31 protein-coding genes are annotated in these 43,103 nt (G+C 71.8%); 14 read left to right on the forward strand and 17 right to left on the reverse strand.

The features are described from left to right. Nucleotides 1-149: 149 nt before the first annotated feature. The 6 genes from ACFVZW_RS24870 to ACFVZW_RS24895 all read right to left on the reverse strand — a co-directional run bounded on the left by ACFVZW_RS24870 (nucleotide 150) and on the right by ACFVZW_RS24895 (nucleotide 6,134). Nucleotides 150-1,460, reverse strand: coding sequence for a DUF58 domain-containing protein (locus ACFVZW_RS24870; RefSeq protein WP_384525155.1), 1,311 nt, complete (start codon nucleotides 1,458-1,460; stop codon nucleotides 150-152). A gap of 12 nt (nucleotides 1,461-1,472) precedes the next feature. Continuing rightward, on the reverse strand, nucleotides 1,473-2,456 hold the full coding sequence (locus ACFVZW_RS24875; RefSeq protein WP_384525158.1) for an AAA family ATPase: 984 nt from the start codon (nucleotides 2,454-2,456) through the stop codon (nucleotides 1,473-1,475). Continuing rightward, nucleotides 2,453-3,649, reverse strand: a complete 1,197-nt coding sequence (locus ACFVZW_RS24880) for a DUF4350 domain-containing protein (protein WP_384525160.1) — start codon at nucleotides 3,647-3,649, stop codon at nucleotides 2,453-2,455. Before ACFVZW_RS24880 ends, ACFVZW_RS24875 begins: the two co-directional genes overlap by 4 nt. Further along, nucleotides 3,646-4,317 carry a DUF4129 domain-containing protein gene (locus ACFVZW_RS24885; protein WP_384525229.1) on the reverse strand — a complete coding sequence of 224 codons (672 nt, stop codon included), beginning with the start codon at nucleotides 4,315-4,317 and terminating at the stop codon, nucleotides 3,646-3,648. Before ACFVZW_RS24885 ends, ACFVZW_RS24880 begins: the two co-directional genes overlap by 4 nt. A 22-nt stretch (nucleotides 4,318-4,339) precedes the next feature. Continuing rightward, entirely contained in the window at nucleotides 4,340-5,566 is a 1,227-nt protein-coding gene (locus tag ACFVZW_RS24890) for a hypothetical protein (RefSeq protein WP_384525163.1), read from the reverse strand. 295 nt (nucleotides 5,567-5,861) lie between these two features. Then, nucleotides 5,862-6,134: a hypothetical protein gene (locus ACFVZW_RS24895; RefSeq protein ID WP_384525166.1), complete on the reverse strand. Its 273-nt coding sequence runs from the start codon at nucleotides 6,132-6,134 to the stop codon at nucleotides 5,862-5,864. Nucleotides 6,135-6,478: 344 nt separating this feature from the next. Between ACFVZW_RS24895 and mtrA the strand changes: the two genes are divergently transcribed. The 6 genes from mtrA (at nucleotide 6,479) to ACFVZW_RS24925 (ending at nucleotide 13,910) form a co-directional block, all read left to right on the forward strand. Beyond that, the gene (gene mtrA, locus ACFVZW_RS24900; protein WP_009333493.1) at nucleotides 6,479-7,156 is read left to right on the forward strand and encodes a two-component system response regulator MtrA; all 678 of its coding nucleotides are present in this window, start codon (nucleotides 6,479-6,481) and stop codon (nucleotides 7,154-7,156) included. Between the two features lies 1 nt (nucleotide 7,157). Further along, entirely contained in the window at nucleotides 7,158-9,170 is a 2,013-nt protein-coding gene (gene mtrB, locus ACFVZW_RS24905; RefSeq protein WP_384525169.1) for an MtrAB system histidine kinase MtrB, read from the forward strand. Continuing rightward, the gene (locus tag ACFVZW_RS24910; RefSeq protein ID WP_384525172.1) at nucleotides 9,160-11,028 is read left to right on the forward strand and encodes an LpqB family beta-propeller domain-containing protein; all 1,869 of its coding nucleotides are present in this window, start codon (nucleotides 9,160-9,162) and stop codon (nucleotides 11,026-11,028) included. The genes mtrB and ACFVZW_RS24910 overlap by 11 nt, the downstream gene beginning before the upstream one ends. A 126-nt stretch (nucleotides 11,029-11,154) precedes the next feature. Further along, nucleotides 11,155-11,925, forward strand: a complete 771-nt coding sequence (locus ACFVZW_RS24915; protein WP_384525174.1) for a ComF family protein — start codon at nucleotides 11,155-11,157, stop codon at nucleotides 11,923-11,925. A 330-nt stretch (nucleotides 11,926-12,255) separates the two neighbouring features. Continuing rightward, a complete protein-coding gene (gene hpf / locus ACFVZW_RS24920; RefSeq protein WP_384525177.1) occupies nucleotides 12,256-12,936 on the forward strand; it encodes a ribosome hibernation-promoting factor, HPF/YfiA family in 681 nt (226 codons plus the stop codon). 218 nt (nucleotides 12,937-13,154) lie between these two features. Beyond that, entirely contained in the window at nucleotides 13,155-13,910 is a 756-nt protein-coding gene (locus ACFVZW_RS24925) for a response regulator (protein WP_384525180.1), read from the forward strand. A gap of 21 nt (nucleotides 13,911-13,931) precedes the next feature. Here the strand turns inward: ACFVZW_RS24925 and ACFVZW_RS24930 are convergent, their stop codons facing one another. Both ACFVZW_RS24930 and ACFVZW_RS24935 read right to left on the reverse strand, forming a co-directional pair. Beyond that, nucleotides 13,932-15,095: a winged helix-turn-helix domain-containing protein gene (locus ACFVZW_RS24930; RefSeq protein WP_384525183.1), complete on the reverse strand. Its 1,164-nt coding sequence runs from the start codon at nucleotides 15,093-15,095 to the stop codon at nucleotides 13,932-13,934. Between the two features lie 30 nt (nucleotides 15,096-15,125). After that, complete coding sequence (locus ACFVZW_RS24935; RefSeq protein ID WP_384525185.1) at nucleotides 15,126-15,710, reverse strand: GNAT family N-acetyltransferase; 585 nt, start codon at nucleotides 15,708-15,710, stop codon at nucleotides 15,126-15,128. A 239-nt stretch (nucleotides 15,711-15,949) separates the two neighbouring features. On the opposite strand from ACFVZW_RS24935, the gene secA reads away from it, so the two are divergent. Next, nucleotides 15,950-18,760, forward strand: coding sequence for a preprotein translocase subunit SecA (secA, locus tag ACFVZW_RS24940; protein ID WP_384525187.1), 2,811 nt, complete (start codon nucleotides 15,950-15,952; stop codon nucleotides 18,758-18,760). Nucleotides 18,761-18,837: 77 nt separating this feature from the next. On the opposite strand, the gene ACFVZW_RS24945 is transcribed toward secA, so the two are convergent. Next, a complete protein-coding gene (locus tag ACFVZW_RS24945; protein WP_384525191.1) occupies nucleotides 18,838-19,419 on the reverse strand; it encodes an Rv3235 family protein in 582 nt (193 codons plus the stop codon). 278 nt (nucleotides 19,420-19,697) lie between these two features. On the opposite strand from ACFVZW_RS24945, the gene ACFVZW_RS24950 reads away from it, so the two are divergent. From ACFVZW_RS24950 to ACFVZW_RS24960, 3 genes are all read left to right on the forward strand, one after another. Then, on the forward strand, nucleotides 19,698-20,204 hold the full coding sequence (locus tag ACFVZW_RS24950) for a DUF6912 family protein (protein WP_384525193.1): 507 nt from the start codon (nucleotides 19,698-19,700) through the stop codon (nucleotides 20,202-20,204). A 40-nt stretch (nucleotides 20,205-20,244) separates the two neighbouring features. After that, on the forward strand, nucleotides 20,245-20,904 hold the full coding sequence (locus ACFVZW_RS24955) for an HAD family hydrolase (protein WP_384525196.1): 660 nt from the start codon (nucleotides 20,245-20,247) through the stop codon (nucleotides 20,902-20,904). 444 nt (nucleotides 20,905-21,348) lie between these two features. Then, entirely contained in the window at nucleotides 21,349-21,558 is a 210-nt protein-coding gene (locus ACFVZW_RS24960; protein ID WP_384525198.1) for a hypothetical protein, read from the forward strand. Between the two features lie 290 nt (nucleotides 21,559-21,848). Here the strand turns inward: ACFVZW_RS24960 and ACFVZW_RS24965 are convergent, their stop codons facing one another. Further along, the gene (locus ACFVZW_RS24965; protein WP_384525232.1) at nucleotides 21,849-22,406 is read right to left on the reverse strand and encodes a DJ-1/PfpI family protein; all 558 of its coding nucleotides are present in this window, start codon (nucleotides 22,404-22,406) and stop codon (nucleotides 21,849-21,851) included. Nucleotides 22,407-22,812: 406 nt separating this feature from the next. Between ACFVZW_RS24965 and ACFVZW_RS24970 the strand changes: the two genes are divergently transcribed. After that, nucleotides 22,813-27,768 carry an NAD-glutamate dehydrogenase gene (locus ACFVZW_RS24970; RefSeq protein ID WP_384525200.1) on the forward strand — a complete coding sequence of 1,652 codons (4,956 nt, stop codon included), beginning with the start codon at nucleotides 22,813-22,815 and terminating at the stop codon, nucleotides 27,766-27,768. A gap of 49 nt (nucleotides 27,769-27,817) precedes the next feature. On the opposite strand, the gene ACFVZW_RS24975 is transcribed toward ACFVZW_RS24970, so the two are convergent. From ACFVZW_RS24975 to ACFVZW_RS24985, 3 genes are all read right to left on the reverse strand, one after another. Beyond that, nucleotides 27,818-29,140, reverse strand: a complete 1,323-nt coding sequence (locus ACFVZW_RS24975) for a glycosyltransferase family 87 protein (protein ID WP_384525203.1) — start codon at nucleotides 29,138-29,140, stop codon at nucleotides 27,818-27,820. Between the two features lie 44 nt (nucleotides 29,141-29,184). Next, the gene (locus tag ACFVZW_RS24980) at nucleotides 29,185-29,940 is read right to left on the reverse strand and encodes an ABC transporter ATP-binding protein (protein WP_384525234.1); all 756 of its coding nucleotides are present in this window, start codon (nucleotides 29,938-29,940) and stop codon (nucleotides 29,185-29,187) included. A 112-nt stretch (nucleotides 29,941-30,052) separates the two neighbouring features. Further along, nucleotides 30,053-30,991: an ABC transporter permease gene (locus ACFVZW_RS24985; protein ID WP_384525205.1), complete on the reverse strand. Its 939-nt coding sequence runs from the start codon at nucleotides 30,989-30,991 to the stop codon at nucleotides 30,053-30,055. 115 nt (nucleotides 30,992-31,106) lie between these two features. Between ACFVZW_RS24985 and ACFVZW_RS24990 the strand changes: the two genes are divergently transcribed. Then, on the forward strand, nucleotides 31,107-31,712 hold the full coding sequence (locus ACFVZW_RS24990; RefSeq protein WP_384525208.1) for a TetR/AcrR family transcriptional regulator: 606 nt from the start codon (nucleotides 31,107-31,109) through the stop codon (nucleotides 31,710-31,712). 263 nt (nucleotides 31,713-31,975) lie between these two features. Here ACFVZW_RS24990 and ACFVZW_RS24995 read toward each other — a convergent pair whose 3' ends face one another. The 4 genes from ACFVZW_RS24995 to ACFVZW_RS25010 all read right to left on the reverse strand — a co-directional run bounded on the left by ACFVZW_RS24995 (nucleotide 31,976) and on the right by ACFVZW_RS25010 (nucleotide 39,451). After that, the gene (locus ACFVZW_RS24995) at nucleotides 31,976-32,935 is read right to left on the reverse strand and encodes a carbohydrate ABC transporter permease (protein WP_384525211.1); all 960 of its coding nucleotides are present in this window, start codon (nucleotides 32,933-32,935) and stop codon (nucleotides 31,976-31,978) included. After that, nucleotides 32,932-34,233, reverse strand: a complete 1,302-nt coding sequence (locus ACFVZW_RS25000) for a carbohydrate ABC transporter permease (RefSeq protein WP_384525214.1) — start codon at nucleotides 34,231-34,233, stop codon at nucleotides 32,932-32,934. The genes ACFVZW_RS24995 and ACFVZW_RS25000 overlap by 4 nt, the downstream gene beginning before the upstream one ends. Nucleotides 34,234-34,237: 4 nt before the next feature. Beyond that, the gene (locus ACFVZW_RS25005; protein ID WP_384525217.1) at nucleotides 34,238-35,608 is read right to left on the reverse strand and encodes an ABC transporter substrate-binding protein; all 1,371 of its coding nucleotides are present in this window, start codon (nucleotides 35,606-35,608) and stop codon (nucleotides 34,238-34,240) included. Nucleotides 35,609-35,731: 123 nt separating this feature from the next. Then, on the reverse strand, nucleotides 35,732-39,451 hold the full coding sequence (locus ACFVZW_RS25010) for an FHA domain-containing protein (protein ID WP_384525220.1): 3,720 nt from the start codon (nucleotides 39,449-39,451) through the stop codon (nucleotides 35,732-35,734). Between the two features lie 441 nt (nucleotides 39,452-39,892). On the opposite strand from ACFVZW_RS25010, the gene ACFVZW_RS25015 reads away from it, so the two are divergent. Then, nucleotides 39,893-41,587 carry a serine/threonine-protein kinase gene (locus ACFVZW_RS25015; RefSeq protein ID WP_384525223.1) on the forward strand — a complete coding sequence of 565 codons (1,695 nt, stop codon included), beginning with the start codon at nucleotides 39,893-39,895 and terminating at the stop codon, nucleotides 41,585-41,587. A gap of 107 nt (nucleotides 41,588-41,694) precedes the next feature. Then, nucleotides 41,695-42,972: a serine/threonine-protein kinase gene (locus ACFVZW_RS25020; RefSeq protein WP_384525226.1), complete on the forward strand. Its 1,278-nt coding sequence runs from the start codon at nucleotides 41,695-41,697 to the stop codon at nucleotides 42,970-42,972. Nucleotides 42,973-43,103 lie beyond the last annotated feature (131 nt).

The raw sequence follows: 43,103 nt of genomic DNA on the forward strand, positions 1-43,103 counted from the left end.
GGTACTGCAGGGGGGACCCTGTGGGAGAGTAGGACGCCGCCGAACAATCATTGTGGGAAAGCCCCGCACCTTATGGTGCGGGGCTTTTCTGCGTTCTGGACCAGTCGGCATCATTCTGTGGACACCCCGAGGGGAGCCCACAGTCGTATTCAGAGGCGGCCGGCCGCCTTCAGCGCGAGGTAGGCGTCTGCCAGCGCGGGGGCGAGATCGTCAGGCGTCGCGTCGACGACCGTGACGCCGTGGCGGCGGAGTTGGTCCGCCGTGCGCTGGCGTTGGGCCTGGGCCTGGGTGGCGGCAGCGGCCTCGTATACGCCGTCGATCGTGCCGCGGTTCGCCGCCATGGCGGCCGTGTGCGGATCGGCCACCGAGGCGACCAGGACCGTGTGGCGCTGGGTGAGCTGAGGGAGGACCGGGAGGAGACCCTCCTCGATCGGGGCCGCATCGAGGCTCGTGAGCAGGACGAGGAGCGAGCGGCGCGGGGCCCGGGCCAGCGCGGTGGCCGCCAGGGAGCGGGCGTCGGTCTCCACGAGCTCGGGCTCGAGCGGGGCCAGGGCGTTGACCACTGCGGGCAGGACGTCGGCGGCCGAGCGGCCCTGGACCTGGGCGCGCAGGCGGCGGTCGTAGGCCAGGAGGTCGACGCGGTCGCCGGCGCGGGAGGCGAGGGCGGTGAGGAGCAGAGCGGCGTCCATCGCGGCGTCGAGGCGCGGGACGTCGCCGACTCGGCCCGCGGAGGTGCGGCCGGTGTCGAGCACGATCAGGATGTGGCGGTCGCGCTCGGGGCGCCATGTGCGGACGGCGACGGTGGTCTGGCGGGCGGTGGCTCGCCAGTCGATGGAGCGGGTGTCGTCACCGGGGACGTACTCGCGAAGGCTGTCGAACTCGGTGCCTTCGCCGCGGGTGAGGACGCTGGTGCGGCCGTCGAGTTCGCGGAGGCGGGCCAGTCGTGAGGGCAGGTGCTTGCGGCTGTTGAACGGCGGCAGGACCCGGACCGTCCAGGGGACGTCGTGGTTGCCCTGCCGGGCGGCCAGGCCGAGGGGGCCGTAGGAACGGACCGTGACGCGCTCCGCGTGGCGGTCGCCGCGGCGGGTGGGGCGCAGGGCCGTGGTGATCCGGCGGCGTTCGCCGGCGGGCACGGTGAGCTGCTGGCGGGACGCGGCCTGGTCGGTGCCCGGCAGCCAGCTGCTGGGCGGCCAGGCGTCGCGGAGTTGGGCGCGCAGGCGGCGTCGCGAGGTGTTGGTGACCGTGAGTTGTACCTCCGCCCCGTCACCCAGTCGAACTGTTGTGTCACCGCTTCGGGTGAACTGCAGCGTTCGCACTGGCGCGGCCATCGCGTAGTCGCACAGAATTGCGAGTGAGAGGGGCGCGTTCACCGCGAGCATCCCCGTCCAACTGGGGGCGAGGATGCCCACGGGGAGCGATCCGAGGGCGGCGAGCAGTGCGGTTCGTCCGGTGAGGGCCATGGGGCGCCGTTCTCAGCGGGGTACGGGGACGTGGGCGAGGATCGAGTTGATGACGGAGTCGGCGGTGACGCCCTCCATCTCGGCCTCGGGCCGCAGTTGGATGCGGTGGCGGAGAGTGGGCAGCGCCAGGGCCTTCACATCGTCCGGGGTGACGTAGTCCCGGCCGGTGAGCCAGGCCCAGGCGCGGGCGGTGGAGAGCAGGGCGGTGGCGCCTCGGGGGGAGACACCGAGGGTGAGCGAGGGGGATTCACGCGTGGCACGACAGATATCGACGACATAGCCGGCGATCTCGGGGGAGACCGAGGTCTTGGCGACGGCGTCGCGAGCGGCCTCGAGTGCGGCGGGGCCGGCGACCGGACGGACACCGGCGGCCTGGAGGTCGCGGGGGTTGAAGCCGTTCGCGTGCCGGGTCAGGACGTTGACCTCGTCCTCGCGAGAGGGCAGCGGGACGGTGAGCTTCAGGAGGAAGCGGTCGAGCTGGGCCTCGGGGAGGGGGTAGGTGCCCTCGTACTCGACCGGGTTCTGGGTCGCGGCGACCATGAAGGGGTCGGGCAGCGGGCGGGGCGTGCCGTCGACGGTGACCTGGCGCTCCTCCATCGCCTCCAGGAGCGAGGACTGCGTCTTCGGGGGCGTGCGGTTGATCTCGTCGGCGAGCAGCAGGTTGGTGAAGACGGGACCGGGCTGGAAGGAGAACTCCGCGGTACGGGCGTCGTAGACCAGTGAACCGGTGACGTCGCTCGGCATCAGGTCGGGGGTGAACTGGACGCGCTTGGTGTCCAGTTCGAGCGTGGCCGCGAGCGCACGGACGAGCAGCGTCTTGGCGACGCCGGGGACTCCTTCGAGGAGGACGTGGCCCCGGCAGAGCAGGGCGACGACGAGTCCGGTGACGGCGGGGTCCTGGCCGACCACCGCCTTCGCGATCTCGGTGCGCAGGGCCTCCAGGGAGGCGCGGGCGCTGTCCGAGTTCGTAGCGGTCTCGGGGGTCGGGGCGCTCATGAGGTGCGTACCTCTCTTTCGAGGGCGTCGAGTTGGTCTGCCAGGCGGATGAGAGCGGCGTCGTCGGCGGGAGCCGGGCCGAAGAGAAGGTCCCGGGGGTCTGCGGCGGTCTCGGCGAGTCGTGCGGAGATCGCGGGGAGCAGGGTCTCGGGGGAGTGGGCGTCCTGGGTGGCGACGCCGAGGAGCGGGGCGATCCGGGCGCGGGCCGCGGTGCGCAGGAGGGCGGCCGCGCGGTCGCGTGCGTTGCCCTTGCGGTAGAGGCGGGCGCGGCCCTCGGTGGCCTCGGAGGCCCGGATGGCGACGGGGAGACGTTCGGTCACGAGGGGGCCGAGGCGTCGGGCTCGCCAGATGGCGGCGAGGGCGGCGGCGACGGCGAGTTGGAGGGTGCCCCAGAGCCAGCCCGAGGGGATGAGCGAGAGGAAGCTGTCGGTGGCGCTGTCGGGGGACTCGCCCTCGGTGGCGGAAGTGTCGGAGAGGGAGGGGAGGTACCAGACGAGATGGCTGCGGGAGCCGAGGAGTTGCAGGGCGAGAGAGGCGTTGCCCTGCTTGTCGAGTCGCTCGTTGGTGAGGAAGTCGGCGGAGCCGAGGAGCACGGTGTCGCCGCCGGAGGTCGGGACCCTGAGCAGGGTGGCCATCCCGTCGCCGAGGTAGCAGGAGTCGGCCGAGTCGATCCCGGTGGTGTACCGCTCGCCGCCGATGTCGACGCTGCCGGCGCGGACGGCGGCGGGCAGGGAGCACTGGGGCTCACGGGTGGTCACGGAGGTGCTGGTGGCGACGGTGACGCCGGGGGCCAGGGTGCCGAGGGAGGGACGGCCCGCGCCGACGAGGACGGTGCGGCCGTGAGAATCCGTCATGGCTTTGTGCAGCACGGACTGCTGATGGTCGGTCAGCAGGTCCGGGGTGGTGACGAGGAGTGTGCTGTCGGCTTCGGTGGCGGCGGTGACCTCGTCGAGGGTGGTGACCACCCGGATGCTCACGCCCTGGGCCTTGAGGATCTCGGCGACGGCTCGGCTGCCGTTGGGGTCGGCGGAGCGGGGGTCGAGGTGGCCGTGGTGGTCGGACGACTGCACGGTCGCCAGGACTATGCCGCCGATCAGGATCAGGGCGAGCACGAGGAGTGCTCCGCGGGTCCGGGTCCAGATCTGGCGGGCGGAGAGGGAGGCCGAGGTGGCGCTGGTGCGCGGCCGGCTCATTCGGGCGCCCCCGTGGCTGCGGTGTCGAGGGTGGGCTTGGTCCGCTCCAGGGACACGTCCAGTTCCTCGATGCGGCGGTATGCGGGCTCGTCGGCCGTGCGGCCGCCGTATGTGACGTCGTCGAAGGAGCGTGCGGCGGAACGGAGTTCGTCCGTGTGGGAGGGCAGGGAGCGGCCCGCCTCCGCGGCGGCCTCGTCGGCGGTGCGGCCGGGGCGCGGGTCGAGGAGGGTGCGTTCCTCCAGGGAGCGGACGATGGCCCGCATCCGCTCCTGGACCGCCTGGTTCCAGCGGCCGGCGGAGGCATGCCGGGCGGCGGCGGTCCGGTGCTGGTCGGCGGTGCGGGGGCCGTCCTCGAAGAGGGAGTCCCCTGTGGTGGGGGTCCGCTGCGGGGTGCCGAGCCGCCACCAGAGGGCGGCGACCAGGGCGAGCACGACCACGACGATCGCGAGAAGTCCCAGCAGGCCACCGGGGGTTGCCCCGGAAGCCGAACTGAAGAGGTCGTCGACCCACTCCCAGAAGCGGTCGAGGCCGCGTTCGAGAAGGCTGGGGTCGTTCTCGTGGTACATCGGTTTGGACAGTTCCCGCTCCGCCGCCTCTCGGGCGGGGACGCGGGGGATGTCCAGCGGTACGTCGTCGCCGGCCCGGATCGGCAGCCGCGCCGTGGTCATGCCCCCCGTGTTGTGCACCCCGTCAGCTCCCGGTGGCGTGTTCGCCGGGTGCGGGGCCGTAGCCGGGGAGGCCGGCGGCCCGGGCGAGTTCGAGGTCCAGGGCCTCGCGGCGGATGCGCTGGTCCACGTAGAGGAGGACGGTGACACCGGCGGAGATCGGGTAGGTGACCGCGCTGGTGATGACGCCGCCGATGCCGGTGATGATCAGGAACGACCAGCCGAACTCGGGGGTGGAGCCCGAGGCCAGGCCGCTGAAGCCCTCGCCGTCGACGACGATCGCGAGGATGGCGAAGGGGACGGTGATGATCATCCCCACGATGAGGAGCAGCAGCTGCGTCAGCAGCGTGATGCCGAAGATGCGCCACCAGGAGCCCTGCACGAGCTTGGCGGAGCGCTTCATCGACTGGAGGACGCCCTGTCGCTCCAGCATCAGGGCCGGCGAGGCCAGGCTGAAGCGGATCATCAGCCAGACGACGACGACCACGCCGGCAATGGCGCCGAGGACGACGAGCGCGCCGCCGGTCACGTCGCCGAGGAGGATTCCGGGCAGCATGGCGCCGAAGACGATCGCCGCGCTCATCACCGGGAGCAGCAGGGTCAGCCCGAGCAGCCGGAGCAGTCGCGGGCGGGCCTCCTGCCAGGCGGCACCGATCGAGACCGGGCGGCCGAGGACCGCGCGGCTGATCACCACGGTGAGGAGTGCGGCGCTCACCAGCGTCGCCATCAGGAGGATGAGGATCGCGGGGATCGAACCGACCAGCGACGTCTGCAGGGAGTCGCCGAGCTGCGCCATGGCCTCGTCGGGGGAGGCGTTCGGGTCGATCGCGGGCGGTGTCGGGACCAGGAACCGCTGGACGAGGATGTCGGCGACCTGCGAGATCACGGCGACGGCGACCGTGATGGTCAGGACCGTTCGCCAGTAGGTGCGCATCGTCGACACGGCGCCGTCGAGGATCTCGCCCATGCCCAGAGGGCGCAGCGGGATCACACCGGGCTTGGCGGCCGGCGGCTTGCCCCAGTTCCCGTGCTGCGGCGGACCGCCCCAGCCCTGGCCGGGCTGAGGTGCGGGGGCCTGGCCGGGGACGGGGGCGGTCGGCGGGGACCACTGTCCGGCGGGCGGCTGGTCCTTGGACCACTGGGGGGCGGAGCCGTTCGCGTCACCGGGCGTCGCGGGCCGGGGAACCCCGGTACCGTCCTGGCCGTCGGAGGGAGCAGATCCGGGCGAGGTCCAGCCCGGAGTGTCGTTCACGGTCGTCCACCTCGAGGAATGGTCGCGGGGCCGGCGAGCCGGCACGGTCTCTGCGGCCGATCGCCTGTCCGGGCGGCGGGCCGTGAGCCATCGTGCCACGAGGGGCCCGCCGGTGGGCGGGGGCCGTATCCCCATTCTCGTCTTCATTGCGGGCGCTACAGAGGGCAGACTGGGCGGATGCCTGATCAGTGCGCACAAACCGCAGCGGCGGCGGGCAGGGCGGGGACGAGCGCTCCGGATCGGACCGGGGTCTTGAGCGGCGCCCAGTGTCTCTCCCCAGGACAGTGGTCGGGTGTCACGGTGACGACGGATTCGTGGGCACGGTCAGGGCCGAGGGAGCCAGTACCCACAGCAAGGCCCGGCCGGTCAGTGGCGTCGTGGCGATCAGGGGGCCCAGGGCCAGGCTCTGACTGGCGGGCAGTGCGTCGCTGCCCAGCAGTGCCAGTACGAAGCCGACGGTCAGAACGATGACGAACGCGATCGTGTGGTAGCCGATCCACTGCCAGTACAGGCGAGCGTCCCAGCCGCTCGGTGAGGCCGGCTTGAGGCCCGAGGCGGAAGCTGTCATCACTCACCCCTTCCCGTGCCCTCGGCGCGGGAGAACCACACTGGCGGGCCGCTCGGGGACCCGAAGCCGCGAGTGGGGCGCCCGGGGAGCCGCCGATCGGGTGGAGTGCTCGGCGATGCTTTCGGTTTCGTGGTTCTGCTGTCCGATCCGGCGGCTCTCGACCGTAGGCCCCGGCCAGCGGCGCGGGGTACGGTTCTGGGCGGCCACGGGGGTGACATCCATGACTGACATCAACACCCACGGACACGGACGGTCATCGGAAGCCGATCCGGGACGATGCCGCAGGTCAGTGAGGTATCTCACCAGCCGCCTTGAGACTGATACGGAAATGGGATGATGTCGATATGAAGGGACGCGTTCTTGTCGTCGACGACGACACCGCACTGGCCGAGATGCTCGGCATCGTGCTGCGGGGTGAAGGGTTCGAGCCGTCGTTCGTAGCGGACGGCGACAAGGCGCTTGCCGCATTCCGTGAGGCCAAGCCGGACCTGGTGTTGCTGGACCTCATGCTGCCCGGCAGGGACGGCATCGAGGTGTGCCGGCTCATCAGGGCCGAGTCCGGGGTGCCCATCGTCATGCTCACGGCCAAGAGCGACACCGTCGACGTGGTGGTGGGGCTCGAGTCCGGGGCGGACGACTACATCGTCAAGCCGTTCAAGCCGAAGGAGCTCGTCGCCCGTATCCGGGCGCGGCTGCGGAGGTCGGAGGAGCCCGCGCCGGAGCAGCTCGCCATCGGCGATCTGGTCATCGACGTGGCCGGTCACTCGGTGAAGCGGGACGGGCAGTCCATCGCCCTGACGCCGCTCGAGTTCGATCTGCTCGTCGCGCTGGCCCGTAAGCCGTGGCAGGTGTTCACCCGCGAGGTCCTGCTGGAGCAGGTCTGGGGCTACCGGCACGCGGCCGACACCCGGCTGGTGAACGTGCATGTCCAGCGGCTGCGCTCGAAGGTCGAGAAGGACCCGGAGCGCCCGGAGATCGTGGTCACCGTCCGGGGTGTCGGTTACAAGGCGGGGCCGAGCTGACATGAGCATAGGCAGTACTGCTCCGAAGCCCGGGGAACCGGGAGTCCGGTCGGGGCGGACTGCCGGACCGAGGCGGGGGGGCTCGCGATTCGGCCGTCTGTTCCATGGCGGACGCCTGCTCCAGGACGGGGCACCGGGTGGACCGGTGCTCCGGCTCTTCGCACGCTGGGTGCGCCGTCCGTTGCTGCCCGCCGTGCGGCTGTGGCGGCGCAACATCCAGCTGCGCGTCGTCGCGGGCACCCTGCTGATGTCACTCGGTGTGGTGCTGCTGCTCGGCCTGGTCGTCATAGGCCAGGTCCGCAACGGTCTGCGTGAGGCCAAGGAACAGGCCGCCCAGAGTCAGGCCGCAGGCGGTTTCTCGGCCGCCCAGGACAAGGCGGCGACGACCCCGTACGTGCCCGGTGGGCAGGACGGCGGCCGCGCCGGTGCCTCGCTGACCTGGCGCTCCACGCTGGTCGAGCAGCTCGCCAGTGGTGGCCAGAGCGCCTTCAACGTGGTCGCGCTGTCCCTGGAGGACTCGGACGGACCCGCGAGCCGCGGAGCCCGTGCCTCCGGCGAGGTCGATCCGGCCACGAGCATCCCCGACGACCTGCGGCACTACGTGGGCCAGGGCGCGGGCACCTTCCAGACGTACACCCGGATCCACTACACCAACGGCAAGGACTCCGAGGCCGGGCTGGTCATCGGCAAGCGGCTCAACGACGCCGAGGGCACCCAGTACGAGCTGTACTACCTCTTCCCGCTGACGCACGAGGAGGACTCCCTCGGCCTGGTGAAGGGCACGCTGGCGACCGCCGGGCTGTTCGTGGTCGTGCTGCTCGGCGCCATCGCATGGCTGGTCGTGCGCCAGGTCGTCACACCCGTGCGGATGGCGGCGGGGATCGCCGAGCGGCTCTCCGCCGGCCGTCTCCAGGAGCGGATGAAGGTCACCGGCGAGGACGACATCGCCCGGCTCGGTGAGGCCTTCAACAAGATGGCGCAGAACCTCCAGCTGAAGATCCAGCAGCTGGAGGAGCTGTCGCGGATGCAGCGGCGGTTCGTCTCGGACGTGTCGCACGAGCTGCGTACACCGCTGACGACGGTACGGATGGCGGCGGACGTCATCCACGAGGCCCGGATGGACTTCGACCCGGTCACCGCGCGCTCCGCCGAGCTGCTCGGCGACCAGCTCGACCGTTTCGAGTCGCTGCTCGCCGATCTGCTGGAGATCAGCCGTTTCGACGCGGGAGCCGCGGCGCTGGAGGCCGAGCCGATAGACCTGCGTCAGGTGGTCCGGCGGGTCATCGGCGGCGCGGAGCCGCTCGCCGAGCGCAAGGGCGGCCGGATCGTGGTCGTCGGCGACGAGCAGCCGGTCGTGGCCGAGGCGGACGCCCGCCGGGTCGAGCGGGTGCTGCGCAATCTCGTCGTCAACGCCGTCGAGCACGGCGAGGGCCGGGACGTGATCGTCCGGCTGGCCGCCGCGGGCGGTGCCGTCGCCGTGGCCGTACGGGACTACGGCGTGGGGCTCAAGCCGGGCGAGGCGACCCGGGTCTTCAACCGGTTCTGGCGGGCGGACCCGGCACGCGCGCGTACCACCGGCGGTACGGGCCTGGGCCTGTCGATCGCGGTGGAGGACGCGCGGCTGCACGGTGGCTGGCTCCAGGCGTGGGGCGAGCCCGGCGGTGGCTCGCAGTTCCGGCTCACCCTGCCGAGGACGGCGGACGAGCCCCTGCGCGGATCCCCGATCCCGCTGGAGCCGGAGGACTCGCGGCGCAATCGTGAGCAGGCGGCGGCCGCCGAGCGGGGGCGGGAGAGCGGGGCACGCCGGGCGACCGTGCCGGTGCAGCACCCGGGGGACCGTCCGGCGCTGTCCGTGCCGCCGCGGCTTCCGACGGTGCCGCGGGCCACGGTGGATCCGACGGCCCTGCCGGGCAGTGGTGCGCGGGTGGTCGCGCGGACGGCGGCCGAGGCCGACAGCGGTGAGGCGATGGCGTCGGCGAACGCCGAGGGGGAGGACCGAACAGGTGAGCGCTGACTCTCGAGGGCAGCGGTCGTCCGGTGCCGTGCGGGCAGGTGTGCTGTTCGCCTGCGGCGGCGTGCTGGCGACCGGTTGCGCGACGATGCCCGACAGCGGGGACGTACGGAGCGTGAAGGCGTCCAACCCGGGCGACTCGCAGGTCCGGGTGTATGCCGTGCAGCCGCGGGAGAACGCGGAGCCCGACGAGATCGTCGACGGCTTCCTCGAGGCCATGACCAGTGACGACCCCGGTTTCGCCACGGCCCGGAAGTATCTGACGAAGGATGCCGCGCGGACCTGGAAGCCCGGGCAGAGCATCACCGTGCTCACCACGGCGCCGGACCGTGAGCAGGCCGACCGGATCGCGGACCCGGAAAGCCAGGGGCGGTCGTATCCGATCCGCGGCCGACAGATCGCCACGGTGGACGCCCGGCATGCGTACCAGCCGATGAGCCCTGCCGAGTACAAGGACTTCATCCACGTGGTGCAGCAGCCCTCCGCGGACGGCAAGGGCAAGGAGTGGCGCATCGACCACCTGCCGCCCGGGCTCGTGCTCAGTGAGGCCGACTTCCAGCGCAACTACCGCTCCGTCAACAAGTACTACTTCGCCTCGGGGCAGGAGTGGGTCGTCGCCGACCCGGTGTACATCCGGCAGCGGCAGGACCCGGTGACCCGGATGGATCCGGTGACCCAGACCGTCAAGGCCCTGCTCGAGGGGCCGACGAACTGGCTGAAGCCGGCGGTGGATTCGCGCTTTCCCTCCGGTACGGAGCTGAAGGAGGGCGTCACCTCGCTCACGACGGACGACCAGTCCACGCTGAAGGTGCCGCTCAACGCCAAGGCCGACCGGGTGGGCGGGGAGGTGTGCCGGCGGATGGCGGCTCAGTTGCTGTTCACGCTCGGCGATCTGACGTCCGTACGGGTCGAGCAGGTGGAGCTCCAGCGGGGCTCGGACGGCGGGCGGCTGTGTGTGCTGTCGAAGGCGCAGGCGGAGGAGTTCGCCCCGGTGCACGACTCGGGCAGGGCGGAGAACCCGTTCTTCGTCGACGAGCACGGCATGGTGAAGACGCTGCCGGTCGGCGGCAAGGAGGACGCGGAGGCGGACGCGACGCTCGGGCCCTTCGGCAAGGGCGCGATGCCGCTGCGGTCGGTCGCGGTGGACCGTGAGGAGAGCCGGGCGGCCGGGGTCGGCAAGGACGGACGGGAGCTGCGCGTGGCGTCGATCCTCTCCGACGACGAGCTGCCTCCCGCGCTGGTGTCGAGCGGTGCGGCCCGGCCCGAGGACCGGTTGTCCGCGCCGAGCTGGGACGGCCGGGGCGATCTGTGGGTCGCGGACCGCGACCCGGTGAAGCCGCGCCTGTGGATGGTCCCGGGTGGTGCCGGGGAACCCGTCGAGGTCCGGGCCCCCTGGCTCGCGGACGGGGCCCGGGTCGAATCGCTGCGGGTCTCCGCGGACGGCGTGCGGATCGCGCTGCTGCTCAAGGAGAAGGAAGGCCGCACCACCCTGAAGATCGGCCGGGTGGAGCGAGAGGGCAGTGGGACGCAGCAGACCGTGTCGGTCGTCGATCTGCAGCCCGTCGCGCCGCGGATGGAGGCCGTCACTGCCGTGTCCTGGGCCGGTCCGAGCAGGCTCGTCGTGGTCGGCAAGGAGGCGGGTGGCGTCCAGCAGATCCGCTACATCCAGACGGACGGCGCGACCTCCACGGCTTCGGTGCTGCCCGGCCTGAACGGGGTGACGGCCGTCGCCGCGCCGAACGACGAGCGCGCACCGGTGGTCGCCGACTCGGGCAACGACGGCATCGTGCGTCTGATGCCGGGCGCGAACTGGCAGCGGATGGTCAAGGTCGCGGGCTCCGCGCCGGTCTATCCGGGGTAGCCGCCGAACGCAGGTTCTCCGGCCCCCGCTCGCCCGGGAGGGCCGGCTCCCGGCCCGTGGCCGGACCTCGCCGACCCGTTGTCCACAGGGGTGGCCGCCAGGGTCCGGCAGGAGGACAGTGGAGCCATGCGGGGGTGGTGGCGCGAGATCGCCGGACTGGTGCTGCCGGTCGCCTGCGGAGGCTGCGGCAGGCCCCGTACGGAGTTGTGCCCGCGGTGCCGGGAGGAGCTGGCAGGCCCCGGCCCGCGCCGGGTGCGGCCCGTTCCCGAGCCGGCCGGGCTGCCGGTCGTCCATGCCTCGGCGCCGTACGCCGACGCCGTACGTTCGATCCTTCTCGCCCACAAGGAGCGTGGCGCGCTCTGTCTGGCCGGACCTCTCGGGTCGGCGCTCGCGGGCGCCGTGGAGGCTGCTGCCGGGCGCTGTGACGCCTCGGGGACCGGCCCCCTTCTCCTGGTACCGGTGCCCTCCTCACGTCGCTCGGTGCGGGCGCGTGGCCACGATCCGACCCGGCGCATCGCGCTCGCGGCGGCGGGCCGCCTGCGCAGTCGGGGGCGGGCCGCTCGGGTGATTCCGGTGCTGCGCCAGCGCCGCGCCGTGGCGGACCAGTCGGGGCTCGGTGCCCGTGGACGGTTCGCCAATCTGGCCGGGGCGCTGGAGGTCGTGGCCGGAGGCGCGCGGCTCATGGAGGGCGGCCGGGTGGTGCTGGTCGACGATCTGATGACCACGGGCGCCTCGTTGACGGAGGCGGCGCGGGCACTCAGTGCCGTACACCTGCCGTTCATTCGGGCACGGAGTGAAGGCACGGCGGAAAACGGCACGCCGGAAAGGGGATTCGCACACGCCGCGGCGGCGGTAGTCGCATGTTCTCCGTCGTCGTTCGAAATAAACCGGAACTGACTGAGAACTTGCATCGTTGCAGGTGGTGAGAGGTGAGAACACCCGAACGGAGGTATGTGGCGGTAGCGGGTGCCGACACCCGTCCGAACGAGCTATGTTCGGTTGTGAGGAATGGCGAATGCTACGCCTCAGCGAATGCACGGGTGCGCCTACAGGACAGGAGTTCAGGGCGAATTAACCTCGGGTCGGTGGGGTGGGGATCTTGCCGGCTGGGGAGGAGGAGGTGAAAGTCGCCAAGTCCGAGGCTCCGGCATTCACCGGAGTCTGGTGCAAAGGGAGAAGCTCGACGGCCGAGGAGCCGTTCTGAGCGATCCGGGAACGGAGTTCTGCGTGGACATCGTCGTCAAGGGCCGCAAGACCGAGGTGCCCGAGCGGTTCCGCAAGCACGTGGCCGAGAAGCTGAAGCTGGAGAGAATCCAGAAGCTCGACGGCAAGGTGATCAGCCTCGACGTCGAGGTGTCCAAGGAGCACAACCCGCGGCAGGCCGACAGGTCGGACCGTGTAGAGATCACCCTCCACTCCCGAGGCCCGGTGATCCGGGCGGAAGCGGCAGCAGGCGACCCGTACGCAGCGCTCGACCTCGCCAGCGACAAGCTGGACGCGCGACTGCGCAAGCAGCACGACAAGCGGTACACCCGCCGTGGCAACGGCAGGCTGTCGGCAGCCGAGGTCGCCGACGTGGTGCCGGGCGTCGCACAGCTCAACGGGAACGGCCAGCTGGTGGGCGAGGAGTCCGGCGGGGTGCCCACTACGATGATGGGCTCGATCGAAGTGCAGGGCGAAGGCCCGCTGGTGGTCCGCGAGAAGACGCACCGGGCCGCCCCGATGACCCTCGACCAGGCGCTCTACGAGATGGAGCTCGTCGGTCACGACTTCTACCTGTTCGTCGACTCCGACACCAAGCAGCCGAGTGTCGTCTACCGGCGGCACGCATACGACTACGGCGTCATCCATCTGGAGAGCGACCCGCTCGCCGAGGGCGGCGGCGCCGGTGGTGCCCTCGGCGGCTGACCCACAGCCCCAGCGCCACCTCTACTCTGTCCGTCACGGTGCCCCTGGAGCGCCCCTTGCGCCCCCAGGGGCACCCCCGTGCGACCCCGTGGTGGCCACGGGATCACCGCACTGTCGTCCGGGCATGAAATCATGGCGTGCACGCCAACCGGTGTTTTGAGAGCAGCGGTTGGAGGACCGAACACGAATTCAGGCCACGGCCTTCAGGGGGAGGAACGATGGCGGACAGCTTCGGGCCGGTGCACAGCGGGCGAGAGCCTGATGGCGCGGCCACCCCCGAGGGATCGGATTCGGACAGCGGGGACTCCCGCAAAGAGCCGATCCGGGTCCTCGTGGTGGATGACCATGCCCTCTTCCGACGCGGCCTGGAGATCGTCCTCGCCCAGGAGGAGGACATCCAGGTCGTCGGCGAGGCGGGCGACGGGGCGGAGGCCGTCGACAAAGCCGCCGACCTGCTGCCCGACATCGTGCTGATGGATGTCCGGATGCCCAAGCGCGGCGGAATCGAGGCCTGCACCTCCATCAAGGAAGTCGCTCCAAGCGCGAAGATCATCATGCTGACGATCAGCGACGAGGAGGCCGATCTCTACGAAGCGATCAAGGCGGGCGCGACCGGCTATCTCCTGAAGGAGATCTCCACCGACGAGGTCGCCACCGCGATTCGCGCGGTGGCCGACGGCCAGTCGCAGATCAGCCCGTCGATGGCGTCCAAGCTCCTCACCGAGTTCAAGTCGATGATCCAGCGCACGGACGAGCGCCGACTGGTACCGGCGCCCCGGCTGACCGACCGTGAGCTGGAAGTCCTCAAGCTCGTCGCGACCGGGATGAACAACCGGGACATCGCCAAGGAGTTGTTCATCTCCGAGAACACGGTGAAGAACCACGTGCGCAACATCCTGGAGAAGCTCCAGCTGCACTCCAGGATGGAGGCCGTGGTCTACGCGATGCGGGAGAAGATCCTCGAGATCCGCTGACGCGGGGAAGGATCCGCGGGATCAGGCGAGGGCGGCCGTCAGCGGGGCGATCAGCTCCGGGCGGTCCGCCCGCTCGATCCGCACGGAGTCGCAGCCCACCCATCCGGCCGCCTCGCGCAGCGCCTGCGCCATCGGACCGACCGCCTTGGGGGACTCCAGCGACACCTGCCGGGCCACCAGCGTCCTGCCCTCGCGCGCCGGGTCGACGCGGCCCAGCAGCTTCCCGCCCGCCAGCAGCGGCATGGCGAAGTAGCCGTGCACGCGCTTCTGCTTCGGCACGTACGCCTCCAGGCGGTGGGCGAAGCCGAAGATCCGCTCCGTGCGCGCCCGCTCCCAGATCAGCGAGTCGAACGGCGACAGCAGCGTCGTACGGTGCCGGCCGCGCGGCTCCGTCGCCAGCGCCGCGGGATCGGCCCAGGCCGGCTTGGCCCAGCCCGCCACCGTCACCGGCACGAGCCCGGAAGCCTCCACCACGGCGTCGAACGCCTCGCCCTTGATCCGGTGGTAGTCGGCGATGTCGGCGCGCGTGCCCACACCCAGCGCCTCGCCCGCCTGCCGCACCAGCCGCCGCAGACACTCCGTGTCGTCCAGGTCGACCTGGAGCAGGGCGTCCGGGATCGCCCGCTCGGCCAGGTCGTAGACCCGCTTCCAGCCGCGCCGCTCGGTGCAGACCACCTCGCCGTACATCAGCGCCCGCTCGACGGCGATCTTCGACTCGGACCAGTCCCACCACTCGCCCTTGTTCTTCGCGCCGCCGAGCTCCGTCGCGGTCTGCGGGCCCCCCGTACGCAGCTGCTTGATCACGGCGTCGTACGCGCCGTCGGGCAGATCGTGGTGCCACTGCGGACGGGAGCGGTAGGCACGGCGCCGGAAGGCGAAGAGCGGCCACTCCTCGACCGGCAGGATGCAGGCCGCATGCGACCAGTACTCGAAGGCATGCCCCTCGGTCCAGTACGCGTCCTCGACCGTCGTGCGGCCCACCGCGCCCAGGCGCGCGTACGGGATCAGCTCGTGCGAGCGGGCCAGGACGGAGATCGTGTCGAGCTGGACCTGGCCCAGGTGCCGCAGCACGCCCCGCACCCCCGCGCGGCGGTCGGGTGCGCCCAGGAACCCCTGGGCGCGCAGGGCGATCCGGCGGGCCTCGTCCGCGGACAGTTCGGCAACAGGCAGCGGCGCAGTCGTCATGATCCGCAGCCTAGAGGCCGGCACTGACAGTCATCCCAGGGTCTGGGAAGTCGCCGCCGGATACGGCAGGGCGCACGGCAGGCCGAGGTCGGACGGGAGCAGCGCGCCGACCCAGGCGTCCCGCAGCACTCCGTTGTTCGGCAGCGCGGCACGCAACACACCCTCGACCGCGAAACCGGCCTTCTCCGCGGTCGCCCGCGAGCCCGCGTTGCCGACCTCGGCGCGCCACTCCAGGCGCGTGCAGCGAAGCTCCGTGAAGGCCCAGCCGGCCAGTGCGAGGACGGCCTCCGTCATATAGCCGCGGCCCCGGTGCTCCTTGGCCGTCCAGAAGCCGACCTCCCACGTGCCCGAGCGCGGATGGTGCAGGGCGACGGCGGCGAGGATCGGGCCGCCCTCCCGGGGCCGTACGGCGAAGCTGTACTCGGTGTCGTCGCGCCAGCCGTCGGGGACGACACGGTTCAGGAAGAACTCGGCGTCCTGACGCCCGTAGGGCGAGGGGACGGTCGTCCAGCGCTGGATCTCGGGGTCCTGGCAGATCGTGTGGACCTCGTCGGCGTCCTCCGGCGCGAACCTGCCGAGGGCCAGACGTTCCGTGATCAGTGTCTTCGGCTCCATGACGGAATTCTGGTGAGCGGAGCGTCGCGAAGCGAACACTTTTCGGACCCTGCGGCACCTTCGGCGCGTCTCGCGCGTTCTCATTCCGGGCAGCGGTGACGCTCCGGCCCTTCGGGCCTCCCGGCGCGGCGGCGGTCTCGCTTACGATGGCCGTTGCGGTGGGGACCACCTGCCGTGCCCGCGCCCGAGTCCATCACAAGACCCAGTGCCAGGCCCGACCGGCAAGGAGACCAGCCTCAGTGTCCGTCTTCAACAAGCTCATGCGTGCAGGCGAAGGCAAGATCCTGCGCAAACTGCACCGCATCGCGGACCAGGTCAACTCCATCGAAGAGGACTTCGTCAACCTCTCCGACGCCGAGTTGCGGGGGCTCACCGAGGAGTACAAGCAGCGGTACGCCGACGGTGAGAGCCTCGACGACCTGCTCCCCGAGGCCTTCGCGACCGTCCGCGAGGCCGCCAAGCGCGTCCTCGGCCAGCGCCACTACGACGTCCAGCTGATGGGCGGCGCCGCCCTGCACCTCGGCTACGTGGCCGAGATGAAGACCGGTGAGGGCAAGACCCTCGTCGGCACGCTCCCGGCGTACCTGAACGCGCTGTCCGGCAAGGGCGTGCACCTGATCACGGTGAACGACTACCTGGCCGAGCGCGACTCCGAGATGATGGGTCGCGTCCACAAGTTCCTGGGCCTCGAGGTCGGCTGCATCCTCGCCAACATGACCCCGGCCCAGCGTCGCGAGCAGTACGCCTGCGACATCACGTACGGCACGAACAACGAATTCGGCTTCGACTACCTGCGCGACAACATGGCGTGGTCCAAGGACGAGCTCGTCCAGCGCGGCCACAACTTCGCCTGTGTCGACGAGGTCGACTCGATCCTCGTCGACGAGGCCCGTACGCCGCTGATCATCTCCGGCCCGGCCGACCAGGCCACCAAGTGGTACGGCGACTTCGCCAAGCTGGTCACCCGCCTCACCAAGGGTGAGGCCGGAAACCCGCTCAAGGGCATCGAGGAGACCGGCGACTACGAGGTCGACGAGAAGAAGCGCACCGTCGGCATCCACGAGTCCGGCGTCGCCAAGGTCGAGGACTGGCTGGGCATCGACAACCTCTACGAGTCGGTGAACACCCCGCTCGTCGGGTACCTGAACAACGCCATCAAGGCCAAGGAACTGTTCAAGAAGGACAAGGACTACGTCGTCATCGACGGCGAAGTCATGATCGTCGACGAGCACACCGGCCGTATCCTCGCCGGCCGCCGCTACAACGAGGGCATGCACCAGGCGATCGAGGCGAAGGAAGGGGTGGACATCAAGGACGAGAACCAGACCCTCGCCACGATCACCCTGCAGAACTTCTTCCGCCTCTACGACAAGCTCTCCGGCATGACCGGTACGGCCATGACCGAGGCGGCCGAGTTCCACCAGATCTACAAGCTCGGCGTCGTCCCGATCCCGACGAACAGGCCCATGGTCCGCAAGGACCAGTCGGACCTGATCTACCGGACCGAGGTCGCCAAGTTCGCCGCCGTCGTCGACGACATCGCGGAGAAGCACGAGAAGGGCCAGCCGATCCTCGTCGGTACGACGTCGGTCGAGAAGTCCGAGTACCTCTCCCAGCAGCTCTCCAAGCGCGGCATCCAGCACGAGGTGCTCAACGCCAAGCAGCACGACCGTGAGGCGACGATCGTCGCCCAGGCCGGCCGCAAGGGCGCCGTCACCGTCGCCACGAACATGGCCGGCCGAGGCACCGACATCAAGCTCGGCGGCAACCCGGACGACCTGGCCGAGGCCGAGCTGCGCCAGGCGGGCCTGGACCCGGTCGAGCACGTCGAGGAGTGGGCCGCGGCCCTCCCGGCCGCCCTGGAGCGTGCCGAGGCTGCCGTGAAGGCGGAGTTCGAGGAGGTCAAGGAGCTCGGCGGGCTGTACGTGCTGGGCACCGAGCGCCACGAGTCCCGCCGGATCGACAACCAGCTGCGCGGTCGTTCCGGCCGCCAGGGCGACCCGGGCGAGTCCCGCTTCTACCTCTCCCTCGGCGACGACCTGATGCGCCTGTTCAAGGCCCAGATGGTCGAGCGCGTCATGGCCATGGCCAACGTGCCGGACGACGTGCCGATCGAGAACAAGATGGTGACCCGCGCGATCGCCTCCGCGCAGTCCCAGGTCGAGACCCAGAACTTCGAGACGCGCAAGAACGTCCTGAAGTACGACGAGGTCCTCAACCGGCAGCGTGAGGTCATCTACGGCGAGCGCCGCCGCGTCCTGGAGGGCGAGGACCTGCACGAGCAGATCCAGCACTTCATGGACGACACGATCGACGACTACATCCGCCAGGAGACCGCCGAGGGCTTCGCGGAGGAGTGGGACCTCGACCGGCTGTGGACCGCGTTCAAGCAGCTCTACCCGGTGAAGGTCACCGTGGACGAGCTGGAGGAGGCGGCCGGCGACCGCGCGGGCATCACCGCCGAGTTCATCGCCGAGTCCGTCAAGGACGACATCCACGAGCAGTACGCCGCCCGCGAGAAGTCGCTCGGCTCGGACATCATGCGTGAGCTGGAGCGGCGCGTGGTCCTCTCCGTGCTCGACCGCAAGTGGCGCGAGCACCTCTACGAGATGGACTACCTCCAGGAGGGCATCGGCCTGCGCGCCATGGCACAGAAGGACCCGCTGGTCGAGTACCAGCGCGAGGGCTTCGACATGTTCACCGCCATGATGGAGGGCATCAAGGAGGAGTCCGTCGGCTACCTGTTCAACCTGGAGGTCCAGGTCGAGCAGCAGGTCGAGGAGGTCCCGGTGAAGGACGCGGCTCCCTCGCTCACCAAGGAGGACGCCGTGCCGGCGCCCGCCGGGCGACCGGAGATCCGCGCCAAGGGGCTCGACGCCCCGCAGCGGCCGGACCGGCTGCACTTCACCGCGCCCAAGGTGGACGGCGACGGCAGTGTCGTCGAGGGCGACTTCGTGAGCGAGGACGCCTCGGCCGGCGGTGACGGTCTGACGCGGGCGGAGCGTCGCAAGGCGCAGAAGAGCAGCGGCGGGCGTCGCCGCAAGAAGTAGCCCCCAGCGGGGAGGAGGGGCCGGGCACCTGATGAGGGTGGCCGGCCCCTCCGCCATGTCCGGCCGGTCATGGCGGGTCATGGCCGGGCCTGGGCGGGCACGCGGGGTTCGACGGGCGCGGGCGACCGGGTCTCCACGCGCGCGTGGAGACCGTCCAGCTCGACGGCGGCGCAGCGCCACCGACGGTCGGCGCCGCGTTCCAGACGGAAGGCCATGGCCCTGATCCGTTCGCCGGTGGCGACGGTCGCACAGACCTCGACGGCATCCGTCCTGGGCGGGTGGAAGCGGCAGGTACGGAGCACGGGGCGGGCGCCCAGGGACCTGAAGGGGGTTTCCGGGGCGAGCTGGACGAGCTGTTCGTACGCCTCTCCGACCGTCATGCCGAGCATCCAGTGGACGGGCCGCTCGCCGCTGAGGACGGCGAGAAGGCGCTCGGCGAAGAGAGCATGCGGTGGGAGCGCGCGAGGCCGCGTACGGACGCGTGAGGGGGCTTCGGGGCGGGATCCGGCGGAGCCGCGGGGGCCGGTGCCGGCGGGGCCGCGGGGCGCGGTGCGGGGGCGAGGAGTACGTGGACGAGTCGTCGCCGCGGGGGTGAGCGAGGGAGCCGGCTCGGACGGGGTCGGCGGCGTGGTGGTGCGCGTCGTGGTGATGGCGTCCATGGGCGGATCCCCGTTCCGTACGGCCTCGGTGGTCTACCGGGCGGTAACTTCTGTTGGGGATCTTGTACGGGGGTGCTCGACGCCCCCGCAAGGCTCCGTGACGGCCCGCGCGGCCGTTCCGCAGCTTCACCTATCAGAGTGACGGGAAGGTCCTCCCGGTCTGTCGGCGCAAGGGTGGGGGATCCCTCGGGTGGACCCGAGAGACGGCGGCCTGGGGACCCCGAAGGGGGACTCCGCACGTATCCTGAGGGCGTTTCCGACTACGAAAGCGGCCAGCCATGCGCGTGTACGTCCCCCTGACCCTCGCCGGTCTCGCACAGGCGCACAAGGCGGGCGAGCTGGGCCCGGGTCCGCTGACCGCGTACGCCGTGACCCCAGCCCTGCGCGAGTGGTACGTCTCCGACGACATCGAGGAGCTGGAGTACGCCGCGCTCAGCCGGGCCGCGTCCGCGTCCCTGCGGCTGCTCGCCGGGGACCCCTCGGCGGCACGGCGCCGGATCGTCGTCGCCGTCGACGTGCCGGACAAGGAGGCGGTGGTCGACCCCGACCGTGGCCTGGACGCCTCCTCGCTGGGTGAGGTCCGTATCGCCGGAGCCGTACCGCTGGCGAAGGCGGCGGCCGTGCACGCCGACGCGGACGACGCCGAGGCGGACGTCTCGGCGGCCGCGGACGCGCTGGGGGCGGCGGACCAGGGTGACGACGACGCCCAGTTCACGGTGGACGGCGCCGAGGACCACGAGCTGCTCTGGTTCGGGGTGCAGGAGATTCCGGGGCTGCTGGGCTGACGGACGTCGCCCTGTCGGCGGGTGCCGGTACCGTCTTCGCATGGGGAAGCACGGAAAGCACCTGGTCTGGGACTGGAACGGCACGCTGCTCGACGACATCGACGCGGTCATCGGGGCGACGAACGCCGCCTTCGCCGAGCTGGGCCTGGAGCCGATCACGCTCGCGCGCTACCGGGACCTGTACACGGTGCCGGTGCCGAAGTTCTACGAACGGCTGATGGGGCGGCTGCCCACGGACGCCGAGTGGGAGCTGATGGACGGCGCGTTCCACCGCCACTACTGGCAGCGGGCCGAGGACTGTGGGCTGACGGCCGGGGCGGCGGAGCTGCTGGCCGCGCGGCAGGCGTCCGGTTTCACGCAGTCGCTGCTCTCCCTGGCTCCGCATGCCGAGCTGATACCGCTGGTGCGGAGGCACGGGATCGAGGAGCGGTTCGTGCGGGTGGACGGGCGCACCGGGTCGTCGATGGAGGGGAAGTCGGCGCACATGGTCCGCCACCTGGAGGCGCTCGGCGGTGTCGATCCGGTACGGATCGTGGTGATCGGGGACGCCGCCGACGACGCGCGGGCGGCGGCGCACGTGGGGGCGCGTGCCGTTCTGTACACCGGGGGGTCGCACAGCAGGGCGTCGCTGGAGGCGGTGGGAGTGCCCGTGGTCGACTCGCTCGCGGAGGCGGTCGCCGTGGCGGAGGAGCTGGTCTAGAGGAGCTCCTCCGGAGGGGCTGGTCCAGGGGCGGAGCCGGTCGGGACGCGAGCCTGGGACTGCGTCGGCCGTGCCGTCAAGTCCCAGGTTCGACCAATCAGGCGCCGGACGCTGTCCACAGTGTCAAAGTTCCACCCCGGGTTTTGTACACATACGGACCATGACGACTCCCCAGGTGGGACCGGTAGGCTCGGCACTGCTGACGGAAGGTCACACGGCTCAACGGGCACACGCCCAGGGCGTGTTGATCGGAGAAGGCCGATAACGACCCGGTCGTTTCTCACGCCGGGCGAGAATCCTGTCGCGGATGCGGAGCGCATCCGACAGCCCCTGAACGTGGCGAAGGGAGATCCGGAGAAGGCCCTAGCTTGCCGGCCGGCCTCTCCCGCGGATCTCCCCTCGCGCGCCGACGGGGCACCCCCTGTTGCGAGGAGAGTGGTTCCCTTGGCGTCTCACGACGGTATCTCAGGCAAGGCCCCGGGCGGCAGCCGTGCGCTGGCGTGGTTCACGGCCTGCGTGGGCCTGCTGGCGCTGGTCGTCGCGGCGGTCCTGGCCGTGGGCGGGCATGGCGAGGCGGCTGTGGCCGTGGGCGCGGTCGGCGTTGCCGTCGCCGGTGGTGGCGGGCTGCGGGTGACGGTGAACGTCCGCCGGTGAGCGAGGGCGGAGCAGGCGCGCGGAAGGGGCCGAAGACCGGCCCCGCCCGCGCGGTCGCCCCGCGTGCCAGCCCGCCGCATGCCAGCCCGCCGCGTCGAGCCCGCCGCGTCGAGCCCGGTGGGTCAGTCCGCAGCCCCGAGCCCGGCGTGCCAGTCCGCCGCGCCCACCTTGGGCGGGTCTAACCGCCCCGCCTGGCTCGGGCGCGGGTCGAATCGCCCCGCCTGGCTCGTGCGGGGCGACCCGCCCCGCCTGGCTCGGGCGGGGCGACCCGCCCCGCCGCTCCCCGCGTGTCAGCCCGCCGCGCGCAGGATCTTCAGGAATTCGCGCATCCAGGCCGGGTGGTCCGGCCAGACCCTGGAGGAGACCAGGGTGCCGTCCACCACCGCCTCCGTGTCCTGGAAGCCGGCGCCCGCCGCCTGCATGTCGAGTTCCAGGGCCGGGTACGCCGTGACCCTGCGGCCCTCCAGGCCGCCGATCGCCGCCGTCAGGAGCGGGCCGTGGCAGATCTGGGCCACCGGCTTGTCCGCGTCGAAGAACGACTTGAGGATCTTGCGGAGCTCCGGGTCGTTGCGGAGGTACTCCGGGGCCCTGCCGCCCGGGATCACGACCGCGATGTAGTCGCCCGGATCCACTTCCGAGAACGCCAGGTCGGCGGGCCAGCTGTAGCCCGGCTTCTCGGTGTACGTGTCGTAGCCCGGCTCGAAGTCGTGCACCACGAACCGCAGCTGCTTGCGCGCCGGAGCGGCGATGTGGACCTCGTACCCCTCTTCGAGAAGACGCTGGTACGGGTACATGACCTCCAGCGATTCCGCCGCGTCCCCGGTCACGATCAAGATCTTCGCCATGATGACTCCCAGATCGGTGGGTACCCCGCGTCCACGTTGCCCGCGGCGCCCCGCTTTGCCAAGAGGACATGTGTCGCTGTCCATAACGTCAAACTTCCACCCCCTCTTTTGTACACATACGGACCATGACGACTCCGGGGTGGAGAGCGATAGGCTTTTCCCGTGATCAGCGCGATACGCCGAGGGGGCAGCGAAGCCCCCGGCTCTCGCCCGGTCCGCTACCGCGGCCGGGCCGACATGGCGTTCGCTGATCCCTTCCGTCCGGGCCTCCCGCCGACAATGGCCGATATCGGCTCGGACATCTCTCATCACGACATAACGTCGACCTCGACCGGTAACCCCGCGTCGTGGCGTTGTGTCGTTTCTTCCACCTACGTCACGCAACGGCGCGCGACAGGAGCCAGAGGACATGCAGACCAAGCTGGACGAAGCCAAGGCCGAGCTGCTCGCACGGGCCGCCCGGGTAGCTGAGACCGGTCCGGTCGGGGGGCAACTTCCGACGGGGCCCGAGAAGGGAAAGCGCCCGGACAGGGACACCCTGCTCGACTACCTCCAGCGCTACTACCTGCACACCGCGCCCGAGGACCTCACCGACCGAGACCCGGTGGACGTCTTCGGCGCCGCTCTCTCGCACTACCGGCTCGCGGAGAACCGCCCCCAGGGCACCGCGAACGTCCGCGTCCACACCCCGACGGTCGAGGAGAACGGCTGGACCTGCAGCCACTCCGTCGTCGAGGTCGTCACCGACGACATGCCCTTCCTCGTCGACTCGGTCACCAACGAGCTCTCCCGCCAGGGCCGCGGCATCCACGTCGTGATCCACCCGCAGGTCCGCGTCCGCCGCGACCTGACCGGCAAGCTCATCGAGGTCCTGGCCGGCGAGGCGAAGGGCGAGCAGGCCCACGACGTCCTCACCGAGTCATGGATCCACGTCGAGATCGACCGCGAGACCGACCGCGCCGACCTCAAGCAGATCACCACCGACCTGCTGCGCGTCCTGTCCGACGTCCGCGAGACCGTCGAGGACTGGGAGAAGATGCGCGAGACCGCGCTGCGCATCGCCGAGAACCTGCCCGACGAGCCCACCGCCGACGATCTGCGTCCCACCGAGGTCGAAGAGGCCCGCGAGCTGCTGCGCTGGCTCTCGGACGACCACTTCACCTTCCTCGGCTACCGCGAGTACGAGCTGGTCAACGGAGACGCGCTGGCCGCCATCCCCGGCACGGGCCTCGGAATCCTGCGCTCCGACCCGCACCACGGCGGCGAGGACGACCACCACGCCCCCGTCTCGCCGTCCTTCAGCCGGCTGCCGGCCGACGCCCGCGCCAAGGCGCGCGAGCACAAGCTGCTGATCCTGACCAAGGCGAACAGCCGCGCCACCGTGCACCGCCCCTCGTACCTCGACTACGTGGGCGTGAAGAAGTTCGACGCCCAGGGCAACGTCATCGGGGAGCGCCGCTTCCTGGGCCTGTTCTCCTCCGCCGCGTACACCGAGTCCGTCCGTCGCGTCCCGGTCATCAAGCGCAAGGTCCAGGAGGTCCTGGAGGGCGCCGGCTTCTCGCCCAACAGCCATGACGGCCGCGACCTGCTCCAGATCCTGGAGACGTACCCCCGCGACGAGCTCTTCCAGACCCCGGTCGACGAGCTGCGCTCCATCGTCACCTCCGTCCTCTACCTGCAGGAACGCCGCCGGCTGCGGCTCTACCTGCGCCAGGACGAGTACGGGCGCTACTACTCCGCCCTCGTCTACCTGCCGCGCGACCGCTTCAACACCACCGTCCGCGAGCGCCTGACCGGCATCCTCATGGAGGAGCTCGACGGCACCAACGTCGACTTCACCGCGTGGAACACCGAGTCGATCCTCTCCCGCCTCCACTTCGTCGTCCGCGTCGAGCCCGGCACCGAGCTGGCCCAGCTCTCCGACGCCGACAAGGAGCGCATCGAGGCGCGGCTCGTCGAGGCCGCCCGCTCCTGGGCCGACGGCTTCGCCGAGGCCCTCAACGCCGAGTGCGGCGAGGAGCGCGCCGCCGAGCTGCTGCGCCGTTACGGCAACGCCTTCCCCGAGGGGTACAAGGCCGACCACTCGCCGCGCTCCGCCGTGGCCGACCTGGTCCACCTGGAGCAGCTGACCAGCACCGGCAAGGAGTTCGCGCTCTCGCTGTACGAGCCGGTCGGAGCCCGTCCCGGCGAGCGCCGCTTCAAGATCTACAAGTCCGGCGACCAGATCTCCCTCTCCGCCGTGCTCCCGGTGCTCAACCGGCTCGGCGTCGAGGTCATCGACGAGCGTCCGTACGAGCTGCGCTGCGCCGACCGTACGCACGCCTGGGTCTACGACTTCGGCATGCGGATGCCCGCCCCGACCGCAAACGGCGCCTCCTTCAGCGACGACGCCCGCGAGCGGTTCCAGGAGGCGTTCGCCGCCACCTGGACCGGACAGGCCGAGAACGACGGCTTCAACTCGCTGGTCCTGAGCGCCGGGCTGAGCTGGCGGCAGGCGATGGTGCTGCGCGCCTACGCGAAGTACCTGCGCCAGGCCGGTTCGACGTTCAGCCAGGACTACATGGAGGACACCCTCCGCAACAACGTCCACACCACCCGGCTGCTCGTCTCGCTCTTCGAGGCCCGGATGTCGCCGGAGCGCCAGCGCGCCGGCATCGAGCTGATCGACGCGCTGCTCGAGGAGCTGGACGCCGCCCTGGACCAGGTCGCGAGCCTGGACGAGGACCGCATCCTGCGCTCGTTCCTCACCGTCATCAAGGCGACCCTGCGGACGAACTTCTTCCAGAACTCGACGGACGGCGTCCCGCACGCCTACGTGTCGATGAAGTTCGACCCGCAGGCCATCCCCGACCTCCCCGCGCCCCGCCCGGCGTTCGAGATCTGGGTGTACTCGCCGCGCGTCGAGGGCGTCCACCTGCGCTTCGGCAAGGTCGCCCGAGGGGGTCTGCGCTGGTCCGACCGGCGTGAGGACTTCCGTACCGAGATCCTCGGCCTGGTCAAGGCGCAGATGGTGAAGAACACCGTCATCGTGCCCGTCGGCGCCAAGGGCGGCTTCGTCGCCAAGCAGCTCCCGGACCCGTCCGTGGACCGCGACGCCTGGCTGGCCGAGGGCATCGCGAGCTACAAGACCTTCATCTCGGCGCTGCTCGACATCACCGACAACCTGGTCGCCGGCGAGGTCGTGCCCCCGGTCGACGTGGTCCGCCACGACGAGGACGACACCTACCTCGTCGTCGCCGCCGACAAGGGCACCGCGACCTTCTCCGACATCGCCAACGAGGTCGCCGTCTCCTACGGCTTCTGGCTCGGCGACGCCTTCGCCTCCGGCGGCTCGGCGGGCTACGACCACAAGGGCATGGGCATCACCGCCCGCGGAGCCTGGGAGTCCGTGAAGCGGCACTTCCGGGAGCTCGGCCACGACACCCAGACCGAGGACTTCACCGTCGTCGGCGTCGGCGACATGTCCGGCGACGTCTTCGGCAACGGAATGCTGCTCTCCGAGCACATCCGCCTGGTCGCGGCCTTCGACCACCGCCACATCTTCATCGACCCGACCCCGGACGCGGCCGTCTCGTACGCCGAGCGGCGCCGTCTTTTCGAGCTGCCCCGCAGCTCCTGGGCCGACTACGACACCGAGCTCCTCTCCGTGGGCGGCGGCATCCACCCCCGTACCGCCAAGTCGATCCCGGTCAACGCGCAGATGCGGGCGGCCCTCGGCATCGAGGCAGGCGTCACCAAGCTGACCCCGGCCGAGCTGATGCAGACGATCCTCCACTCGCCCGTCGACCTGCTGTGGAACGGCGGCATCGGTACGTACGTCAAGTCGTCCGCCGAGTCGAACGCCGACGTCGGCGACAAGGCGAACGACGCCATCCGCGTCAACGGCGAGGCCCTCCGGGTCAAGGTCGTCGGAGAGGGCGGCAACCTCGGTCTGACCCAGCTCGGCCGCATCGAGTTCGCCCGCAAGGGCGGCCCCGACGGCGAGGGCGGCAAGGTCAACACCGACGCCATCGACAACAGCGCCGGTGTCGACACCTCCGACCACGAGGTCAACATCAAGATCCTGCTCAACGGGCTCGTCACCGAAGGCGACATGACCGTGAAGCAGCGCAACAAGATCCTCGCCGAGATGACCGACGAGGTCGGCTCGCTCGTCCTGCGCAACAACTACGCGCAGAACGTCGCCCTCGCCAACGCGGTGGCGCAGTCGCCGTCCCTCCTCCACGCCCACCAGCGGTTCATGCGCCGCCTGGGCCGGGACGGCGCCCTGGACCGCTCGCTGGAGTTCCTGCCGCACGACCGGCAGGTCCGCGAGCTGCTCAACAACGCCAAGGGCCTGAGCCAGCCCGAGCTCGCCGTCCTCCTCGCGTACACCAAGATCACGGTGGCCGACGAGCTGATCGGCACCGAGCTGCCGGACGACCCGTACCTGCGCGGTCTGCTCCACGCGTACTTCCCGACGCAGCTGCGCGAGAAGTTCGCCGAGGCGGTCGACGGCCACCCGCTGCGCCGGGAGATCGTCACCACGGTGCTGGTCAACGACACCGTCAACACCGGTGGCTCGACCTTCCTGCACCGCCTCCGCGAGGAGACCGGCGCGTCGATCGAGGAGATCGTCCGCGCGCAGACCGCCGCCCGCGCCATCTTCCGGCTCGGCGAGGTCTGGGACGCCGTCGAGGCGCTCGACAACCGGGTCCCGGCCGATGTCCAGACCCGGATGCGGCTGCACTCCCGCCGTCTCGTCGAGCGCGGTACGCGCTGGCTGCTCGGCAACCGGCCGCAGCCGCTCCAGCTCGCCGAGACGATCGACTTCTTCGGCGAGCGTGTGGAGCAGGTCTGGGCCGAGCTGCCGCAGCTGCTGCGCGGCGCGGACCTGGAGTGGTACCAGTCGATCCTGGAGGAGCTGACCGAGGTCGGCGTGCCGGAGGAGCTCGCCCTGCGGGTCGCCGGCTTCTCCTCCGCCTTCCCGACGCTCGACATCGTCGCGATCGCGGACCGCACGGCCAAGGACCCGATGGCGGTCGCCGAGGTCTACTACGACCTGGCCGACCGGCTGCGGATCACCCAGCTCATGGACCGGATCATCGAACTGCCGCGCGCCGACCGGTGGCAGTCGATGGCCCGCGCCTCCATCCGCGAGGACCTGTTCGCCGCGCACGCCGCACTCACCGCGGACGTGCTCTCGGCGGGCAACGGCACCTCGACCCCGGAGGAGCGGTTCAAGGCCTGGGAGCAGAAGAACGCGGCGATCCTCGGCCGGGCGCGCACCACGCTGGAGGAGATCCAGGGCTCGGAGACCTTCGACCTGGCGAACCTGTCGGTGGCGATGCGGACCATGCGCCAGCTGCTGCGCGCGCACAGCTAGTCGGTACGTATGAGGGGCCCCGCCGGTATCCGTACCGGCGGGGCCCTCGTCATGGCGCGACGGTGACGGTCGAGGTCCACAGGCGCCGCGCCGCCAGCAGGGCCGCCGCGAGCAGCAGCCCGTTGCGGACCACCAGGACGGCCACGCCCGGCCAGGAGCCGGCCAGCACGTCCTCGTAGAGGACCGGGTACGCGAGGGAGCTCAGCGCGGCCGCCGGCAGGAGCAGCAGCGCCACCGGTCGCATCACGGTCCGCCGCGAGGTCAGGCAGACGGCGCTCAGACCGAGCAGCCAGATCATGTACTGCGGGCTGATCACCCGGCTGGTGACGGTGAAGAGCAGGACCGCGGCGAGCGCCGCGTCGAGCGGGGTCGCCTCGTTCCAGCCGCGGGCGCAGAGCCGCCACAGCAGCAGCCAGACGAAGGCGAGGACCGTCAGCAGCAGTGCGAGCCGGCCCACGCTGGAGACGTACGGGCCGACGTACTCGAAGGCGCCGTAGCGGTACTGGACGGTGCCCGGCCACACGCCCGCCGCCCTGGCCAGCGCGAGCGCGGTGCCGCCCAGCGACTCGATCTGGACGCCACGGTTGCCCTGCGGGCGCAGGAATCCGAGCGAGTTCGAGAAGAGGAGGGCCAGGGTGGCGAGGAGGGCCGCGGCGGTGGTGGCGGCGGCGATCCAGGCGTCGCGGGTGGTGCGGCCCCGGGGAGTGCCGATCAGGGTGAGCACCGGCCACACCTTCACCAGCGTGCCGAGCGCGGCGAGCGCCCCGCCGAGCCAGTGCGCGGCGGCCGGGCGGGACTTCAGCGCGAGCAGGGCGAGGACGGCGAGGGCGGTGACCTGGACGTCGTACCGGGCCAGGGGGATGTGCAGCAGCAGCGGGAGCCCGCCGACCCAGATCCAGGCGCCGTTCGTGACCCGGTCGCTGTCGGCCCGGGCGAGGGCCAGGGTGATCGCGGCGTCGGCGAGGAGGGTGAGGGCGACGAAGGCCTGGAAGTAGGTGAGCCAGGGCAGCACCCCCGGGGACATGATCACCAGGCCCGCGCCGGGCGGGTACTGCCAGGTGATGTCGTTCACCGGGAACGTCCCGTGGGAGAACTCCCGGTACCAGTGCTGGTAGAGGACGTGCACCTCGCGGCCGACGCCGCCGATGCCCAGGGTGTCGCGCAGCAGGAGCAGCGCCATGCCTGCGCGGGTGACGACCCAGACGACGGCGAGGGCGAGGGCGGTGCCCCGGCCGACGTTGACGAACGTGGCCGAGGTGAAAGTGTCCGAGTCGAAGGGGGAGCCGGTGAGGCCGGGCGGCGCGGCGGCACAGGTGTGCGTGTCGCCCGGTCCGGGCTCCTGCTCGGGAGTGTGGTTGCGATCCGTCGTCATCGAACCGCACTCTATTGGGGTTTGGGTGGTTTGCCCCTGTTTTGTCAGCCCTTCTTGGTGAACGCCTCGTAGGCCGCCACGACCTCCTTGGCCGGTCCGTCCATCCGCAGGGTGCCCGCCTCCAGCCACAGCGCGCGGTCGCAGGTCTCGGTGATGGTGGAGTTGGAGTGGGAGACGAGGAAGACGGTGCCCGCCTCGGCGCGCAGCTCGTCGATGCGCTGCTGGCTGCGGCGGCGGAACTTCGCGTCGCCGGTGGAGAGCGCCTCGTCGATGAGCAGCACGTCGTGGCTCTTCGCCGCCGCGATGGAGAAGCGGAGGCGGGCGCCCATGCCGGAGGAGTACGTCCGCATGGGCAGCGAGATGAAGTCGCCCTTCTCGTTGATCCCGGAGAAGTCCACGATGTCGTCGTAGCGGGCGTCGACCTCCGCGCGGGTCATGCCCATCGCGAGTCCGCCGAGGATCACGTTGCGCTCGCCGGTCAGATCGTTCATCAGGGCCGCGTTGACTCCGAGGAGCGAGGGCTGGCCGCGGGTGTAGATCCTGCCCTCGTTGACGGGCAGCAGACCGGCCACCGCCTTCAGGAGGGTGGACTTGCCCGATCCGTTCGAACCGATCAGGCCAATCGCCTCGCCCCGGTACGCGACGAAGCTGACGCCCTTGACCGCATGCACCTTGCGGGCGCCGGGCGTGGCGCGCTTGGAGAAGATCCGGCTGAGCGCGGCGGTCGCGCTGCCCTTGCCGGTACGGGCGCCGTTGACGGTGTACGTGATGTGGACGCCGTCGGCGACGACGGTGGGGATGCGCTCCGGGGCCGCGGCCTGGGCGTGGGCCGCGGCCGGGGTCTGGCCTGGGGCCTGGCCCTGGGTGGGGGCCGGTGTCGGTGCCGGTACGGGGGTCTGCGTCAGGGTCTGCTCAGCCACGGCCGTAGGTCTCCTCTGCCTTCCAGAAGTAGATGAATCCGCCGACGAAGGCCACCAGCGCCCAGCCGGCGGCGAGCGCCCAGACGTGCGGCGGCAGCTGGTCGGCGGTGTAGCTCTCGATGAGCGCGAAGCGCATCAGGTCGATGTAGACGGCCGCCGGATTGCCCTGGAGGACCGCGATCGCCGCGTCCGGGAGCCGGCCGCTCGCCGCCAGATGCTGGATGGACCACATGGCGCCGGAGACGTACATCCATGTCCGCAGCAGGAACGGCATCAGCTGGGCGATGTCAGGGGTGCGGGCGGCCAGGCGGGCCATGGCGAGCGCGACCCCGGAGTTGAACAGCGCCTGGAACAGCAGCGCGGGGACGGCCAGGAACCAGCTCCAGCGCGGGAACTCGCCGAAGCAGAACAGGATCGCCACCAGCACGCCGAGCGAGAGCAGCAGCTGCTGGAGCTGCTGGAGCGCGAGGGCGAGCGGGAGGCCGGCACGGGGGAAGTGCAGGGCACGGACGAGGCCGAGGTTCCCGCTGATCGCCCGGGTGCCGGTCATGATCGACTGTGAGGTGAAGGTCCAGACGAAGATGCCCGTGATCAGGAACGGGACGTAGTCCGGGATGTCCTTCTGGACGTTCATCAGGACACCGAAGATCAGGTAGTACACCGCCGCGTTGAGTAGCGGGGTCACCACCTGCCAGACCTGGCCGAGCTTCGCCTGGCTGTACTGCGCGGTGAGCCGGGCGGTCGCGAACGCCCCGATGAAGTCGCGCCGCGACCAGAGCTGCCGGACGTACGCGGGGAGGGTGGGGCGGGCGCCGCTGACGGACAGGCCGTGGCGCCGGGCGAGGGCGCGCAGGTCCTGCGGGGCGTGGGGGCTGGGTTTCGTGAGCGTCCCGGTGGTCACGAGCTCGCTTTCGGCGCGGGTGCAGGGCATCGCTGGCGATGGAACGGGTCCGTATCGTCGCTACGGGGAGAGTAGGACGCTCCGTCGTCGCAACGCAACCGTCTCGTCGTGACGTGACCGTTCGCCGTTGGTTAGGATCCCGTTCATGACGACACCCTCCGGATCCCCTCGCCGCGCCCCCGCGGGAGCCGCCGTTCTCCGCGAGGACGTCACGGAGGCCATTCGCATGGCCGTCTTCGAGGAGCTGGCCGCCGTCGGATTCGCCCGTATGTCCATCGAGGGCATCGCGCGCCGCGCGGGCGTCGGCAAGACCGCCGTCTACCGCCGCTGGAAGTCCAAGCTCTCGCTCGTCCTCGACCTCGTCGGCGCCTTCGCCACGCAGGGGCTGCCGGCTCCGTCGACCGGCTCCCTCATCGGCGACGTGCGCGCGCTGCTCGAAGTCGCCTCGCACGCCCTGCGCCACCCGGTGGCCTCGCAGGTCATCCCCGACCTGCTGGTGGAGGCCGCCCGGCAGCCGGAGATCGCCCAGGCGATCAAGGCGGCCCTGCTCGACAGCCAGCAGGGGGTCGTCGCGCAGATCGTGCGCGAGGCCGTGGCACGCGGCGAACTGCCCGAGGGCGCGGACCCGGACCGGGCCCTCGACGTGGTCGTGGGGCCGCTCTACTGGCGGCTCGCGGTCGTCCGCGGCGAACTGCCGAAGGGGTACCTGGACGACCTCGCCCGCTCGGCGGTGGCGGCGCTCAAGGCGTGAGGGCGCGTGGCGCTCAAGGTGCGCGGGCGCGAGGGGCGCGTGGCGCTCTGGCCGGGTGGGCGCGGCGCGTGATGCTCAGGCGTGACGGCGCGTGGCGCTCAAGATGTGACCGGCGCGTGGTGCGCGTGGCGCTCACGGCATGACGGCGTGAGGTGCCCGTGGTGCTCAGCCGTGAGGGCATGCGGCGGTGCGCGTGACGGTGGGGGACGACACGGGTACGGAGGCGGGGGCGGGCCCCCGTACCCATGACGTCCGGTCCGGGACTACTTCACCGCGCCCGCCATCACGCCCGAGACGAACTGCCGCTGGAAGGCGAAGAACACCGCCAGCGGAATCACCATCGACACGAACGCGCCCGGCGCCAGCACGTCGATGTTGTTCCCGAACTGCCGGACCTGCTGCTGCAGCGCCACCGTGATCGGCGGGGACTCGGAGTCCGCGAAGATCAGCGCGACCAGCATGTCGTTCCAGACCCAGAGGAACTGGAAGATGCCGAGCGAAGCGATCGCCGGACCCCCCAGCGGCATGACGACCCGGGTGAAGAGCCGGATCTCGCCCGCCCCGTCCAGCCGCGCCGCCTCCAGCAGCTCCCTGGGGATCTCCGCGAAGAAGTTCCGCAGCAGGAAGATCGCGAAGGGCAGCCCGAAGGCCGTGTGGAAGAGGACGACCCCGAGCGTCGTCTCGAAGATGCCGATCGTGCCGAAGAGCTTCGACACGGGTACGAGCGCCACCTGCACCGGCACCACCAGCAGCCCCACGACCACCAGGAACCACCAGTCGCGGCCGGGGAAGTCCAGCCAGGCGAAGGCGTACCCGGCGAGCGAGCCGATGACGACGACCAGGACGGTGGCAGGGACGGTGATCAGGACCGTGGAGACGAGCGAGCCCGTGATCGTGTCGTTGGCGAGGAGCGCCGAGTAGTTCTCGACCGTCAGCTGGGCGGGCGAGGCGAAGACCTCCCACCAGCCGCTCTCGCTGATGTCGGAGGGAGAGCGGAGCGAGGACAGCAGCAGCCCGACGGCCGGCATCAGCCAGAACAGCCCGACGAGGACGAGGAAGACCCGCATCCCCCCGCCGGCGGCGCGGGCGGCGAGCCGTGCTGCCGGACCCCTCCGTGCCGCCGGACCTCCCCCCGCGGCCGTACCCTTCCCTGCGGCCGACCCCTTCCGCGCGGCAGGAACCTTCTGTGCGGCCGGACTCTTCCGTGCGGCGGGACTGCTCATCGGCGGGCCTCCCTTCGCATCCGGCGGATGTTGAACGCCATCACCGGGATCACCAGAAGCAGCAGCAGGACGGCGATGGCCGAGCCGATCCCGAGATCCGCGTCCGTACCGAAGGACGAGCGGTACAGCTGGAGCGCCAGCACGTTCGCGTCGTCCTGCGCCGAACCCGGCGCGATGATGAAGACCAGGTCGAAGACCTTCAGTACGTTGATCATCAGGGTGACCAGGACGACGGCGAGGACCGGAGCCAGGAGCGGGACCGTGATCCGGCGGAACACCTGCCATTCGTTCGCACCGTCGACCCGGGCCGCCTCCAGGAGTTCACGGGGCACGCTCGCCAGACCTGCCGCGATCAGGACCATCGCGAAGCCGGCCCACATCCAGACGTAGCTGCCGATGACGGCGGGTGTGACGAGCGAGGGGCCCAGCCACTCCACCCCGTTGTACTGCTCGCGGAAGTTGCTCGCGGGCAGCCGCAGCAGGGATCCGTCGGCGGCGGCCGGGAGGCTGAACGTGCCGTCGGCGGCCACCGTCGTGGACGCGACGACCTTCCCGTCCTTCACCGCCTCCACGCGCAGCCCCTTCAGGCCGAGCTCCTTCGCGTCGACGACGTTCGGCTTCCCGCCGCCTCCCCGGGTGAAGTCCAGCCAGGCGGTGCCGGTGATCCGGCCGTCCTGCGCGGTCGGTTCGAGCGCCGGACGGGCGTCCTTCGGCATCTGCGCCGGTGCGACGCCGATCAGCGGAAGCCGCGCGATCTCTCCCGTACGGACCGGGCTCTCGGTGACGTACGCGCCGCCGCCGGCCGCTTCGAGCGGGTGGACGGGCAGCGGGCGCGCCCGGGGGAAGACGGAGGACTCGGCGAAGGTGTCGTGGACGCCGACCCAGACGGCGTTCGCGACCCCTCGGTCGGGATCCTGCTCGTAGACGAGCCGGAAGATGATCCCGGCGGCCAGCATCGAGATCGCCATCGGCATGAAGACGATCAGCTTGAACGCCGTACCCCAGCGGACCCGCTCGGTCAGCACCGCGAAGATCAGGCCGAGCGCGGTGGCCACGGTCGGGGCGAGGACCACCCAGATCGCGTTGTTCTTGACGGCGGTGAGGATCGTGTCGTCCGTGAAGAGCTCGACGTAGTTGTCGAGTCCGGCGAAGGAGTCCCCGGACGAGTCGAAGAAGGAGCGGTGGACGGAGTACCCGATCGGGTAGACCACGAGCGCACCGAGCAGGACCAGCGCGGGGAGGAGGAACCCCACCGCGACGGACCTGCGCGTTCCGGTGACCTTCGAGGCGGACGCCACGGCGTCAGCTCTTGTACGCCTTGGCCGCGTCGGCCTCCAGCCTCGCCTGGGTCCCCGCGATGTCCTTCGGGTTCTTCAGGAAGTCCTGGAGCGCCTTCCACTCGCCCTTGCCGGGCGTGCCGCCGAAGGACTGCGGCATCTGGTCCGACATGTCGAAGCGGAAGTCGTCCCCGGCCTCCAGCATCGCCTTCGCGATCTCACGCTGGACGTCGTTCGGGTACGCGGTCAGGTCCAGGTTCTTGTTGGGCGAGAGGAAGCCGCCGGCGCCCGCCCAGATCGCGGCCGCGTCCGGGGAGGCGAGGAAGGTCAGCAGCGCCTGGGCGCCCTTCGTGTCCTTCAGGGCCACCGCCGCGTCTCCGCCGGTGACCACCGGGGAGGTGGCGCCCACCGCGGGGAACGGGAAGACCTTCGCGTCCGTGCCGATCTTCGCGCTCGTCTGCGCGATGTTGACGGCGGCGAAGTCGCCCTCGAAGACCATCGCGCCCTTGGGCTGGTCGCCGCCCGTGAAGGTCTGCGTGACCGAGGCGGGGAACTCCGTCTGCAGCGCGCCGTCCGCGCCGCCCGCGATCAGGTTCGGCTTGCCGAACAGCTCGGCGAGGGTGGTGAGTGCCTGTGTGACGGACGCGTCCGTCCACTTGATCTCGTGCTTGGCCAGCTGGTCGTACTTGGCCGGACCCGCCTGGGAGAGGTAGATGTTCTCGAACCAGTCGGTCAGGGTCCAGCCGTCCGCGCCGCCGACGGAGACCGGGGTGACGCCGGAGGCCGAGATGGTCTCGGCGGTGGCGAGGAACTCCTTCCAGGTCTTGGGCTCGGTGGCGCCCGCGTTCTCGAAGGCGGCGTTGTTGTACCAGATCAGGGACTTGTTGGCGGCCTTGAAGTACACGCCGTACTGCTTGCCGTCGACAGCGCCGAGGTCCCGCCAGCCCTGCGAGTAGTTCTTGACGAGCTGCGCCTCGGTCTCGGGGCCGACCGGCTTGAGCCACCTCTGGGCGGCTGCCTGCTGGATCGCGCCGACCTGAGGGAGCATGGCCACGTCGGGCGGGGAACCGCCGGCGATCTTCGTACCGAGGAAGTTCACGATCGGGTCCTGCGCGGGCACGAAGGTGACGGTCGCGCCGGTGCGCTTCTCGAACTCCTTCAGGACCTTGGTGAAATTCTCCTGCTCGGGGCCGGTCCAGACGGCCGCGACCTCGATCTTCTCGCCCTTGAGGGAGGGCAGGGTCACGGAGCTTCCGGAGGGGGCCGGCCGGCCGGGGTCCTTCTTGCCGCCGCTGTCCCCGTCGCCGCCGCAGCCGGCGAGGGCCAGGCCGAGGGTGAGTGCGGTGACCGCGGCGACGGTCCTTGCGGCCCTGCGTGTACGAAGAGTTGTGCGCATGAATGCCCCGTCTCTCCTGTGCGCGTGCTCGTCCCGTTCGCTCAGGTCTACGCCGGGGGCTCGGGGCCCGCAATACCGCCTTCCGCGTCAATCAGGGGATCGTGATGGGCTCGTGACGTCTTGTCAGGCGCGCGTCGCGGGCGTGAGCGGTGGTACGGGCGAGGCGTCGACGGAGCGGGCGGCGCGGTCGAGCGCACTCGCGAGGAGCGCCAGATCCGTGGGGCCGTTGCCCAGCTCACGGACCGGTCGGCGAGTGGGCGGGTCGCCCATCCGCTCCCACTCCAGCGGGACGACGGTCGGCCGGAGGGTGGCCGTGCGCGGGATGCGGCCGGTGACCCGCCCGGACTGGAACGGGGTCACTCGGCCATCCGGATGCCCGAGCCGCCCCCTGCCGGGTGCGGGCTCGTCGGGACCGGCGGCGACGGGGGCCGGGTCGAGCACGACCCGCAGCCGGGCGCCGTGGGCCAGCTCCGTGTCCGCCGTACGGTCCGGGCGCGCCGAGGTCGCGACCAGATGCACCCCGAGCCGCTCCCCGGACCGCGCCACGGCTTCGAGCGCCCGCACGACGGACCCGGCGGCAGGCCGGCCGGGCGACCCGAGCGCGGGCGCGACGAGTGCGTCGAAGTCGTCGACGAGCACGACGAGACGGGGAAGCGGGGTGGCGCCGACGGCCTCGGCCCGCACACGCGGGGCCGCTTCGCCGTACGGATCGGGCTCCCCACCGGGCCGGGGAACACGGGCGGACGCCCTGTCCACGAGGTCGGCGTCGGCGGGTCGGGCGCTCCGGCCGCTGGGCTGGTCACCGAGCGCGCCGTCGGCCGCGCGGCCGCTGGGGCGGGCCTGGAGGTCGTCCGCGCCTGGGCGGGCGCTCCGGCCGCTGGGCTGGTCGCCGAGCGTGCCGTCGCCGGTGCGGTTGGTGCGTCCGCTGGGGTGGTACGTGAGGTCGTCGGCGCCCGAGCGCGCCGTGCGGCCGCTGGGGCGGGCCTGGAGGTCGTCTCCGCCCGGGTGGGCCGTTCGGCCGCCGGGTCGGTACGTCAGGTCCTCGGCGCCGGGCCGGGGGACCCGTCCGCTCGGGCGGTCGGCGATGTCGCCGTCGGCGCGGCGCGGCAGCCTGCCGCTCGGGCGATCACCGAGGTCGTCGCCACCGGTGCGCGGGTCGGGCACGCCGGGGTGGTCACCGCTGCGGGCCGTCCGGCCGCTTCGGCGGTCGCCGAGCGTGCCGTCGCCGGTGCGGGTGGTGCGTCCGCTGGGGTGGTACGTCAGGTCGTCCGCGCCCGCGTGGGGGCGGGCGCCTACCGTGCCTTCTCCTGTGCGGAGGGTGCGGCCGCTCGGGGCGTCCTCCACGCGGGCCGTGGCACGGGCGCCCGGGGCCACCGATTCCGCCGCGCTCGGGGCCCGCTGGCCGATCAGGCGGCCCGGGGTCCGGCGGTCGGAGAAATGACCGTCGCCCAGGATCTCCGCGCGGCGCTTCAGCTCGGCGCCCAGTGCCTGGGCGAACTCCCGCATCCGGACCGGGTCGGAGGCGACCAGGTGCTCGGTGACGTGCGGCAGCTCCGTACACGCCGCCAGACCCTCGCCGCGCTCGCCCCCCGCGCCGTCGACAAGCAGCAGACCCAGCCGGTCGGGCCGCCCGCCCGCCGCCAGCGAGGCGGCGATCGAGCGCAGCAGCTCCGTGCGTCCGCTGCCCGCGGGCCCCTCGATCAGCAGGTGCGGGCCTTCCTCGGTCAGGTCCACCGACACCGGCCCGCGCGGCCCGGCGCCCAGGACGGCCGTCCCCTCCCCGGCGGCGGCCCAGCGGGCCATCAGCGAGGCGGGCGTGGCCCGGGCGAGACCGAGCTCGTCGAGCAGCCGGGCGGACCGGGGCAGCGCGGCCGCGGCCGTCCGCCCGGATGCGGCGGGTGCGTCGGTGCGCAGCGGAGCCACCGCCCGCCCGAAGCGCTCGGCCCAGGCGACCGAGACCGCGTCCACCACGCCGACGGTGCCGTGCCCCGCGGCCCGGCCTCCCGCCGTACGCAGCAGCCGCAGTGCCGTCGCCACATCGCCGCTCAGCAGCGCCACGGCCCCGCACTCGCGGAAGGCGAGCGAGGCCGCGCAGGCGGTCTCGTACGTCGCGGCGACCGGGGAGACCGGCGAGGCGGCCGGCGCCTCGGCCAGGCAGAGCAGATGGATCCCCGCCGCCGCCCCGGCCCCGGCGAGCCGCGCGGTGGTCTCGCGCAGCGCCGCCGAACCGGGGTCGCCGTCCACGATCACGACCGTGGCCGGACCTTCGTAACGGGCCGCGGCCTCGGCGACGGCCGCCCGGTCGGCGCTCGGCCAGCCCGGCCCGAGGGGCCCGTCGTCCAGCCTGCGGGTGAGCTCGGACGTACGGGCATGGGCCTGATCCCGGTCGTACGCGAGGAGGAGCCGGCAGTCCTGGCCGTGTGCCGGACGCAGATGCGGGAGCCAGCCGAGCCAGCCCCAGGCGCGGCGCCGCTCCTCCAAGGGGCGGCTCCGGTCCGCGCTGATCAGCACGATCTCCAGGTCGGACGGGGAGTGCAGGGCGGCGAGCTGGGCCACCACGGAGCGGGCGAGCCCGGCCAGCCGCTTGCCGGGGCCCGCGAGCCCGAGCGATCCGGCTTCGCGGAGTCCGACGGTGACGGGCACCCCGGACAGCTCGGCCCGGTCGGTCGTGCCGAGCCGGACGACAAGGGACTCCGGATGGTCCGGGCCCCGCTCCCAGAGCCGCGGGCCGGGGCCGAGCGCGGTGAGCAGCACGGCGGCCGGGTCGGGCCAGGTCTCGGCGGCCTGCGGGTGACCGGCGGCCCGGTCGGTCCCGGACGGGGTCCCGTCCTTCGTGCCGGCCTCGGCCCCGGGGACCGGCAGGTCCTCGCGGGGGCCGGTGAACCGTCGGGCCCAGGCCCCGATGCCGCGCTTGCCGCGCGTGGGCGGCGCCTGGCGAGGGGTCTGCCGGGTCCTGCTGTGCCCCTCGCCCGAGCCCTCACCCTCCCCGGGCTCCTCGGCGCGGGCGTGGGTCGGGGAGGGCGCGGAGGGAGGGGCGCCGCCGTGGGTCGCGTCCTGGGACGCGGAGCCGCCGTACGGCCAGGCGTCACGCCCCTGCGCATGCCCGTACGAGCCGCCCTCCTGGCCCGCGCCGGGCAGCCCGGAGCCGCCGAGCGCCCCGCCGCTCCCCGTGACCGACTCCGCACCCGTCCCGTACGGGTCCACCCGCAGGTGTCCCTCGCCGTCCGGGGTCGTCGGCAGACAGTCCGTATCGCAGCCGTCCGGGCCCGTCAGCCGGAGGGCGGACTCGCCGAGGCGCAGCAGCGCACCGGGCAGCAGGCGGACGGGGCGGTCGCCGACGGCCGTGCCGTCCAGCGTCGTGCCGTTCGTGGAGCCGAGGTCGGCGACCGTCACCCGGCCGTCGCCCCCGACGGTCACCGTGCAGTGCACCCGGGAGACGTCAGGGTCGTCGAGCGGGACGTCCGCGTCCAGGGAGCGCCCGATCCTGATCGGGCCGCCGTGCAGCAGATGCACCCCGCCCGCGTCCGGCCCCGCGACCACGTGGAGCCGGGCCGCGGCGCCCTCGCCGAGGCGGTCGTCCTCGCTGGGGACCTGGAGGGTGAGGACCGCGCCGTCGACGAGCGGGGGTTCGCCGAGCGCGCAGCGCCGGGCGTCGAGCCGCTCGCCGCCCGCGTAGAGCACGGTCGTGCCCGAGGTGGAGGTGTCCGGGCCGGAGACGGCCGCGGCCAGACCGGAGGCCACGGCGGCGAGTGCCGTGCCGGCCGGGGCCGTGACGAGGACGTCGCACGCGCGCCCCGCGCCGTGGCCGGGGTGCGGCGCGAGGACGGTCAGCCGGATCTGCATCGCCGTCAGCGGTCCCTTCCGCGTGATGCCCGGCAGGGGAACGCCCTGTGTCTCCCCCCACCCGGCACGGACGCGTCGTCCGGTACAGGTCGGCACGGCGCGGGGGCTCCCGACCCCTCGATGCGACGTGCTGTGTGCATCCTCGCACCTGCCACCGACAACCCGCCCGCGGGTCGCCTCCAAGTGATCTTGAATGGTCGGCTGTGGACGTAAAAGTGCCTGGTTGGGTACGCCTTCCGACGGCCGCGGCAACCACGGGTGGGACAAACGCGTCTTGTTTTCGGACAAGTCGCCACCCGGAATCAGCCGCCTCGCGGTCGACCGTCGACACGTTCGGCGGCACTAAAGTGGGTCGGACACCCGGACGGGTCACAACAGATGTCAGAACGGATGACAGGGACCCCGGGGCCCCAGGACCACGATCAGCAGGGAGCGCGTGACGTGCGGCCAATCGGCAGCAAGTACCTGCTCGAGGAGCCGCTCGGACGCGGCGCCACGGGCACCGTCTGGCGAGCCCGCCAGCGAGAGGCGGCGGGCGCCGAGGCGGCCGTTCAGGGCCAGCCCGGCGAGACCGTGGCGATCAAGGTCCTCAAGGAGGAGCTGGCCAACGACGCGGACATCGTGATGCGCTTCCTGCGCGAGCGGTCCGTGCTCCTGCGGCTCACCCACCCGAACATCGTGCGCACCCGCGACCTGGTCGTCGAGGGCGATGTGCTCGCCCTGGTCATGGACCTCGTCGAGGGCCCGGACCTGCACCGCTACATCCGGGACAACGGCCCGCTCACCCCGGTCGCCGCCGCTCTGCTCACCGCGCAGATCGCCGACGCGCTCGCCGCGAGCCACGCCGACGGCGTCGTCCACCGAGACCTCAAGCCCGCCAACGTGCTCCTCGCCGAGCAGGGCGGCCAGATGCACCCGATGCTGACGGACTTCGGCATCGCGCGCCTCGCGGACTCCCCGGGCCTGACCCGTACCCACGAATTCGTCGGCACGCCCGCGTACGTCGCGCCGGAGTCCGCCGAAGGCCGCCCCCAGACCTCCGCCGTCGACATCTACGGCGCGGGCATCCTGCTCTACGAGCTGGTCACCGGCCGTCCCCCGTTCGCCGGCGGCTCGGCCCTGGAGGTCCTGCACCGCCACCTCAGCGAGGAGCCGCGCCGTCCCTCGACCGTGCCCGGCCCGCTGTGGACGGTCATAGAGCGCTGCCTCAGCAAGAACCCGGACCACCGGCCCAGCGCCGTGAACCTGGCCCGCGGACTGCGCGCGGTCGCCGCCGGCATCGGCGTGCACTCCACGCCCGCCCAGATCGAGGCGGCCGACGGTGTCGGTGCGCTCCTCGCCCCCGACCCTGCGCCGGCGCCGGTCCCGGAGACCCCGGGCGCGGCCGACCCGACCCAGGTCCTGCCCAGCGGGGCGGGCGACCGCTTCGACCCCGCCGCCGCGACCAGCGTCATGCAGACCAGCGGCCCGGCGGGCGGCGCCGACCCGACCGCGGTCATGCCTCCCGTACCACCGCAGCCTCCGCAGGGCGGCGGCGAGGACCCGCACCCCTGGCAGAACCAGCTGCGCGCGGCCCGCGACCGCAACGAGCAGACGCAGGTGCAGTACCTGGACCCGAGCCAGGACCCCCTGCGCCGCCGTCCGCAGCGCCAGCCCCAGCCGCCGCAGCACCAGCCGCAGGATCAGCGGCCGTACGGACAGCAGCCGCCGCAGCCGTACCAGCAGCAGCCGCAGCAGTACCAGCAGCAGCCGCCGCGGCCCCCGCAGCGCCAGCAGTACGCCCCGCAGCCGCAGCAGCAGCAGTACGCGCCGCCGCCCCAGCAGCAGTACGCGCCCCCGCAGCCGCCGCCCCAGTCCCAGCCTCCGGCCCCGCGCGAGCCGCGCCCGCCGCGTCAGCGCAGCTCCAACCCCATGCGGATCCCGGGTCTTGGCTGCCTGAAGGGCTGCCTCTTCACGATCGTGCTCTTCGTCGTCGCGGGCTGGCTCATCTGGGAGCTGACCCCGCTCCAGGACTGGGTGGCCCAGGGCAAGGGCTACTGGGAGGCCATCGGCGACATGATCTCGTCCGTTTCGACGTGGGTCTCCGAGCTCGGCGGCACGGAGAGTGGTACTACTACCGGCGGTACGGGGCAGTAGTACTGCCGATTTATCGACTTCCGAGGGGTGATTTCCCCTCGGAAGTGACGACCAGCGGCTGTGGACGCGTAACTTTGTCGCGACCGCCAGCCGCTGAGGGAGCAGTCTTGGCACGGAATATCGGCAGCCGCTACACGGCCCACCAGATCCTCGGTCGGGGCAGCGCCGGCACGGTGTGGCTCGGCGAGGGCCCCGAGGGCCCCGTCGCCATCAAGCTGCTGCGCGAGGACCTGGCCTCGGACCAGGAGCTCGTCGGACGCTTCGTCCAGGAGCGCACCGCCCTGCTCGGTCTCGACCACCCCCGGGTGGTCGCCGTCCGCGACCTCGTCGTCGACGGCAACGACCTCGCACTCGTCATGGATCTGGTCCGCGGCACCGACCTGCGCACCCGCCTCGACCGGGAGCGCAGGCTCGCCCCCGAGGCGGCCGTCGCGATCATCGCCGACGTCGCCGACGGGCTCGCCGCCGCGCACGCCGCCGGAGTCGTCCACCGCGACGTCAAGCCGGAGAACATCCTGCTCGACATGGAGGGCCCGCTCGGCCCCGGCGGGGCCCACCCGGCGCTCCTCACCGACTTCGGTGTCGCCAAGCTCATCGACACCCCGGGCCGCACCAAGGCCACCCGGATCATCGGCACGCCGGACTACCTGGCCCCCGAGATCGTCGAGGGGCTGCCGCCGCGCGCGGCCGTCGACATCTACGCCCTCGCGACCGTCCTGTACGAGCTCCTGGCCGGCTTCACGCCCTTCGGCGGCGGCCACCCGGGCGCCGTACTGCGTCGCCACGTCACCGAGACGGTCGTCCCGCTGCCCGGCATCCCCGAGGAGCTGTGGCAGCTGATCGTCCAGTGCCTGGCCAAGGCCCCGGCCTCGCGGCTGCGCGCCTCGGAGCTGGCCAGCAGGCTGCGGGAGTGCCTGCCCCTCCTCGCCGGGCTGCCGCCGCTGGACGTCGACGAGCCGGACGACGCCGAACAGACGACGGAGGGGTACGAGGACGAGTCCTACGCCACCCGTTCCGGCCAGGGCGCGGGCTCCGGGCACGGCTCCGGCCCGGCTTCGGGTGACGGCGTGCCGCGCCGGGCCGCCGTCCCGCTGGTCCCCGGCGCCTCGCCCGACTCCAACCGGGACACCCACACCTCCATGCGCGTCCCCGCCCCCGACGAGCTGGCCGGCGGTCCCCTTGGCACCGCCCGGGCCCCCCGCCCGGCCGGCGCCAGGAGACCCGGCTCGGCCCGCCACAAGGCCGAGGCGGTCCGCAAGCGCCGCATCACCCTCTCGATCGCGGCGGTCGTGCTCCTGGGCGCCGTGGGGGCCGGCGGCTACCTGGCGACCGCCGAGGACTCCGACGTACCGCCGCAGGACTCCAAGACGTCCACGCAGCCCTAGGGGGGTGTCTTGTCGATCAGGCCGGGCTCGCGACGCCTGGCACCGCTCCCCCAAGCTCTCCGAGCAGGGGGTACCCCCAGCCGCGTTGTCGTCGGTCGCCAACGTCCCCCGTAGCCCTTCGGGCACGGGAG

Origin of the sequence: Streptomyces sp. NPDC059567 (assembly GCF_042735655.1) — a bacterium.
Taxonomy (GTDB): Bacteria; Actinomycetota; Actinomycetes; order Streptomycetales; family Streptomycetaceae; genus Streptomyces.

Coding starts and splice junctions, on each gene's coding strand:
- ACFVZW_RS24870 (WP_384525155.1), bottom strand. CDS start 1,460: ATGGCCCTCACCGGACGAACCGCACTGCTCGCCGCCCTCGGATCGCTC.
- ACFVZW_RS24875 (WP_384525158.1), bottom strand. CDS start 2,456: ATGAGCGCCCCGACCCCCGAGACCGCTACGAACTCGGACAGCGCCCGC.
- ACFVZW_RS24880 (WP_384525160.1), bottom strand. CDS start 3,649: ATGAGCCGGCCGCGCACCAGCGCCACCTCGGCCTCCCTCTCCGCCCGC.
- ACFVZW_RS24885 (WP_384525229.1), bottom strand. CDS start 4,317: ATGACCACGGCGCGGCTGCCGATCCGGGCCGGCGACGACGTACCGCTG.
- ACFVZW_RS24895 (WP_384525166.1), bottom strand. CDS start 6,134: ATGACAGCTTCCGCCTCGGGCCTCAAGCCGGCCTCACCGAGCGGCTGG.
- mtrA (WP_009333493.1), top strand. CDS start 6,479: ATGAAGGGACGCGTTCTTGTCGTCGACGACGACACCGCACTGGCCGAG.
- mtrB (WP_384525169.1), top strand. CDS start 7,158: ATGAGCATAGGCAGTACTGCTCCGAAGCCCGGGGAACCGGGAGTCCGG.
- ACFVZW_RS24915 (WP_384525174.1), top strand. CDS start 11,155: ATGCGGGGGTGGTGGCGCGAGATCGCCGGACTGGTGCTGCCGGTCGCC.
- ACFVZW_RS24925 (WP_384525180.1), top strand. CDS start 13,155: ATGGCGGACAGCTTCGGGCCGGTGCACAGCGGGCGAGAGCCTGATGGC.
- ACFVZW_RS24930 (WP_384525183.1), bottom strand. CDS start 15,095: ATGACGACTGCGCCGCTGCCTGTTGCCGAACTGTCCGCGGACGAGGCC.
- ACFVZW_RS24935 (WP_384525185.1), bottom strand. CDS start 15,710: ATGGAGCCGAAGACACTGATCACGGAACGTCTGGCCCTCGGCAGGTTC.
- ACFVZW_RS24945 (WP_384525191.1), bottom strand. CDS start 19,419: ATGGACGCCATCACCACGACGCGCACCACCACGCCGCCGACCCCGTCC.
- ACFVZW_RS24950 (WP_384525193.1), top strand. CDS start 19,698: ATGCGCGTGTACGTCCCCCTGACCCTCGCCGGTCTCGCACAGGCGCAC.
- ACFVZW_RS24955 (WP_384525196.1), top strand. CDS start 20,245: ATGGGGAAGCACGGAAAGCACCTGGTCTGGGACTGGAACGGCACGCTG.
- ACFVZW_RS24970 (WP_384525200.1), top strand. CDS start 22,813: ATGCAGACCAAGCTGGACGAAGCCAAGGCCGAGCTGCTCGCACGGGCC.
- ACFVZW_RS24975 (WP_384525203.1), bottom strand. CDS start 29,140: ATGACGACGGATCGCAACCACACTCCCGAGCAGGAGCCCGGACCGGGC.
- ACFVZW_RS24985 (WP_384525205.1), bottom strand. CDS start 30,991: ATGCCCTGCACCCGCGCCGAAAGCGAGCTCGTGACCACCGGGACGCTC.
- ACFVZW_RS24990 (WP_384525208.1), top strand. CDS start 31,107: ATGACGACACCCTCCGGATCCCCTCGCCGCGCCCCCGCGGGAGCCGCC.
- ACFVZW_RS24995 (WP_384525211.1), bottom strand. CDS start 32,935: ATGAGCAGTCCCGCCGCACGGAAGAGTCCGGCCGCACAGAAGGTTCCT.
- ACFVZW_RS25005 (WP_384525217.1), bottom strand. CDS start 35,608: ATGCGCACAACTCTTCGTACACGCAGGGCCGCAAGGACCGTCGCCGCG.
- ACFVZW_RS25010 (WP_384525220.1), bottom strand. CDS start 39,451: ATGCAGATCCGGCTGACCGTCCTCGCGCCGCACCCCGGCCACGGCGCG.